At 70.8% G+C, this 56608-nt stretch carries 48 protein-coding genes (2 of these 48 cut by a window edge); 29 read left to right on the top strand and 19 right to left on the bottom strand.

Features of this window, described 5'->3' with window-relative positions; genetic code table 11:
- Nucleotides 1-2563, top strand: partial view of a BTAD domain-containing putative transcriptional regulator gene (locus ACIBHY_RS29330; RefSeq protein ID WP_397308303.1) — the 3' portion only. Its footprint begins 194 nt before the window's first position; only the last 2563 of its 2757 coding nucleotides appear in the window; its start codon lies off the left edge, out of view; it ends in the stop codon at nucleotides 2561-2563.
- 58 nt (nucleotides 2564-2621) lie between these two features.
- On the opposite strand, the gene ACIBHY_RS29325 is transcribed toward ACIBHY_RS29330, so the two are convergent.
- Both ACIBHY_RS29325 and ACIBHY_RS29320 read right to left on the bottom strand, forming a co-directional pair.
- On the bottom strand, nucleotides 2622-3668 hold the full coding sequence (locus ACIBHY_RS29325; RefSeq protein WP_397252026.1) for a S1C family serine protease: 1047 nt from the start codon (nucleotides 3666-3668) through the stop codon (nucleotides 2622-2624).
- Between the two features lie 19 nt (nucleotides 3669-3687).
- Nucleotides 3688-5109, bottom strand: a complete 1422-nt coding sequence (locus ACIBHY_RS29320) for an AMP-binding protein (protein ID WP_397308302.1) — start codon at nucleotides 5107-5109, stop codon at nucleotides 3688-3690.
- Nucleotides 5110-5176: 67 nt separating this feature from the next.
- Here ACIBHY_RS29320 and ACIBHY_RS29315 point away from each other — a divergent pair, with 67 nt between their 5' ends.
- Nucleotides 5177-6256 (top strand): hypothetical protein, encoded by a 1080-nt coding sequence (locus ACIBHY_RS29315; protein ID WP_397308301.1) that lies wholly within the window; start codon nucleotides 5177-5179, stop codon nucleotides 6254-6256.
- A gap of 60 nt (nucleotides 6257-6316) precedes the next feature.
- Nucleotides 6317-8506 (top strand): acyl-CoA dehydrogenase, encoded by a 2190-nt coding sequence (locus tag ACIBHY_RS29310; protein WP_397308300.1) that lies wholly within the window; start codon nucleotides 6317-6319, stop codon nucleotides 8504-8506.
- A gap of 42 nt (nucleotides 8507-8548) precedes the next feature.
- On the opposite strand, the gene ACIBHY_RS29305 is transcribed toward ACIBHY_RS29310, so the two are convergent.
- Together ACIBHY_RS29305 and ACIBHY_RS29300 are read right to left on the bottom strand one after the other, a co-directional pair.
- Complete coding sequence (locus ACIBHY_RS29305; protein WP_397308299.1) at nucleotides 8549-9952, bottom strand: serine hydrolase; 1404 nt, start codon at nucleotides 9950-9952, stop codon at nucleotides 8549-8551.
- A gap of 51 nt (nucleotides 9953-10003) precedes the next feature.
- On the bottom strand, nucleotides 10004-11824 hold the full coding sequence (locus ACIBHY_RS29300; protein WP_397308298.1) for a hypothetical protein: 1821 nt from the start codon (nucleotides 11822-11824) through the stop codon (nucleotides 10004-10006).
- Between the two features lie 73 nt (nucleotides 11825-11897).
- On the opposite strand from ACIBHY_RS29300, the gene ACIBHY_RS29295 reads away from it, so the two are divergent.
- On the top strand, nucleotides 11898-13448 hold the full coding sequence (locus tag ACIBHY_RS29295) for a hypothetical protein (protein ID WP_397308297.1): 1551 nt from the start codon (nucleotides 11898-11900) through the stop codon (nucleotides 13446-13448).
- Here ACIBHY_RS29295 and ACIBHY_RS29290 read toward each other — a convergent pair.
- Complete coding sequence (locus ACIBHY_RS29290; RefSeq protein ID WP_397252018.1) at nucleotides 13443-13613, bottom strand: hypothetical protein; 171 nt, start codon at nucleotides 13611-13613, stop codon at nucleotides 13443-13445. The genes ACIBHY_RS29295 and ACIBHY_RS29290 overlap by 6 nt on opposite strands.
- Before the next feature lie 218 nt (nucleotides 13614-13831).
- Between ACIBHY_RS29290 and ACIBHY_RS29285 the strand changes: the two genes are divergently transcribed.
- From ACIBHY_RS29285 to ACIBHY_RS29270, 4 genes are read left to right on the top strand one after another with little or no spacing between them, the layout of a single operon-like run.
- On the top strand, nucleotides 13832-13966 hold the full coding sequence (locus ACIBHY_RS29285; RefSeq protein WP_281395023.1) for a hypothetical protein: 135 nt from the start codon (nucleotides 13832-13834) through the stop codon (nucleotides 13964-13966).
- Between the two features lie 10 nt (nucleotides 13967-13976).
- Entirely contained in the window at nucleotides 13977-14780 is an 804-nt protein-coding gene (locus ACIBHY_RS29280; protein WP_397308296.1) for a glycosyltransferase, read from the top strand.
- On the top strand, nucleotides 14777-15907 hold the full coding sequence (locus ACIBHY_RS29275; RefSeq protein WP_397252016.1) for a glycosyltransferase family 4 protein: 1131 nt from the start codon (nucleotides 14777-14779) through the stop codon (nucleotides 15905-15907). Before ACIBHY_RS29280 ends, ACIBHY_RS29275 begins: the two co-directional genes overlap by 4 nt.
- Nucleotides 15904-20352 (top strand): alpha-(1->3)-arabinofuranosyltransferase family protein, encoded by a 4449-nt coding sequence (locus tag ACIBHY_RS29270; RefSeq protein WP_397308295.1) that lies wholly within the window; start codon nucleotides 15904-15906, stop codon nucleotides 20350-20352. The genes ACIBHY_RS29275 and ACIBHY_RS29270 overlap by 4 nt, the downstream gene beginning before the upstream one ends.
- On the opposite strand, the gene ACIBHY_RS29265 is transcribed toward ACIBHY_RS29270, so the two are convergent.
- Nucleotides 20276-21781 carry an acyltransferase family protein gene (locus tag ACIBHY_RS29265; protein ID WP_397308294.1) on the bottom strand — a complete coding sequence of 502 codons (1506 nt, stop codon included), beginning with the start codon at nucleotides 21779-21781 and terminating at the stop codon, nucleotides 20276-20278. The two genes, ACIBHY_RS29270 and ACIBHY_RS29265, sit on opposite strands and share 77 nt — an antisense overlap.
- The gene (locus ACIBHY_RS29260; RefSeq protein WP_397252013.1) at nucleotides 21778-22497 is read right to left on the bottom strand and encodes a class I SAM-dependent methyltransferase; all 720 of its coding nucleotides are present in this window, start codon (nucleotides 22495-22497) and stop codon (nucleotides 21778-21780) included. The genes ACIBHY_RS29265 and ACIBHY_RS29260 overlap by 4 nt, the downstream gene beginning before the upstream one ends.
- A 134-nt stretch (nucleotides 22498-22631) precedes the next feature.
- On the opposite strand from ACIBHY_RS29260, the gene ACIBHY_RS29255 reads away from it, so the two are divergent.
- Both ACIBHY_RS29255 and ACIBHY_RS29250 read left to right on the top strand, forming a co-directional pair.
- Nucleotides 22632-23543 (top strand): DUF3068 domain-containing protein, encoded by a 912-nt coding sequence (locus ACIBHY_RS29255; RefSeq protein WP_397252012.1) that lies wholly within the window; start codon nucleotides 22632-22634, stop codon nucleotides 23541-23543.
- 167 nt (nucleotides 23544-23710) lie between these two features.
- Complete coding sequence (locus tag ACIBHY_RS29250) at nucleotides 23711-24811, top strand: NAD(P)H-dependent flavin oxidoreductase (RefSeq protein ID WP_397308293.1); 1101 nt, start codon at nucleotides 23711-23713, stop codon at nucleotides 24809-24811.
- Here the strand turns inward: ACIBHY_RS29250 and ACIBHY_RS29245 are convergent.
- From ACIBHY_RS29245 to ACIBHY_RS29225, 5 genes are all read right to left on the bottom strand, one after another.
- Entirely contained in the window at nucleotides 24798-25199 is a 402-nt protein-coding gene (locus ACIBHY_RS29245) for a hypothetical protein (protein ID WP_397252010.1), read from the bottom strand. The two genes, ACIBHY_RS29250 and ACIBHY_RS29245, sit on opposite strands and share 14 nt — an antisense overlap.
- 38 nt (nucleotides 25200-25237) lie before the next feature.
- The gene (locus ACIBHY_RS29240; protein WP_397252009.1) at nucleotides 25238-26143 is read right to left on the bottom strand and encodes an RNA polymerase subunit sigma-70; all 906 of its coding nucleotides are present in this window, start codon (nucleotides 26141-26143) and stop codon (nucleotides 25238-25240) included.
- Nucleotides 26144-26162: 19 nt separating this feature from the next.
- Complete coding sequence (locus ACIBHY_RS29235) at nucleotides 26163-26972, bottom strand: crotonase/enoyl-CoA hydratase family protein (RefSeq protein ID WP_397308292.1); 810 nt, start codon at nucleotides 26970-26972, stop codon at nucleotides 26163-26165.
- Between the two features lie 43 nt (nucleotides 26973-27015).
- On the bottom strand, nucleotides 27016-27642 hold the full coding sequence (locus ACIBHY_RS29230; protein ID WP_397252007.1) for a class F sortase: 627 nt from the start codon (nucleotides 27640-27642) through the stop codon (nucleotides 27016-27018).
- A 183-nt stretch (nucleotides 27643-27825) separates the two neighbouring features.
- Nucleotides 27826-29619, bottom strand: coding sequence for a hypothetical protein (locus ACIBHY_RS29225; RefSeq protein WP_397308291.1), 1794 nt, complete (start codon nucleotides 29617-29619; stop codon nucleotides 27826-27828).
- 289 nt (nucleotides 29620-29908) lie between these two features.
- Between ACIBHY_RS29225 and ACIBHY_RS29220 the strand changes: the two genes are divergently transcribed.
- The 6 genes from ACIBHY_RS29220 to ACIBHY_RS29195 all read left to right on the top strand — a co-directional run bounded on the left by ACIBHY_RS29220 (nucleotide 29909) and on the right by ACIBHY_RS29195 (nucleotide 36737).
- Nucleotides 29909-31453, top strand: a complete 1545-nt coding sequence (locus ACIBHY_RS29220; protein ID WP_397252005.1) for an acyl-CoA synthetase — start codon at nucleotides 29909-29911, stop codon at nucleotides 31451-31453.
- Nucleotides 31443-32339 (top strand): Zn-ribbon domain-containing OB-fold protein, encoded by an 897-nt coding sequence (locus tag ACIBHY_RS29215; protein ID WP_397308290.1) that lies wholly within the window; start codon nucleotides 31443-31445, stop codon nucleotides 32337-32339. Before ACIBHY_RS29220 ends, ACIBHY_RS29215 begins: the two co-directional genes overlap by 11 nt.
- Nucleotides 32339-33322 (top strand): lipid-transfer protein, encoded by a 984-nt coding sequence (locus ACIBHY_RS29210; protein ID WP_397252003.1) that lies wholly within the window; start codon nucleotides 32339-32341, stop codon nucleotides 33320-33322. Before ACIBHY_RS29215 ends, ACIBHY_RS29210 begins: the two co-directional genes overlap by 1 nt.
- On the top strand, nucleotides 33322-34470 hold the full coding sequence (locus ACIBHY_RS29205; protein ID WP_379621958.1) for a thiolase domain-containing protein: 1149 nt from the start codon (nucleotides 33322-33324) through the stop codon (nucleotides 34468-34470). Before ACIBHY_RS29210 ends, ACIBHY_RS29205 begins: the two co-directional genes overlap by 1 nt.
- Nucleotides 34470-36044 (top strand): acyl-CoA synthetase, encoded by a 1575-nt coding sequence (locus ACIBHY_RS29200; RefSeq protein WP_397308289.1) that lies wholly within the window; start codon nucleotides 34470-34472, stop codon nucleotides 36042-36044. Before ACIBHY_RS29205 ends, ACIBHY_RS29200 begins: the two co-directional genes overlap by 1 nt.
- A 69-nt stretch (nucleotides 36045-36113) precedes the next feature.
- Nucleotides 36114-36737, top strand: a complete 624-nt coding sequence (locus ACIBHY_RS29195) for an HAD family hydrolase (protein WP_397252001.1) — start codon at nucleotides 36114-36116, stop codon at nucleotides 36735-36737.
- Here ACIBHY_RS29195 and ACIBHY_RS29190 read toward each other — a convergent pair.
- On the bottom strand, nucleotides 36718-37344 hold the full coding sequence (locus ACIBHY_RS29190) for a LysE family translocator (RefSeq protein WP_397251999.1): 627 nt from the start codon (nucleotides 37342-37344) through the stop codon (nucleotides 36718-36720). The two genes, ACIBHY_RS29195 and ACIBHY_RS29190, sit on opposite strands and share 20 nt — an antisense overlap.
- A 344-nt stretch (nucleotides 37345-37688) precedes the next feature.
- Complete coding sequence (locus tag ACIBHY_RS29185; protein ID WP_397251998.1) at nucleotides 37689-38555, bottom strand: LysR family transcriptional regulator; 867 nt, start codon at nucleotides 38553-38555, stop codon at nucleotides 37689-37691.
- Between the two features lie 99 nt (nucleotides 38556-38654).
- Between ACIBHY_RS29185 and ACIBHY_RS29180 the strand changes: the two genes are divergently transcribed.
- The 5 genes from ACIBHY_RS29180 to ACIBHY_RS29160 all read left to right on the top strand — a co-directional run bounded on the left by ACIBHY_RS29180 (nucleotide 38655) and on the right by ACIBHY_RS29160 (nucleotide 43628).
- Nucleotides 38655-39176, top strand: coding sequence for a cysteine dioxygenase (locus ACIBHY_RS29180; RefSeq protein ID WP_397308288.1), 522 nt, complete (start codon nucleotides 38655-38657; stop codon nucleotides 39174-39176).
- A 94-nt stretch (nucleotides 39177-39270) separates the two neighbouring features.
- Nucleotides 39271-40335, top strand: coding sequence for a LacI family DNA-binding transcriptional regulator (locus ACIBHY_RS29175; RefSeq protein WP_397308287.1), 1065 nt, complete (start codon nucleotides 39271-39273; stop codon nucleotides 40333-40335).
- Between the two features lie 16 nt (nucleotides 40336-40351).
- Nucleotides 40352-41839, top strand: coding sequence for an ABC transporter substrate-binding protein (locus ACIBHY_RS29170; RefSeq protein ID WP_397308286.1), 1488 nt, complete (start codon nucleotides 40352-40354; stop codon nucleotides 41837-41839).
- Between the two features lie 2 nt (nucleotides 41840-41841).
- On the top strand, nucleotides 41842-42819 hold the full coding sequence (locus ACIBHY_RS29165) for a carbohydrate ABC transporter permease (protein WP_397251994.1): 978 nt from the start codon (nucleotides 41842-41844) through the stop codon (nucleotides 42817-42819).
- Complete coding sequence (locus ACIBHY_RS29160; protein WP_379621932.1) at nucleotides 42816-43628, top strand: carbohydrate ABC transporter permease; 813 nt, start codon at nucleotides 42816-42818, stop codon at nucleotides 43626-43628. The genes ACIBHY_RS29165 and ACIBHY_RS29160 overlap by 4 nt, the downstream gene beginning before the upstream one ends.
- A gap of 139 nt (nucleotides 43629-43767) precedes the next feature.
- Here ACIBHY_RS29160 and ACIBHY_RS29155 read toward each other — a convergent pair whose 3' ends face one another.
- Nucleotides 43768-45573, bottom strand: a complete 1806-nt coding sequence (locus ACIBHY_RS29155; RefSeq protein ID WP_397308285.1) for an extracellular solute-binding protein — start codon at nucleotides 45571-45573, stop codon at nucleotides 43768-43770.
- 117 nt (nucleotides 45574-45690) lie between these two features.
- Between ACIBHY_RS29155 and ACIBHY_RS29150 the strand changes: the two genes are divergently transcribed.
- The 6 genes from ACIBHY_RS29150 to ACIBHY_RS29125 are packed head-to-tail and all read left to right on the top strand — an operon-like array spanning nucleotide 45691 to nucleotide 52008.
- The gene (locus ACIBHY_RS29150) at nucleotides 45691-46257 is read left to right on the top strand and encodes an ATP-binding cassette domain-containing protein (RefSeq protein WP_397251992.1); all 567 of its coding nucleotides are present in this window, start codon (nucleotides 45691-45693) and stop codon (nucleotides 46255-46257) included.
- Complete coding sequence (locus tag ACIBHY_RS29145; protein ID WP_397308284.1) at nucleotides 46254-48497, top strand: YhgE/Pip family protein; 2244 nt, start codon at nucleotides 46254-46256, stop codon at nucleotides 48495-48497. The genes ACIBHY_RS29150 and ACIBHY_RS29145 overlap by 4 nt, the downstream gene beginning before the upstream one ends.
- Nucleotides 48494-49060, top strand: coding sequence for a TetR/AcrR family transcriptional regulator (locus ACIBHY_RS29140; RefSeq protein ID WP_397308283.1), 567 nt, complete (start codon nucleotides 48494-48496; stop codon nucleotides 49058-49060). The genes ACIBHY_RS29145 and ACIBHY_RS29140 overlap by 4 nt, the downstream gene beginning before the upstream one ends.
- 23 nt (nucleotides 49061-49083) lie before the next feature.
- On the top strand, nucleotides 49084-49545 hold the full coding sequence (locus ACIBHY_RS29135) for an RrF2 family transcriptional regulator (protein WP_397251989.1): 462 nt from the start codon (nucleotides 49084-49086) through the stop codon (nucleotides 49543-49545).
- Between the two features lie 21 nt (nucleotides 49546-49566).
- Nucleotides 49567-50721 carry an MFS transporter gene (locus ACIBHY_RS29130; RefSeq protein WP_397308282.1) on the top strand — a complete coding sequence of 385 codons (1155 nt, stop codon included), beginning with the start codon at nucleotides 49567-49569 and terminating at the stop codon, nucleotides 50719-50721.
- Between the two features lie 57 nt (nucleotides 50722-50778).
- On the top strand, nucleotides 50779-52008 hold the full coding sequence (locus ACIBHY_RS29125) for a hypothetical protein (protein ID WP_397308281.1): 1230 nt from the start codon (nucleotides 50779-50781) through the stop codon (nucleotides 52006-52008).
- On the opposite strand, the gene ACIBHY_RS29120 is transcribed toward ACIBHY_RS29125, so the two are convergent.
- Genes ACIBHY_RS29120 through ACIBHY_RS29110 form a run of 3 tightly spaced genes read right to left on the bottom strand, consistent with a single transcriptional unit; the run spans nucleotide 51912 to nucleotide 53525 of the window.
- Nucleotides 51912-52373 carry a PPA1309 family protein gene (locus tag ACIBHY_RS29120; RefSeq protein WP_397251986.1) on the bottom strand — a complete coding sequence of 154 codons (462 nt, stop codon included), beginning with the start codon at nucleotides 52371-52373 and terminating at the stop codon, nucleotides 51912-51914. The genes ACIBHY_RS29125 and ACIBHY_RS29120 overlap by 97 nt on opposite strands.
- A gap of 47 nt (nucleotides 52374-52420) precedes the next feature.
- On the bottom strand, nucleotides 52421-52657 hold the full coding sequence (locus ACIBHY_RS29115) for an alpha/beta fold hydrolase (protein ID WP_397252266.1): 237 nt from the start codon (nucleotides 52655-52657) through the stop codon (nucleotides 52421-52423).
- 4 nt (nucleotides 52658-52661) lie between these two features.
- Nucleotides 52662-53525, bottom strand: coding sequence for a lysostaphin resistance A-like protein (locus ACIBHY_RS29110; RefSeq protein WP_397308280.1), 864 nt, complete (start codon nucleotides 53523-53525; stop codon nucleotides 52662-52664).
- A gap of 95 nt (nucleotides 53526-53620) precedes the next feature.
- Between ACIBHY_RS29110 and ACIBHY_RS29105 the strand changes: the two genes are divergently transcribed.
- A complete protein-coding gene (locus ACIBHY_RS29105) occupies nucleotides 53621-54307 on the top strand; it encodes a poly-gamma-glutamate hydrolase family protein (protein WP_397251984.1) in 687 nt (228 codons plus the stop codon).
- A gap of 55 nt (nucleotides 54308-54362) precedes the next feature.
- Here the strand turns inward: ACIBHY_RS29105 and ACIBHY_RS29100 are convergent, their stop codons facing one another.
- Entirely contained in the window at nucleotides 54363-55718 is a 1356-nt protein-coding gene (locus tag ACIBHY_RS29100; RefSeq protein ID WP_379621914.1) for a dipeptidase, read from the bottom strand.
- A 221-nt stretch (nucleotides 55719-55939) separates the two neighbouring features.
- Between ACIBHY_RS29100 and ACIBHY_RS29095 the strand changes: the two genes are divergently transcribed.
- A protein-coding gene (locus ACIBHY_RS29095; protein ID WP_397251983.1) for an aspartate aminotransferase family protein crosses the window boundary here: on the top strand, nucleotides 55940-56608 show its start. It continues 714 nt past the right edge of the window; the window shows 669 of its 1383 coding nt (coding positions 1-669); it begins with the start codon at nucleotides 55940-55942; the stop codon falls past the right edge of the window.

Below are 56608 nucleotides of genomic sequence, written 5' to 3'. Positions count from 1 at the left end.
CGTGTACGTGAGCGCGTTGCGCAAGGTCGTCGACGGGATCCGGACGGTTCCCGGTGGGTATCTGCTGGCGGTCGAGCCGGAGCGGGTCGACTGGCACCGGTTCGAGCGGCTGGTGGAGCGGGGGCGGCGGGCCAGGGAGGCGGGGAGCCTGGCCCAGGCGGCCGATCACCTGCGGGCGGCGCTCGGGCTGTGGCGTGGGCCGGCGCTGGCGGATGTGGATTCCGGTCGGTTGCGGCGGGCGCATGCCGTACCGCTGGAGGAGCTTCGGTTGCGGGCGCTCGAAGAGCGCGTGGAGCTGGACCTGCTGCTGGGGCGCGGCGGTGAGGTGGTCGGCGAACTGCGGGCGCTGGTCGGCGCCTACCCGCTGCGTGAGCGGGCCTGGGCCCAGCTGATCACGGCGCTGCGGCTGGCGGGGCGGCGATCCGAGGCGCTGGAGGCCTATCAGGAGGCCCGGCGGGTGCTGGTGGACGAGCTCGGCCTGGAGCCGGGCGCGGAGGTGCGGCAGGCGCACGCGGACGTACTGGCCGGGCGGGAGCCGTCCGTGCGGGCGCCCAAGGAGACGCCACCCGACATCGCGGACTTCACGGGGCGGGCGGAGGTGCTGCGGTGGATCGGCGAGGCGGTGCCCGCGGCGGGTGGCGCGCCGGTTCACCTGGTGGTGCACGGGGCGCCGGGGTGCGGGAAGACCGCGGTCGCCGTGCACGCCGCGGCGTCGGCGGGCGGCGAGTTCACCGGCGGGGTGCTGTTCGCGACGTTGCGCGAGCGTGCGCCCGGGGCGGTGCTGGAGGATCTGCTGCGCTCGCTCGGGTGTCCCGAGGGCGCGGTTCCGGCCGCGCTGACCGAGCGGATCCGGCTTTATCGGAGTATGACGGCGTCGCGGCGGCTGCTCGTCGTGCTCGACGACGCCTCAGGCGAGTCCCAGGTACGCCCGCTGCTGCCCACGGGCGCCGGGAGCATGACGCTGGTCACGAGCCGCTCGTCCCTGTCGGGGCTGGAGGCGTCCCGTGCCTGGGAACTGGGCGTGCTCTCCCCGCAGGAGGCGCTCGACCTGCTCGCGGCCGTCGCCGGACGGCGGCGGGTCGCGGCGGAGCCGCAGGCGGCGGCCAGGATCGCGCTGCTGTGCGGGCACCTGCCGCTCGCCCTGCGCGTGGCCGGATCCCGCCTGGCCAGGAAGCCCGGCTGGACGCTTGAACACCTGGCCGGCCGCCTGGGCGACTCGCGGCGCCGCCTGGACGAGCTGAGCGCGGGCGACCTGGCGGTGCGGGGGAGTCTCGCGCTGGGGTACGACGGGCTGGCCGACCGGGAGCGTACGCTGTTTCGCCGTCTGGGCGCGCTGTCGGCGCCGGACTTCGCCCCATGGGTGTTCGGCGACCTGGAGCCGCTGGCCGAGGCGGGACTGCTGCGGTCGCGCGGCCTCGACGAGTCCGGCCAGGAGCGCTACGGCTGGCACGACCTCACCCGCCTCTACGCCGCCGAGCTCCTGGCCGCGGAGGGCCGCGAGGTGCTGGCCGGAGTGGCGGGGGAGATCCTCGACCGGGCCAGACGGGCCAGACGACTGCTGCTGCCCGCCGAGCCCGGTTCCGGCCGGACCGTCGCGCTGACCGAGGAGCAGGTTCTGGAGACCACGCTGCTGCGCGAGTCGGCGGGATGGCTGCGGTCGGAGCGAGGGTTTCTGTCCGCGTGCGTGACCGACTTCCATGCCGCCGGGCTGCACGAGGCCGCCTGGCGGCTGGCCTTCTACCTGGCGCCGTTCTACGAGCTGGGCGCCCACCACGACGACTGGCACCAGTCGACGGCCACCGGACTGGACGCGGCCAGGGCGGCCGGCCACCGGCAGGGCGAGGCTCTGCTGCTGCGCGGCCTGGCCGACCTGCACCGGATCGAGGGCGACCCGCAGGCCGCCGCGGCCGCGCTGCGTGCCGCCCAGCCGCTGGTCGAGGGTCTGGAACTGGCCCGGGTCACGCTCAGGCTCGGGCTGGTGACGGGTGACGAGCGCGCGTACGCCCGCTGTCTGGCCGTCTTCGAGCAGGCGGGCGACCAGCGCGGCAGGACGGACACGCTGCGCGCGCTCGGCGCGCTGAAGGGCGACCGGGGGCTGCTGGAGGAGAGCCTGGCCGGATACCTGGCGCTGGGCGATCCGCGCGGCGAGGCCGAGGCGCTGCTCGACCTGGCGAACCTGCACCTGTCGGCGCGCAGGCTCCCGGAGGCGCGCGCGTGCGCGGAGCGCCGCCTGCGGATCAACCGGCGGCTCGGCGACCGGCTGCCGGAGGCGGCCGGGCTCCTGGTCCTGGCGCGGATCTCGCGCGCCGAAGGCCGGCCGGATCCCCGGGCCGCGGCCGCCGCCCTGGAGATCTTCCGGACGTTCGGCGACCGCAAGGGCGCCGGGCAGGCCCTGCTCGCCATGGCCGAGGCACATCTCGACCTCGACGAGGTGGATGAGGCGGTTGAGGGGCTTGAGCGTGCCACGGGAGAGTTCGTCCTGCTCGGCGATCAGCGTGGCCTCACCGAGGCGGAGGGGCTGGCGCGGGAGGCGCGGCGGCGTCGCGGGCTGTACGGATCCTGAACGCCGCCCTCCTGGACGGCCGCCGACCCCGGCACCGACGCCCGGCCACCGCCGCCATTCAGGCCTTGAGCTCGCCCAGGGTGGCCGTCACGGTCTCGGTGGTGCCGTCCGGGCGGATCACCTCGACCTTGACCTGGTCGCCCGGCTTGAGCGTGGTGAGAATCTCCGACAAGTCGGACATGGTGGGCGTGGGCTTGCCGTTGATCGAGACGATCACGTCGCCGGTGTCGATGCCCGCCTTCGCCGCCGCGCCGCCGCGCTCCACCCCTGCCACCGCGACGCCCACGGGCTGCCCGTTCTCGCCCAGGACCGTACGGCCCCTGAGGCCGAGCGCCGCGCGGTGGCTGTTGGTGACCCTGCCGCTCTTGACGATCTGGCCGGCGATGTCGGCGGCGGTGTTGCTGGGGATGGCGAAGCCGATGCCGGGTGCGGCGCCGCCGCCGAGCTCCGGGTCGGTGGCGGCGAGCGTCGGGATGCCGATCACCTGGCCGTTCATGTCGACCAGCGCGCCGCCGCTGTTGCCGGGGTTGATCGCGGCCGAGGTCTGGATGGCTCCGGCGATCGTCGCGCCGGGCGAGCCCGGGTTCTGCGGCTCGCTGACCGTGCGGCCGAGCGCCGAGACGATGCCCTGGGTGACGCTGCCCGACAGGCCGAGCGGGTTGCCCATGGCCAGGACGAGCTGGCCCACGCGCAGCTTGGAGGAGTCGCCGAACGTGGCGGGCTTCAGCCCGTTGGGGTCCTCCACCTTGATCACCGCGAGGTCGCCGGCCGGGAACGACGAGACGAGCTTGGCCTTGCGCGGGGTGCCGCCGGTGGCCAGGGACACCTCCATCTCGGTGGCCTGGCCGACGACGTGGGCGTTGGTCACCACGTGGCCGGAGGAGTCGTACACGACGCCGGAGCCGAGCCCCACCTTGGTGGTGATCTGCACGATGGACGGCAGTACCTGGGTGATGACCTGCTCGTAGCCGGACTCCACTTGGGCGGCCTGAGGGGTGCCGCCGGTCGGGCTGCCGGACGGCGTGGCCGTACCCGTGCCCTGTGGTGTGGACGCGCCGCACCCGGCGGCTAGAACGACGGCGAGACCCGCCGCGATCAACCTCATACGTGAGTATCTTCCCAGGTCAGGCGGAAAGATACTCTCTTCTGACGTTGCTCCTGCTGAGCTTGCCGGTGGGGGTTCTGGGGAGAGATGTCCGGTACTCGATGAGCCGGGGATGCTTGAGCCGGGCCAGCCGGGGCTCGCAGTGGGCCAGGAGCGCGGCGGTCAGCTCCTCGCCCGGGGTCGCGCCGGGTACGGGCTGGACGAGCGCCACGACCTTGTGTCCCCATTCGGGGTCGGGCACGCCGATCACGGCCACGTCGGCCACCGCGGGATGTTCCAGGAGCGCCGCCTCGATCTCGGCCGGGTAGATGTTGACGCCGCCGGAGATGATCAGGTCGGTTCTGCGGTCGAGCAGGAAGAGGTAGCCGTCCTCGTCCACGTAGCCGATGTCGCCGGGCGTGTAGGCGCGCTCGCGCATGGCCGCGGCGGTCTTCCCGGGGTCGCCGTGATACTCGAAGCGGTTGATGCCGCCGATGTACACCAGGCCGGGCGCGCCGGGAGCGGCCTCGGCGCCGTCCTCGTCCACGATCGTGAACGACATCCCGTCCAGCGCGCGGCCGACCGTGCCGGGGCGCTCCTGCCACTCCCGCGAGGAGACCATCGTGGCGACCGCCGCCTCGGTGGAGCCGTAGTACTCCCACAGCACCGGGCCCAGCCAGTCGATCATCGCCTGCTTGGTCGCGGGCGGGCAGGGGGCCGCGCCGTGGTAGAGGTGGGTGAGCGAGGACAGATCGTATTTCTCCCGATCCGGTACGGCCAGCAGCCGGTGGAACATGGTCGGGACCATGAAGGCGTTCGTCACCCGGTGCTCCTGGATCAGCCGCAACGTGCCCTCGGCGTCGAAGCGATCCGGGGCCACGATCGCGTGGCCGTACTGCAGGGCCATCATGACCTGGCCGTAGGGGGCCGAGTGGTAGAGCTGCGAGCAGACCAGGTGCACGCCGTCCGCGGGCAGCCCGAAGTGCCGCCAGCTCTTGCGCATCAGGATCGGGTGGACGTCCTCGGGGGCGAGGTCGAGCAGCCGCCTGCGCACGCCCTTGGGGCGGCCGGTGGTGCCGGAGGTGTAGAGCATCATCGATCCGGCCCTGCGGTGCTCGGGCGGGGTGCCGGGCAGGGCGTCGAAGCGGTCGCCGATCGGGCCGCGGAAGACGGCCACGGCGCCGCAGTCGGCGATGATGTAGTCGATCTCCTCGTCCGTGTAGTGCCAGTTGACCGGCACGTGGTAGGCGCCGATCTGGTAGGTGGCCAGCATCATGGTCAGGGCGTCGAGGCCGTTGCGCAGGACGCTGACGACGGCGTCGCCCCGGTCCACGCCTTCGGCGCGAAGGCCGTGGGAGAAGCGGTTGGCGCGTTCGAGCAGGGCGCCGTAGGTGGTCTGACCCTCTCCCAGCAGGGCGGGACGGTCGGGGTCGGCGGCGGCGATCTCGTAAAAGCCCCTCATGTCAGGCGACACTACAGAATTTGATTCTGTCCCGGGAATGGTCTCAATCTCGTCTAGCCTCGACGTCATGGCGGACGTCGGCGACCAAGTGCCCTCTTACGATGCTCCGACCACCCCCTTCCAGCGGGTGGTCGTGCCCGCCGACGCCGAGCCCGACGACACCGTGCAGATGCCCAGGATCGTCCTGCCCGACGAGCCCGCACCTGATCCGGAACCAGAACCCGAGGTCGACGACACCACGACGGCCTACGTCCGGCGCCCCGTCATCAAGCCCGCGGCCAAGCCCGCGGAAAGGCCAACGGAGAAGCCTGCGGCGAGGCCCGTGGAGGAGCCCGCCGCGAGACCGGCGGAAAGGCTGGTCGAGAAGTCCAAGGCCGCGGTCGAGACGGTGACCGTGCCGCGCGTGTCGCCGCCGCGCATGCCGATGATCCCGCCCCCGCCCAAGCGGGGCGTCAGTGAGATCCCCTTCCGGGTCGTCTACATGGTCGGCGCCGTCATCGCCACGATCATCGCCGTCCTGCTCATCTTCGTCTTCTTCTCCGGCGACACCCCCGACGCGAACCCGGCCAGGGCCACCTCGACCGCCAGCCTGGCCGGGGCCTCCCCGTCCGAGCTCGCCCTCCCTCCGGCCCCGGAGGCCAAGGCCTTCCCCGCCTACAAGGGCAAGGCCGCGGTCGTGATCGGCCTGGTGGCCGACACCAAGACGGGCATCGTGTATCCCAGGCTCGGCACGCCGTGGCAGTCCAAGTCGTACGCGCCGTACACCGTGGCCCAGCGGATCGGCAAGGTGGCGCAGCCGTACACGATGATCGTCTCGGCGAAGTACCCGATCGAGGCCCCCAAGGCCAAGCCCAAGGAGGAGTCCGGCTACCGCGAGCTGGCGGTGCGGGCGGCGCGCTGGTCGCTGCGCACGCAGTTCCCGGCGGGCTCGACGCTGGCCTGGACGGGCTCGCAGCCGCTGGCCACGGGCAAGGGCTGGCTGCTCGGCTACCAGGTCACCTATGGGGCCAAGTCCTCGCAGGCGGTGGTGGCCGTGGTCGAGGTGGGCAAGACGAAGCCCGCGATGATGCTGGCGACCGTCGCCGACGGCCGCAAGGCGCAGTGGCGCGATCTGACGACACTTCTGAAAGGTGTCCGCCCGCTATAGACAGAAGCATCCTCTAGAATATGGTTCTGCCATGGCACGGGACGCGCTGGAGGATGAGTAATGGCGATCGGGTTGAGCGAGGAGCACGAGGCGCTCCGCGAGTCTGTCACCGGCTGGGCGGAGCGCAACATCCCCGCCGAGCTGCTGCGGTCCGGCACGGAAGCCGACGCCGGGGAACGCCCCGCGTTCTGGCCGGGGCTGGCCGAGCAGGGGCTGCTGGGCCTGCACCTGCCCGAGGAGTACGGCGGCTCCGGCTACGGGCTGCTGGAGGCCGCCGTCGCGGTCGAGGCGCTGGCCGAGCGGATGGCGCCGGGGCCGTACGTCCCGACGGTGCTGGCCGGCGCGGTCATCCACGCCTCCAAGCAGCACGCGCTGCTGTCCGGCCTGGCCGACGGCACGCTGACCGGCGCCGTCGCGCTCGGCTCCGCGCTGACGGGCGAGCGCGCCGCCGACGGCTCCCTCGTCGTCTCCGGAACGGCCGAGCCCGTCCTGGGCGGCGCGATGGCCGACATCCTGGTCCTGCCGGTGTCCACCGGCGAGGGCGAGGAATGGATCGCGCTCGACGCCTCCGCCGCCACCGTTACGGCCGTCGCGTCGCTGGACATCACGCGCTCGGTGGCCAAGGTGGAGGTGGCGGCGGCAGCCGTACCGGCTGAGCGGGTTCTGGACGGGGTCGAGGGGCCCGACGTGCTCAACCTCGCCGCCATCCTGCTGGGCGCCGAGGCCACGGGCCTGGCGTCGTGGTGCGTGCGGGCCGCCTCCGGCTACGCGAAGGTACGCGAGCAGTTCGGCCGGCCGATCGGCCAGTTCCAGGGCATCAAGCACAAGCTCTCGCGCATGCTGGTGGCGCTGGAGCAGGCCAGGGCCACCGTGTGGGACGCCACCCGCGCGGAGGGCCGCGAGCTGGAGTACGCCGCCGCGATCGCCGGCGTCATGGCCCCGGACGCCGCCGTCCAGTGCGCCAAGGACGCGATCCAGACCTTCGGCGGCATCGGCTACACCTTCGAGCACGACGCCCACCTGTACTACCGCCGGGCGCTCTCCTTGCGCGCGCTGCTCGGCCCGAGCGCCGAGTGGGCCGCCTCGGTCACCGCGCTGGCGCTGCAGGGCGTCACCCGCGAGATGGAGATCGACCTGCCCGAGGGCGCGGAGGAGATGCGCGCCGCGATCCGCGCCGAGATCGCCGAGCTGGCGAAGCTGGAGGGACAGGAGCAGAAGCGGGCGCTGGCCGGCCAGGGCTTCGTGATGTCCCACCTGCCCCGGCCGTGGGGCCGCGCCGCCAAGCCGCTGGAGCAGGTGCTCATCCAGCAGGAGCTCAAGGCCGCCAAGGTCAGGCTGCCGCAGATGATCATCGGTGCGTGGGTGGTGCCCTCCATCGCCACGTACGGCACGCCCGAGCAGCAGGAGCGCTTCCTGCCCAAGACGCTCAGCGGCGAGATGATCTGGTGCCAGCTGTTCTCCGAGCCCGGCGCAGGATCCGACCTGGCCAACGTGCAGATGAGGGCGGAGAAGGTGGAGGGCGGCTGGCGCCTGAACGGCCAGAAGATCTGGACCTCAGTCGCGCATGTGGCCGAATGGGGCATCTGCATCGCGCGTACCGACCCGTCCAAGCCCAAGCACGACGGCATCACCTACTTCCTCGTCGACATGAAGGGCGCGGGCGTCACGGTCCGGCCGCTGACGGAGATGACCGGCGAGAACCTGTTCAACGAGGTCTTCCTCGACGACGTCTTCGTCCCCGACGACCTGGTGGTCGGCGAGGTCGACAACGGCTGGCGGGTGGCCCGCAACACGCTGTCCAACGAGCGCGTCTCGCTGTCGTCCGGCTCGGGCGGGACCGGCTCGTCCGTGTCCGACCTGCTGGGCCTGACCTCCCGCCTGGGCCGCGACCTCACCCCGGTGGAGGCCGTGGAGCTCGCCGGTGTCATCTGCGAGGGGCACTCGATCAACGCGCTCTCCCTGCGGGTCACGCTCAAGCAACTGGCCGGAGGCGAACCCGGCGCCGACGCGTCGGTGCGCAAGCTGCTGTCCACCTCTCACGCGCAGCACGTCTCGGAGACCGCGGTCGGCCTGCTCGGCGCCCAGGCCGTGATCGCCGCCGACATGAAGCTCGGCGACGCCGGCTACTGGAACCGCGCCGTGCTGGCGACCAGGGCCATGACCATCTACGGCGGCACCACCGAGGTGCAGCTGAACATCATCGGCGAGCGCATGCTCGGCCTCCCCCGGGACCCCGAGCCGGGCCGCTAGACAGAGATCGGGTACGGCCCGGCCGGGCCGTACCCGGAGCGGTCAGCGGCGCGCCTCGTAGCTGTCCACCGCGCGGCCGAGCCGCGCGAGCTTCTCCGTGTAGGTCACGGGGAAGAGGCCGGGCTCGGCGGGCGGACGGCCCGCGTCCACGTACTGGGTGCCGAGGTTGGTCAGGGCGACGACGATGTAGTGCCTGCCGTCCTTGCCGGGCAGCGACCTGACGATGCCGGCGTCGGCGCCGGAGTTGCCGACCCAGCCGGTCTTGTGGAGGTAGGTCACCTCCGCCTTGGCGTTGCAGGGGCGGACGTCGCGGCCGAACTTGTTGCCGGCGACGGTGACGGTCCCGTCGGCGCCGATCCAGCGGTCCGCGACGGCGTGCGGGATGCCCGCGGCCGGGTACGCGCTGCCGCACCGGTTGGCCGAGGAGAGCATGTCGTTCCAGCCCTGGGCGGCGAGGTGGCGCTTGAACACTTGGCGGGAGGACGCGCTCAGCACGGTCTCGGTCACCGGCTTGCCGCCCGGAGTCGTCCAGGCCCTGCCGGGCAGGCCGTTGACCAGGGCGAGCAGCTTGGCGGTGTCGAGCGAGCTCATCGTGACGGGGTTCGACCAGCGCCCGCCGGTGGCCGGGTTGGTGTTCTTGAACTGCAGCGTCTCCAGGCCGAGGCCCTGGAAGGTCTGGTTGAGCTCGTCGACGGCGCCCTTGTCGTGCAGAAGCTTGACGAGCGCGCAGGTGGCGGGGTTGTTGGAGGAGGTGAGGGAGGCTTCGAGGTAGTTGGCGACCGTGTTGCTGGTGTCGCCCTGGCACAGGGAGCTGGTCTCGGTGGGACGGTAGTCGTAGGTGTCGGCCAGCGCGATGGTGCCCTTGTCGACCAGGCGCAGCACGCCGAAGGCGACCATCAGCTTCAGCACGGAGGCGGGGTAGGGCGACATGAAGTCGATGGGCGCCTGCTCACGGCCCGGGACGATGTCGATGGTGCCCTTGCCCTGGTTGGCGTACCAGCCGTTGTCGTCCCACTGGCGCCAGCGCACGGCGCTGGTGTGGAAGTTTCTGTCGACGGGGACGACGACGCCGCGCGGGTGCTGCGGGCTCATCAGCACGGTGCCGGACGACAGCGGCCTGCCGTGGCGGTCGAGTTCGAGGACGGTGACGTCGAGCTGCGGCTGCTGGACGATCGGCTTGGGATCGGCCGAGGCGAACAGGCGGGCGTAGTCACCGGGCGTGGCCTCCTTCTCCTCGGCGGAGGAGGCGAGCACCCGGGCCTGGGACGACCCCGGCGGGGCCAGGTCGAGCACCTCCTGGAAGCGCGCCCGGTCCATGGCCTGCTGGAGGAAGCGGGCGACGTGCCCGCTCTCCGCGGCCTGGGCGGGCATCGTGGTGAGGCTCAGGAAGAGGGTGCCGGCGGCGACCCCCGCGGCGGTTCGGCGGCTCTTCTGAAGGAATGACATGTGACTTGATCTTATTTACTGATCTTGGGGGACGGCGCCGATTCGGGAATGTCAGGGCGTGACCGGCTGCAGGGGGATGGGGCTGCCGGTCCTGGCGGGCATGGGCACGCCGACCCTGATCTCGCCCACGCAGGGCCGGGCGCCGTCGGGGGAGCGGATGGTCAGCTCCTGCCCGCCGCCCTTCACCGTGGCGTACGTCCAGCCGAGGTCCTTGCCCGTCTGCGCGTCGGCCGATCCGGTGCCGACGCCGATGGTCAGCCGGGCCGGGCGCGGGTTGAGGTAGCTGACCTGCACGGTCCAGGTGCCCTGCGGAAGGGGGAGCGGCAGGCGGAAACGTTCCGGGGCGGAGCCGATCGGGCGGCAGGCGGTTCCGGCCGGGACGGTCAGGCCCTCGATGTTGACCGGGCGCAGCCGTCCGCGCTCGTCGAAGGTCATCAGGTTGCGCAGCGGGCCGTCGAGCTGCCGGACCCAGGTGACCGGGCGGGCGGCGATCGGGCCGAGGACCTTGGAGGCCAGCGCGTAGTCGTAGAAGAAGATCGGGTAGACGACCTTGGCGGGGACGTGGGTGTCCAGGACGACGAGGCCCGCGGGCGCCCTGCGCAGGGCGACGCGGCCGGTCTCGATGTAGGACTTGACGTTCTCACCGAGGGGCAGGCGCGTGTACTGGGTGACGGACCAGATCGAACCCGCGGCGAAGACGGCGGCCAGCGGGATCCACACGATCCGCAGCGGGCGCTCGCCCTCGCGCGGGATGAAGGCCAGCGCCACCACGACGGCCGTCAGCGAGGCCGTGGGCGCGATGTAACGCAGCTCGAAGCCGCCGAGGTCGGGCCCGAGCTGCTCGATCCTGCCGATCATGACGGGGACGACGTCGGCCAGCAGGAAGTACCCGAGCAGCATGAGCCAGGCCAGCCACGCGCGCCGCCGGAAACGGATGGTCAGCGCCACGACCAGCGCGGCCGCGCCGAGCCCGGCCCAGACGGCGGCGTCGGGGGTGGCGGCGATGGCGTAGTCGTCGCCGATCGGGTGCCAGCGCCAGGGGCCGCCCAGGGAGGAGGCCACCAGCGAGCCGGAGAACAACCGCCAGGCGAACGCCGCCGCCACGGCGAGCGGGGGCAGGCTGGGCTGGACCGTGTCGTTGGTGAGCTGCACGGAGGTGAACACGGCCGGGAACAGGATCGCCGCGTACCCGGCCACGATCGCGGCGTACAGGGCCCAGGCCGGCCACTGCCACTTCCGGATGCCGCCGAGCCAGCCCGCGGTGATCACGAAGGCCAGGACCGGGATGAACGGGGCCTTGACGAAGAACACCATCGCGAAGACGGTCCAGCCGGCGGCGGCCAGGGCGTGACGGAAGCGCCGCGTGCGTACGTACAGGATGTGCGCGCCCAGGGCCATCGGCAGGGCGACCTGGAACGGGAGGGTCTCGATCACCACCGCCCACCAGGACAGCGACGAGATCGTCATCGGGGTGAGCAGGTAGAAGGCGAAGGGGATCAGGATGGCGGGGCGGGAGCCGTACAGGAGGAAGAGCAGGCGCAGCAGGGCCAGCGCTGCCGCACCCATGAGCACGATGGTGACCACGTGCATCAGCACGTCGTTGTAGACGCCGAGGCGGCCCATCGCCCAGTGCGCGCCGAACGGGCCGGGCATCAGGTGCCCGTAGTCGGCGCGCATGAGATAGTCCCAGGTCAGACCGTTCTCCAGGCCGCGGGCGATGAAGGTGAAGTCGTCCTGCCTGAAGTAGGTCCTGCGGACCAGGTCGAACTTCCAGACGAGCTGGACGGCGACCATGACCATCGCCGCGGCGAGCACGCCGTCGCCGCGCAGCCACTGCCTGGGCTCCACCACGGTCTCGCTCGCCGCCGTCACGGATGAAGGCTAACGACGCCGTTGATCCTGATGGAATGGGCGTTGTCCGGTTGTGATGTGGTGTTATATCGGAATGTTTCCGCAGGTGTCGCGCTATGGGTGGTGGGCCGCCCTGCTCGGCACCGGCCTGGGCGCCCTCTGCCTCGGGCCAGGACTCGCTCCCGGGTACATCCTCATCCAGGACATGGTCTTCGTCCCCGACCCGGCCTTCTCGCCGTTCACCTTCGGACTGGCGGGCGGCTCGCCCCGCGCGGTGCCCAGCGACCTGGTGGTCACGGTGCTGGCCCAGGTGCTGCCCGCCGACCTGGTGCAGAAGCTCGTCCTGCTGGGCGTCTTCGCCCTGGGCTGTTCCGGGGCCGCGCTGCTGGTGCCCGGGGCCGCGCTGGCGCCCCGGCTGGTCGCGGGGGCCTTCTACGTCTGGAACCCCTATGTGGCCGAGCGGCTGCTCATGGGGCAGTGGGCGTTGCTGCTCGGGTACGCGGGGCTGCCCTGGGTGGTGCGGGCGCTGGCCCGCCGCCGGCTGCCCGCCGTCGCGCTGCTGCCCGCCGCCGTGGGCGGGTTCGCCGCGATGATCGTCACCGCCGTCGCGGCCCTCCCTCTCGCGCTCTCCGGCACGTCCGGCGTTTCCGGTACGGCGGGGCCTTCCGGTACGGCGGAGCGGTCGAAGAGGGCCGGAGGCGTGGCGTTGCTGCTGGTGGCCTTCAGCCTGCCCTGGCTGGTGACCGCGCTGACCCGGGCCGACGGGCTGACCGGCGACCCGGTGGGCGTGGACGCCTTCGCCGCCCGCGCCGACGGGCCGTTCGGCACCGTCGTCAGCCTGTTGTCGCTGGGCGGCGTCTGGAACGCCTGGGCCGTCCCCGCGGGCTTCGACCAGCCGGTCACCGCGGCGGCCCGGCTGGCTCTGGTCCTGGCCGGCATCGCGGGCTTCTGGCTGACGCTCAGGAACACGAAGCCGCGGTTCGGGCCGGGGCTGGCGGTGGCGGCCGGCGCGGGGTTCCTGATCGCCTGCCTCGGGGTGACCGGGCCCGGCAGGGACCTGCTCAAGTGGCTCATCGGGGTCTGGAGCGGGTTCGCTGTCCTGCGTGACGCCCAGCAGTACCTCGCCCCGCTGGCCCTCCTGGCCGCCGTCGGCCTGGGCATGCTCGCCGCCCGGGTGACCTCGCGCTGGGCCGTCGCTCTGGTGCTGGCGCCGCTGGCCGTGGTGCCGACGCTGGCGTGGGGGGCTTCGGGTGCGCTGGCGGCGGTGCCGTACCCGCTGAGCTGGGTGGAGGCGCGCGAGATCATCGGCCGGGACCCCGCGAAGGGCGATGTGCTGGTGCTGCCGTTCGAGTCCTACCGGCGCTTTCCGTGGAACGGCGATCGGGCGGTGCTCGACCCGGCGCAGCGGTTCTTCGCCACGCCGGGCCGCGAGGTGGTGGTCAACGACTCGGTCAGGGTCGGTGATCTGGTGGTCGGCACCGAGGACGCGCGGGCGAAGCGGGTCGCCGCGGTGCTGGGCGACCCGCGGCGGCTGGCCGAGGAGGGCATCCGGTATGTGGTGGTGGATTCCGGAAGTCCGGATCTTCCCGGCGCCAGGCTCCTTATGGACCGCCCGGAACTGCGGCTCTACGCCCTGGAGCTATGAGAAGCGCCTGGGCGCGCGGGTAACTTCGTCCAGCTCCAGCACGGTGGCTTCGCTCTCGGCCTCCAGCGCCGGGGTGTAGCCCGCCGCTCGCAGGGCCTCCAGGGTCTCCCGCTCCGAGCCGGCGCAGGGAACGGGCGGCGGCCAGTTCGGCCAGCAACGCCTCATCGTCCGAGCGCGGCGAGGATCTGGTACTCCGGCAGCGTGCAGGCCTGGACATTCACCCGTCAAGGGCAGTGGCGTCGCCGGGTTTACGGATGAGGTTGACACCCCTGGTAGACAAGTCCGGAATATTAAGATTCCGTCTAGCTACTTCCGAGTAGCTAGAATTGGTTCTAGGTTTGTGACGGCCCCCACATCACAGCCCGCAAGAGGAGGAACCCCCCGTGATCAAGATCCTCTTAGCAGCGATCATCGGCATCGCCGTGGCCGCTCTGGTGACGACGGTGACAACCGTCTCGCTCACGGGTTCTACCGCGACACCTGTCAACAGGCCGCTTTACAACTACGGCGACCGGTAAGCCGCACGTCATGCCGCCGTCCCGCCGAGGGGACGCGCGGGTAAGCCGTACACCACTGCTTGAGATCGTCGTCCCCGCCTACAACGAGGAACGACGACTCCCCGGGGGCCTCCTGCAGCTGTGCGCGAAGCTTGCCCAAATGCCGTTCCCGGCCGCCGTCATCGTCGTCGACAACAACAGCACGGACACCACAGCCGAGATCGTCAAGATGTGGCCGGAGGGCGAGGTTCCGGTCCGCCTGATCGCCTGCCCCGTCCCCGGCAAGGGCGCCGCGGTGCGGGCGGGACTACTGGAGACGCGGGCCCCGCTGGTCGGGTTCTGCGACGCCGACATGGCCACCGACCTCGACGCGGTCGACGTGGCCGTCGGTCTGCTGCTCTCCGGGGAGCGCGTGGTCGTCGGCTCGCGGGCGCACACGTTCTCCGAGGTCGAGAACCGCCACAGCCGTGTCCGCGAACTGGGCGCCGTGGGCTTCCGCGCGCTCGCCCGCCGTCTCGTCCGCGGGGTGAGCGACACGCAGTGCGGCTTCAAGTTCTTCGACGGCCGGCTCGCCCGCGAGGTGGCCGCACGCATGCGCACGCCCGGGTTCGCCTTCGACGTGGAGTTCCTCGCCCGGTGCGCGGCGCTGGGCTCCGCGGCGATGGAGATCCCCATCCAATGGCACGACATGCCGGGATCGCGCTTCTCCCCGGCCCGCCACAGCGCCGGGATCCTGCTCGAACTCGGCGGGATCTGGCTGCGGCTGCGCGCCGAGTCACGCGGCGTCGTACGCCCGGCGTGGGAGCACGCGCCCGACCCCGTCGGATATTCGTGATCCCGTCCGAACTCGAAGGACTACGCGTCGCCGTCGTCAACTGGCGGGATCCGTGGCACCCGGCCGCCGGCGGCGCGGAGACCTACGCCTGGCAGATGGCCAGGCGCTTCGCCCGCGCGGGCGCGCGGGTGAGCTTCGTGACGGCGCGCGCGCCCGGCCAGGCCCGCCACCAGACCGTCGACGGGGTACGGCTGGCCAGGATGGGCGGCCTGTTCACCGTCTACCCGCTGGTGCTGGCCTGGCTGCTGCGCCGCAGGAACAGGTTCGACGTCGTGCTCGACTGCCAGAACGGCATCCCGTTCTTCACGCCGTGGGTGCTGCGCCGCCGTACCAGAGTGATCTGCGTCGTGCACCACGTGCACGACCGGCAGTTCGACGTGCACCTGCCGCGGTGGCTGGCCATGCTGGGCTGCTTCCTGGAGGGCCCGGCCTCGCGCTGGACCTACCGCGGGCGGCGCAGCGTCGCGGTCTCCCCCTCGACGGTGGCGGCCATGCGCGAACGGCTCGGCTGGCACGGCCCGATCGACATCGTCCCGAACGGCGTCGAACCGGGCACGGATCACCGGGCGGCGCGCAGCCGTACGCCCAAGCTCGTCTGCGTGGGCAGGCTGGTCGCGCACAAGCGCGTCGACCTGCTGCTCGACGCCGTGCCCGAGCTGCGCGAACGCTGGCCCGAGCTGACCGTGGACATCGTCGGCCGCGGCCCAGAGGAGGAACGGCTGCGCGCGCGGCTGCCGGAAGGCGTGACCATTCACGGCTACGTGTCCGAAGAGGAGAAGGAACGGCTCATCTCGACCGCGTGGCTGCAGGTCAACGCCTCCCAGGGCGAGGGCTGGGGACTGTGCGTGCTGGAGGCCGCCGCGCTCGGCGTGCCCACGGTCGCCTTCGACGTGGACGGGCTCAGGGACGCCATCCGCCACGGCGAGACCGGCTGGCTCGTGTCCGAGGGCGCCGACCTGGCCAAGGGCATCGCCGCCGCGCTCGACGAGCTCGACGGCGCCCAGAGCGCGAGCTGCCGCACCTGGGCGTCGAGGTTCCGCTGGGACAACAGCGCCGAACGGCTGGCCACGCTGGCCCTCGGCCGTCCGGTCGCTCCGATGCGGGTCTTCGGTTGGGAGCCGTCGTGAACGACACCCCGGTCAGCGGGCGGGCCAGGCACCGGCTTTGGCTGGCGATCTGCTGCCTCGGCTTCGCCGTCCTGGCGTTCACCACCAGTCCGGGCGACATCATCGCCGACACCAAGATCGACCTCGCGCTCAACCCGGTCGGCTGGCTGGAACGCCTGGCCCACCTCTGGGACCTCCAGCACTTCGGCCAGCTCCAGAACCAGGTCGCCGGCTACCTCTTCCCCATGGGCCCGTTCTTCGCCCTCGGCGAGCTGCTCGGCCTGGACCCCTGGATCACCCAGCGGCTCTGGCTGACACTGCTCATGTGCGTCGCGTTCCTCGGTGTGGAACGGCTGGCCAGGCAACTCGGCATCGGCAACCCCGGCACTCGTGTCGCGGGCGCCCTGGCGTACGCGATCGCGCCCCGCGTGCTGTCGATCATCGGCGAGATCTCCGCCGAGTGGCTGCCCGCCGCGATGCTGCCGTGGATCCTGCTCCCGCTGCTGACCGCCGCCGAGACCGGCCAGCGGGCCAGGGCGGCGATCAGATCGGGCCTGGCCGTCGCCCTCTGCGGCGGCGTCAACGCCGTCGCCGTGCTGGCCGTGCTCATCGCTCCCGTGCTCTACATCGTGACCAGGCCCAAGCCCGTCCCGCGCTGGCGCATGCTGGCCTGGTGGAGCGGCGCGGTGGGCGTGGCCACGCTGTTCTGGTGGCTGCCGCTGCTGCTCGTGGGCCGGTACGCCTTCTCCTTCCTGCCCTACACCGAGACCTCCACCGCCACCACCCAGGTCACCTCGCTGACCAACGTGCTGCGCGGCGCCTCCGACTGGGTGCGCTTCCTGACCGTCAACGGCGTGGACACCCAGCCCGCGAGCTTCGCCATCGCGACCTCCGCGCTCATGATCGTCGTGACCGGCGTGATCGCCGCGCTCGGCCTGGCCGGCCTCGCCCACCGCGACCTGCCCGCGCGCGGCTTCGTGATCGCGCTCTTCCTCGTCGGCGTGACCGCGCTGACCGCCGGCCACATGAGCGCGCTGGAGCCCGTCGTCGCCGAGCCCGTGCGCTGGCTGCTCGACGGTCCGCTGGCCCCGCTGCGCAACCTGCGCAAATTCGATCCTCTGGTACGGCTGCCGCTCGCCCTCGGCCTGGCCCACCTCCTGCTCAAGGTCCGCGTGCCGGTCAAGGCCGTGGCCGCGACCGCCTTCGCCTGCCTGGTGCTGCCCGTGTTCAACCAGGGCCTGGGCGCTCCGGGGCACTTCAAGGAGGTCCCGCTCTACTGGCGCCAGGCCGCCGCCTGGGTCAACGAGAACGCCGGCGGCGAAGGCGTCCTGGTCGTGCCCGGCGCCAAGTTCGGCGAGTACCTGTGGGGCCGGCCCATGGACGACCCCATGCAGCCCATGTTCGCCGCCCGCTGGACGACCAGGCAGGTGACGGCGGCCGGCTCGATCGGGCTCAGCCGGCTGCTCGACGCCGTCGACCAGCGCTTCGCGGCCGGGCACGGCTCGCCCGGCCTGACCGAGGTCCTGCGCCGCATGGGCGTGCGCTACCTGCTCGTCCGCAACGACCTGAACCGGGCCGCCATCGCCGGCGCCTACCCCTCCAGGATCTACGAGGCGCTGCGCGAGTCACCCGGCATCACCCGGCTGCAGTCGTTCGGCGGCGAGGTCGGCGACACCAAGACCGACGACGCCGAGAACTCCGTCGACTGGCCCTTCCCCGCCCTGGACCTGTATGAGGTGTCGGGAAGTTCAGGGGCGGTCGGGGTGCTTCCGGCCGGCGACGCGCTGGCCGTACGCGGTGGGCCGGATTCCTTGTTGTCCATGGGCGACCTCGGCCTGCTGGGGGACTCGCCCGTCCTGGTCAACGGCGACGCCGGCACCCGCGAGGCGCCGACCGTGGTCAGCGACGCGCTCCGGCTGCGCGAGCGCCACTTCGGCGAGATCCGCTCCAACTGGACCCAGACGCTCACCGCCGACCACCGCGAGGACTTCACCGGCGTACGCGCCCTCGACCTGCTCGAAGACGGCTGGCTGGACGACACCGCCACCGCCGAGTACGAGGGCGTCTCCGCCGTGACCGCCTCCTCCTCCGCCGCCGACGCCGGGGCCGTACCCGGCATCAGCAGTTCGGGACGCAGCCCGTGGGCAGCCCTGGACGGCGACTACGAGACCAACTGGGAGACCAGCGGCTGGAAACCGCCCGTGGGCGAGTGGCTGCGCCTCGACTTCCCCGCCGAACGCGCGCTGCCCGGCATGAAGGTCACCTTCACCAACAACGTGCTGCTCGGCCAGTCCATCAAGACCGTGGCCGTGGAGACAGAGAACGGGCGGATCGTCCAGGACGTCCAGCAGACCAACAGCCCGCAGAGCCTGCGCGTCCCGTCCGGCGCCACCGGCTGGCTACGCATCAAGGTCGTCGCCACCACGAGCCGCTCCTGGAACTTCGTCGAGCGGGTCGGCATCAGCGAGATCGCCATCCCCGGCCTGCTGCCCGGCCGTACCATCCGGCTGCCGCAGGCCACCGGCGACGTCTACGTCATGGACCGCGGCGTCGACGAACGCCCCCGCTGCATGCGCAACCAGGCCCGCTGGGTCTGCAACCCCCTCCTGGAACGCCCCGGCGAGGAAGGGGCCGGCTTCGACCGCACCTTCACCGCCGCCGACGACGCCAAGAGCGGGCTGAGCGGCTTCGCCGTCCTGCGCGACCCCGCGCTCGTCGACCGCTACACCCGCCTGACCGACGACCTGCCCACCGTCAAAGGCACCTCCCAGGTCAGCAAGGACCCGGTCGTCGCCCCCCGCTCCGCCTTCGACGCCGACGCCGGCACCACCTGGATCCCCGCCGGCCCCGACGCCGAGCCCGCCCTGACCATCGGCTGGAAGAAGCCGAAGACGCTCTCCCGGATCCAGATCGCCCGGCCGGGCGGCGACAAGGAACCCCTGGACGTCATCGTCACCGGCGACAAGGGCGCCACCCGCGGCGCCCGCGTCGACGCCGGCGGCAACCTGGTCTTCAAGCCCATGACCACGCGCACACTCAAACTCCGCTTCTTCGCCGCCTCCCGCCGCCTCCAGGTGACCGAGCTGATCATCCCCGGAGTGACCCCGGCCAGCCGCCCCGAGGGCATCCCGTTCCGCCTGGGCTGCGGGCAGGGCCCCACCCTTCAGCTGAACGGCGAGCAGGTCCAGACCAAGGTCAGCGGCACCTACGCCGACCTGCTGGAACAGCGGCCCGTCCGCTTCGTCAGCTGCGCCAAGGCCGCGATCTCCCCAGGCGCCAACCGTGTCAGGATCCCCGGCTGGGAGCCCTGGGCGGTGTCCAGCCTGATGGTCGGCTCGCTCCAGCCCGGCTCACCCGCCGTCGCCGGCGCCGCCGTCCAGGGCACCTGGACGCCGTCCCTGCGCGAGGTACGCGTCACCGCGCCCAAGGACTCCTTCCTCATCGTCAACGAGAACTTCAACGAGGGGTGGCGGGCCGAACTCGACGGCCAGACACTGCGGCCGGTGCGGATCGACGGCTGGAAGCAGGCCTGGGAACTGCCCGCGGGCACCACCGGGACCGTACGCCTCTCATACGGGCCTGACCGGACCTACTGGCTGGCGCTGGCGGCGGGGCTGGCGGGCATCGCGGGGCTCGCGTTGCTGGCGCTCGTCATGCGTGGGCCACGTCCTGAGCATGTCCTGCGGACCGCGCCCGCTCACCGGTCGCGGCTGGACCGGTGGCGGGTGCCGTACGTGATCGTGCTGGGTCTGGCGTTCGGCGGCTGGGTGGCCAGCTGGCCCGGCATGGCCGCCGTCCTGGCGACAACCGCCCTGGTCCTCCTAACCCGCCTCCACCCCACCACAACCCAGACCCGCACACCCACCCCCTCCTACGGCCGAGTTACCACGCCGTCACCCGCTCCCGCCCCCGGCAGCGACCGCACGTCGCCACCCGGCCACACCCCCACGCCTGCCTATGGCGGCGCTTCCGCGCGGCCGCCCGCCCACACTCCCGCGCCCGCCCACGGCCATCCCGCCAAGCCCGCCCACGGCGCCGTCCCGTCCCCGCAGGCCCAAACCCCTTCGCCCGGCCCTGAGAGCACGCCCGTCCCGACACCCCAGGCCACCGCACCGGCGTCTGTGCCCTTGCGCGGTCCGGCCGTCGTCTCCGTCTCCGCGTCCTTGCCCGGCACGGGTGCCCCAGCTCCGGGTGAGGTACCCGAGGCGACCCACGGCCGGGGCGGCCGGATCGCGAGGATTGTGGCGTCGCCGTGGCTGGGAGCGGTGCTGTTCGTGCTGGCGGCGGCGGCCGTGGCGGCCGGGATCCGGCTCGATCTGCCGGTCCTGACCGACCAGGTGGCTCAGCTGATCGCCTGCGCCGCCATGGGAGCGCTGTTCGGGGCCCTGGTCACCGTGCCGCCCCGGACGGTTCCCGAGCCGGAGGTCCCGGTGGTGGAGCAGGAGCTCGCCGCCGCAGCCCGCTGAGCCGCAGGGCGTTCTCCTCAACGAGGTGGTAACTCCCCGCACTGATCAGCAGCGTCCCGATCAGCGTGAAGGTCGCGACAGGCCAGAAGTTCCCATTGAACGGCTCCGCGTCCGTCACCTTGTAATACAAAGTGATCACCGGCGCGTGCCAGAGGAACACGCTGTAGGAGATCCGCCCCAGGTATGCCGACACGGGATTTCCCAGCACCCGATGCCGCAAAGAGTCGGTACGAGGCGCCAACGCGAACGGCGCCACGACCAGCACCGCCACCGCGGTCTCCAACATCATCCGCCAGAGCGACTGCGACAACGAAGGCAACGTCAACGTACGCGGCCCCGCCAGCTCCGTACTGAGCATCGCGTACAGCAGCACCGCCAGCACCAGCAACTGCGGCGCCAGCGAGTCCAGCGCCCGGGACTCCTTGATCCAAACCGACAGAACAGCCATGGCCATCCCAGCCGCGAAGTAGATCAGGTGATGCGGCAGCCACAAGGCCATCTGCGGCTGATCCCACACATGCGCCGCCACCACCGTGGCAATCGAGATCACCGGCAGTACGGCGATGCCCCCCAACAGCCGAACCGCCCGATTCCCACGCCGCGCCCAAACCCCCAGACACCAGGCGATAAGCGGCAAAGCCAGATAGAAGGCCAGCTCGATCGGCATGGTCCACATCTGATAGAGCCCGTCAGGGGCCTGACCTTGGCCGGTGTAGTTCTGGAGCATCAGCATCCAGGTGGCCCAGCCGTACCCGTCGAGCGAACCCCAAGCCCACAGCGCCAGCGCGGTCACCAGCCAGTAGGCAGGGAACACCCGCAGAAGCCGCCGCCACAGATACCGCGGCGTACCAGGCGCCCGAGCCCCCTCGACAAAGGCCTTGGCCCAAGGCCGAAACAACAGCAGCCCGGAAAGCAGAAAGAAGATCGGCACCGCGATCCCGAGCCGCGTGGTCATCCAGGCGAACATCCCATCCCGATAGATGACCCCCGTGTTCCCTCCCACATGCAACAGCCAGACCCCCAGCGCCGCCAACCCCCGAATCCCATCCAGAGCCGCGTCCCGCCCACCCCCACCTGCCGACCGGTTGGTGGTGTGACCGTGTGGGGTTGCTGCGCCGCCCCCTGGCGAGGCGGTGGCGGGGGCATGAGCGAGGGGAAGGGGAGCCGCCTCACCTGCTGACCGGTGAGCTGCGTCACCTGCTGACCAGTTGGCAGGCGCGGAGCCTTCGGACGTGCTGCCGCTTGCCGGCTGGTTGGTGGGTGCGGCGGGGGAGTGGGGTGCGGCGGTGGGTGCCGACTGGTTGGTAGGGGGTTCGGGGGTCGGTCGCGGGTGGGGGTTTGGGGGTGAGTGGGGGGCTTGGGATTGGGGCGGGGTTGAAGGTGGGGGTGGGGGGCCGGCTACCAGTTTGTCTTTGGGGGGTTTTCTCACGGGCGTTTCCTCAGGACGAGCACCAGGTTCCACGTTGCGAACTCCCTGACGATCGGGACCTTCAGCATCGGGCGGTACCACCAGGGCAGGTAGCGCGGGATCGCGTCCACCAGCTCGACCTCGGCGGTGGTTCGGGCCCAGCGGAGGCCTGCGGCCACCGAGACGGGGTACAGACTCTCCTTGTACCGATTTTTCGGCGGTTGGCCGTGTTTGTCGTGGTATTTCCGGGCGGCCAACTCCCCACCCAAGTAGTGCCACGGCGACGTCTCGTGCCCGCCCCACGGCGACAGCCAGTTCGTGTAGGCGAGGAAGACCAGGCCGCCCGGTCTTGTCACCCGGGCCATCTCGGCGGCCATCCGCCACGGGTCCGGCACGTGCTCCAGCACGTTCGAGGAGAAGCAGACGTCCACGCTGCCGTCGCGGAACGGCAGGTCCATCGCGCTGCCCAGCAGCCCGCCGCCCGCCAGTTCGCCCGCGTTCACGTCGACGCAGACGCAGCGCGCGCCCCTGCGCCGGAACTCGCGCGCGAAGTAGCCGGGGCCGCCGCCCACGTCGAGCACGGTCCGGCCGTCCAGGTCCGCGTACCCCACGAGCTGGGCGGCGGTGTCGGCGGCCAGCGTCGTGTAGTAGGCGTCCCCGTCGCTCTGTTCGGAGCGGAAGGCGCGGAACAGCCGTAAGGACCGCGCGAGATCGGCGCGCACCGGAGTGTCTCCCATAACCCAACCCACGTTAGAACCTGTTTCTATCGATTTGGTTGCGGCTCTATACCGCCCGGTGACGCATGTCACTCACTGTCATACTTTGGTCCCCTAGCGCCGGGTCATACGACAACACGTTCTAGGAGCCGTTGATGGGTCGCATTTCCACGCTTGTTCTCATCGGGGTCGGAGCGTTCTTCATCGCATTAGCCCCGCTGGTGAAGTTCTGGGCGGCGGAAAAGATCATCGCCGCCCCGGCCAACCAGTTCGGCATCACCCGGCTGACGGCGACGGGCGCGCAGTACTTCTCCAAGCAGGACCTCAAGGTCCTCACCGCCGACCTCGACATCATCGTCACGACCCGCGGCGACGTGAAGGAGTCCAAGGACGACGTGGTCGTCTGGGACGAGGCCACCGTCGTCAACGACGTGACGAACCGGCGCCCCCAGATCGACCTGTCGGACCGCCGCAGCGCGTTCGACAAGTACACCGGCGCCGGCGTGAACTGCTGCGCCGTCAACGTCAAGAAGGCCCCCGTCACCCTTGAGGGCCAGATCTACAAGTTCCCGTTCGGCGTGGAGAAGAAGACCTACAAGGTGTTCAACTCCAGCGTGCAGAAGGCCTTCGACGCCACGTTCGTGCGCGAGGAGTCGGTGAACGGCCTGCCCGTCTACGTCTTCGAGCAGCAGATCCCCTCCACCAAGACCGAGACCCTGACCGCCCCCGCCTCCGTGCTCGGCATGACCGAGGAGGGCGACGTCCAGGTCGACCGCTACTACGACGGCAAGGTCACCTTCTGGATCGAGCCGGCCACCGGCGCCCCGGTCAAACAGGAGCAGCAGCGCCACGAGGTGCTGAAGACCCAGGACGGCGTCGAGCGTTCGCTGGCCTTCGTGGCCACGGCGAAGATGACCGACCAGACCGTCACCGACCTGGTTTCCAGCGCCCAGAAGAGCAAGAGCCAGATCAATCTCCTGAAGAACATCATCCCGCTGGTGCTGCTGATCGTCGGCATCGCCTTCGTGCTCGTGGGCGTCCTGGTGGGCCGCCGCGCCGAGCGCTGACACCCGGTTTCCCGAAAGGCCCGTCCCTGGGCAGGGGCGGGCCCTTCGTTTTCACCACGAAGCGTAGTTAGAACACGTTCTTGCATGATGTTACCCGCCAGTACCGACGTGATGTTCTAGAGTAGAACGTGTTGCAATTAACCTGAAGTCGGGATTAACGTCAGGCCATGCGGACCCGTGTCACCGAGATGTTCGGGATCGAACTGCCGATCTTCGCCTTCAGCCACTGCCGGGATGTCGTCGCCGCGGTCAGCCGGGCGGGCGGCATGGGCGTCCTCGGCGCCCTCTACTTCACGCCGGAAGAGCTCGAGATGGAGCTCAAATGGATCGACGACCACGTGGACGGCAAGCCGTACGGCGTGGACGTGGTCATGCCCGCCTCCTACGAGGGCGCGGACTTCGCGCCCGAGGAGCTCGTCGGCAAGCTCCAGGGGATGATCCCCGAGGGGCACCGGGCGTTCGTGGAGGACCTGCTCCAGCGCCACGACGTCCCGGAATCGTCGGCCGACGCGGGCAGGGTCCTGCTCGGCTGGACGGACGCCACCGCCAGGCCGCAGGTCGAGGTGGCCTTGCGGCATCCGATCGCGCTGCTGGCCAACGCGCTCGGGCCGCCGCCCGCCGACGTCGTCGAGCTGGCGCACCGGCACGGCGTCAAGGTGGCCGCGCTGGCCTCCACGCCCCGCCACGCGCTTAAGCAAGTGGAGGTGGGCGTCGACGTCGTGGTCGCCCAGGGCACCGAGGCCGGCGGGCACACCGGGGAGATTTCCACGATGGTGCTGATCCCGCAGGTCGTGGATGCCGTGGACGTTCCCGTGCTGGCCGCGGGCGGCATCGGCAACGGCCGCCAGATGGCGGCCGGGATGGCGCTGGGCGCGGAAGGCGTGTGGACCGGCTCGCTCTGGCTCACCGTCGAGGAGGCCGACACCCCGGCCATGGCCAAGGCGCGCATCCTCGAAGCCACCTCGCGCGACACCGTCCGTTCGCGCAGCTGGACGGGCAAGCCCGCGCGCCTGCTCAAGAACGAGTGGACCGACGCCTGGGAAGCCGCGGACTCCCCGGAGACGTTGCCGATGCCGCTGCAGTTCATGCTGGTGTCCGATGCGCTGCGACGGATCGGGAGATCCGACGCCGCCGAGCTGGCCACGTTCCCGGCGGGTCAGATCATCGGCATCACCAATCAGGTCCGGCCGGTCAAGGAGGTGATGTTCGGGCTGGTCGAGGAATATGTCGAGGCGATCGAACGGCTCGACGGGATCACGGAATCCTGACCGAGACCGAGTCGTACCCGCCGCCGCCCGGGTAGTGCCAGGCGCCGGTCAGGGTGTCGCCGTCCGCGCTGAACGTGCCCTGGTAGTAGGCGGGCGAGCCCTTCTCGCCGCCCCAGATCGTCAGCGTGTCGCCTTCGAGTTCGTAGACGTAGTCGTAGGTCTCGCCGCCGGAGCCGTAGTAGCGGGACTTGACCTCGTCGCCGGGCTTGTCCGCGCCGAACGGCATCTCCCGGCCGATGACCTCCATGCCCAGGACGGGACCGGTCTCGCTGTCCATCGCGATGTCCTGGACGAGGAAGTTGCGGCCTTCCAGCCAGCGGTAGGTGATCGTGCCGGTGGTGCCGCCGGAGACTTTCCAGGTGCCGATGAGCCTGTCGTAAGTGTTCATGCCCGTATGACCGGGCGGCGCGCGGAAAAGAATCGGTCTCAGTCGAAGATTCTTTCCGGCAGCCCGAACGTGGGCAGCGTCTCGGGCCCGAACGTGGTGATCTCGGCGATCAGGCCGTCCTCGATGCGCAGCACGTCGAGGTTGACCGCGCCGAAGAAGTCCTCGCCCGGCCGCCGCACGTAGTTGGCCACCGCGGGCATCCTGTTCGCGGTGGTGGTACGCGCCCGCCACTCGCCCCACGCCTCCTGGCCCGCCATGACCGGCGCCCACATGTCGAGGATCGCCTGGCGTCCAGGGAAGAACATCATCGCCGGCGGCATGGCCTGCAACGCGTCCTCGCGCAGCAGGGTCGCCAGCGTGCGCATGTCCGCCTTCATCGACGCCTCGACGAAGCGCTTGAGAACGGCCCGCTCCTCGGGGCTCGGCTCGGTGGCGGCCGCCCAGTCGCCGCGCCGTTCGGGAAGGTGCTTGCGGAGTGTGGCCCGGCCGCGCTGGAGCGCGCTCTTGACGGACGGCACCGTCATCTCCAGCGCCTCGGCGGTCTCCTCCGCGGGCCAGCCGAGCACGTCGCGCATGACCAGCACCGCGCGCTGGCGTGCGGGCAGATGCTGGATGACCGCCAGAAAGGCCAGCTCGATGGTCTCTCTCGCGACGGCCAGCTCCTCCGGAAGCTGCTGGTCGGGGTACGGCTCCAGCCACGGCACATCCGACAGCGGCGCCTCCGACAGCACCACGTCCTTGCGCTTGGCGAGAAGGTCGAGGCAGACGTTGGTCGCGATCTTGTAGAGCCAGGCGCGGTAGGTGGAACGGCCCTCGTAGGTGTCGGCCCTGCGCCAGGCGCGCAGCATCGTCTCCTGAACGGCGTCCTCGGCCTCGGTGTAGGAGCCGAGCATGCGGTAGCAGTGCACGTGCAGTTCACGCCGGTACCGCTCCGCCTCCTCCACCCCGCCACCCTACCGGCGGTTACACGCCCCGGTAGGTCGCGGGGCGCTTCTCCTTGAAGGCGCGGGAGCCCTCTCGGGCGTCCTCGGAGCCGATGACCGGCCAGCCGTACTCGTCGGAGACCTTCAGGGCCTCCGGCTCGGGCAGGCCCAGGGTGTCGCGGTAGGTCCGCAGGATCGCCTGTACGGCCAGCGGTCCCGACCCGGCGATGTCGTCGGCCATCTCCCTGGCCACCGTCAGCGCCTCTCCGTCGGGGACCACGCGGTTGACCAGGCCCATCGACAGCGCCTCCGCGGCGGTCACCGGGCGGCCGGTGAGCAGGAGGTCCATGGCGTGGCAGTACGGGATCTGGCGTGGCAGCCGGATCGCCGCCCCGCCCATGGGGAACAGCGCCCGCTTGGCCTCGAACAGCCCCAGCGTCGCCGACTCGGCCACGACGCGCAGGTCGGTGCCGATGAGCAGTTCGGTTCCGCCCGCCACCGCGTAGCCCTCGGCCGCGCAGACGATCGGCTTGGTGGGCAGGTCCTCCCGCAGCAGCCCTTTCCAGTGGAAGTTGGGGATCTGGGCGGCACGGGCCTGCACGTCCGGGTCCTGGGACGGCTGGCCCATCGCCTTGAGGTCGGCTCCGGCGCAGAACGTGCCTTCCGCCCCGGTCAGCACCGCCACCCGTACGCCGGGCTCGGCCGAGACGTAGGCCCAGGCCGAGGCCAGGCCGATCAACATGTCGGAGGAGAGCGCGTTGCGGGCCTCCGGCCGGTTCATGGTGACGATCACGACGTGGCCGTCGCGCTCGATCCGGCAGTGCGGGGTGCTGATCGGCAGGAGTTCCACGGGGCAACCTCCGGAGGCGCTGAAGTATCAAGCGCTTGCTAGGTTACACGGTGAGGTGCGCGTAGACGATGACGTTGTCCTCATAGTGGCCCGTCGCGGGATCGAACGCGCCGCCGCAGGTCACCAGTCGCAACTCCGCCCCCTCTGTCGCGCCGTACACCTTCTCGGTGGGAAAGGCGTCCTTGTCCACCCGCTCCACCGCATCCACGGCGAACTCCGCCACCGAGCCGTCCGCCCGCTTGACCGAGATCGTGTCGCCCTGTCCGAGCGTGCCGGCCTTGTGGAAGACCGCGGGCCTGCCGTGCGCGTCCACATGCCCCAGCAGTACGGCCGGCCCGTCCTCACCCGGCGTCGGCCGGTGCTTGTACCAGCCCACCAGCTCCGGCCGGTCCAGCGGCGGCACCTCCACCGACTGGTCGGGTTTGAGCCCCACCGGGTCGATCGGCGCGTCCTTCACCCCGATCCTCCCGATCGAGACGCTGACCGGCTCCGACTTCTTCATGGCCGCGTCCGCGTCGGCGAACATCGGCGCCTGCCGCGGCACCGCGGCCGGGCGAGTCTCCGCCGCCTGAGCGGGCAGAGGCTCGCCCCTGAACGAACCGGCGACCGCCAGGCCGCCGGAGAACACCAGTACGGCCGCCGCGGCCTGGACCAGCGTGCTCCTGATCATGACTGTTCCCCGATCGGTCGACGAAGGAAGGAAGGGGTACGGCCCGCGTGCTGCCGGGCCGTACCCCCCGAGGAACGGCCAGGCCAGGCGGCCGGGCCGTACCCGAGAAGAGCGGCCCGCCGCCGGGACGGGCCGCGCCTCTGAGGAGCGCGACCCGGCGTTGAGCCGGGGCGCGCTCCACGATCAGGCCTCGTCGGTGCGACGGCGGACGAACAGGGCCGAGCCCGCGCCGCCCGCGATCAGCATGCCGCCGAGCGCCACCCCGCCGAAGTTGGCGTTGCCCTCGGGCAGGCCGCCGCCGGTGTCCGCGCCGCCCTTGGGGGTCAGCGTGAAGCCGCTGGCCCGGTAGCGGGGCTTGACGGTGAGCTTGGCCCAGTCGGTGGCGCCGTTGGCCAGCTTGGCCTTGAACCAGTAGGTGCCCGCGCGGGTGCTGGAGGGCACGTGGAACTTCTTCGCGCCCACGCCCGACTTGCCGACCTTCACGGTGAACCGCTTGCCGGACGGGTCGGTGATCGTCGCCTTCGTCGTCTTGCCGAACGACGAGGTGGCGACGATGGCGGTGAACTTGCCGCCCGCGTACACCTTGTCCGGGTCGAGGATCAGCGCGAGCTGGGTGTGCGGGTGCCGCTTGACCACGGTGAGGCGCGCCGAAGTGCTCTGGCCGCTGTCCAGCGAGGCCCGGACGGTGTACGCGCCGGGGCGCGTGCCCTTGGGCGAGGTCAGCTTGACGCGCGCCTCACCCCAGGAGTCGACGCGCACGACGTGCCTGCGGCCGGCCGGGTCGGTGATGGTGACCGGGGTGCCGGCCTTGACGTTCGTGGTGGTGACGCCGGCGTAGTAGCTCTGGCCCGCCACGATCTTGCTCGGCGACAGGTCCAGCTCCAGCCCCGTCACCGGCACCGGCTTGACCGGGCCCTTCACGGTGATCGTGGTGGAGGCGGTCCCCACGGTACGGCCGGCGGCGTCCTTGAACACCACGTCGACCGGGTAGACGCCGGGCTTGGCGTCCGGGCGGATCGGCACGGTGCCGGTCCTGGTGGTGCCGAGCGTCATGTTCTCGGTGATCTTCGCCCAGAACGCCGGCGACTCGATGTACGCGTCGGCGGCTTTGCCGGTGACGGTGTAGGAGACCTTGTCACCGGGCTCGGCGGCGCTCGGGCTGACGGCGACGCCGTACTTGACGTCGACCGACTTCTCGACGGTCAGGGTCGTCCGGGCGGAGGAGCCGTCGGCGAAGTGCGCGTCGACCGGGTGCTCGCCGAGCTCGCCGGAGACGCGGACCTGGAAGCGGTACTCCTTGTGGCCGGCGGGGACGTTCCACGAACCGGGGGAGAAGGCGCGCGAGGTGATGGCCTTCACGTCCGGGCCGTCCGACTTGACGCTCACGTTGACGATGTCGCCGGGCTTGGCGCTGGACCGGTCGACGGTGATGCTCGTCTTGGCGGCGGCCGGCTTCTCGACGGTCAGCACCGCGCGGGCGGAGGAGCCGTCGGCGAAGTGGGCGTCGACCGGGTACTCGCCGGGGGTCTGCGACACGCGTACCTGGAAGCGGTAGTCCGTGCGCTTGCCCGGCACGTTCCAGGACGGCGGGTTGAAGCCGCGCGAGGTGATGGCCGTGATGGCCTCGCGCGTGGAGGTGACCGAGACCGTGATGATCTCGCCGGGCTTGGCCGTCGTGGAGCTGAGGGTGATGGAGCCCTTCTGCTCCACCTCCTTCTTCTCGGGGGCCTTGGTGGAAGCCGAAGCCTTGGCCGAGGGCTTGGCCGAAGGCTTCGCCGCGGGCTTGTCAGAGGGCTTCTCTGATGGCTTCTCTGAGGGCTTTTCGGAGGGCTTGGGCGTCTCGACCGGCGCCTCGGGAGAGCTGGTCTCGACCGGGGCGACGGGGAGGTCCGTGGGGGTGTCCGCGAGAGCGGGGCTCGCGGTGAGTACGGCGAGACCGAGGGCACCGGCAGCCGCCAGGGACTTGTTGAAGCGCATGTTCTCCCAATCGATGAGGCGGCGCGGGGTTCAGGAGACCCCCGTGCTCGGGAACACGCCGCCTCGCGACGAACATCATCTCGCAACAAAAGTGACGAAAGTGACCAAAGTGGACAAAAGCCAAGTTTCTTGACTATTTCATTACGTCTGGGCAGATGAGAGCCCAAATCGGTAACTCTAGCGGAGTCGTGGGACGTGGCGGGACTCGTGTGAAATCAAGCGCTTGCTCGGGGCTTTGTCAGCGCGTTACGCTCGCCTGAAGCTCTACCCCCCGACACGAGGGAGCGCGATGGGCACGCTCGGATTCTGGCGGCTGGCGCAGGCGGATCCCGGCTGGATCGCCGCCGTGGACCCCGACGGCACCGAGCATCGGGCCGGTGACCTCTTAGCCCGTTCCAACCAGCTCGTCCACGGCCTGCGCGAACTCGGGCTCCAGCCCGGCGACGGCATCTGCGGACTGGTGCCCAACGGCGCCGACGGACTCGTCCTCTACCTCGCCGCGCTCCAGGCGGGCTGGTACTACACCCCGGTCAACTGGCATCTCACCGGCCCTGAGATCGCCTACATCGTCGAGGACAGCGAGGCCAAGGCCTTCGTCGTCGACCCGCGCTACGCGGCCGAGGGCACCAGGGGCGCCCAGGTCATCGAGCCGCACCGCCGCTTCGCCGTACGGCCGATCGAGGGGTTCCGCCCGATCGAGGAGTTGACCGAAGGCCGGCCGACGACGGCGCCGCAGGACCGCACGGCGGGCGCCACGATGCACTACACCTCCGGCACCACCGGCAAGCCCAAGGGCGTCAGGCGGAAGCTGAGCGGCCTGGACCCCGACGACGGCGCGGAGCTGATGACGTTCCTGCTGACGTTGTTCGGCATCACGCCCGGCCGGCCCAACGCGCACCTCGTGACCGCGCCGAACTACCACACCGCCGTCACGCAGTTCGGCGGTACGGCGCTGCACATGGGCCACACCCTCGTCTACATGGACCGATGGGAGGCCGAGGAGACCCTGCGGCTGTGCGAACGCCACGGCGTGACCAACTCCCACATGGTCCCCACCCACTTCAAGCGGCTGCTCGCGCTGCCCGCAGAGACGCGGGAGAAGTACGACCTGTCCTCGCTCAGATGGATGATCCACGCGGCGGCCCCCTGCCCGGTCCCGGTCAAGCACCAGATGCTCGACTGGTGGGGCGAGGTGGTCTACGAGTACTACGCGGCCACCGAGGGCGGCGGCACCCTGGCCACGCCCCAGGAGTGGAAGGAGCATCCGGGCACGGTCGGCAAGGCCTGGCCGATCAGCGAACTGCTCATCGTGGACGACTCCGGCCAGCCGGTGCCCACGGGCACCCCCGGGACGATCTACATGAAGATGATGGGCGTCTCCTTCGAGTACAAGGGCGATCCCGACAAGACCGCGGCGAACCGCCTCAAGGACCACTTCACCGTCGGCGACATCGGCTACCTGGACGAGGACGGCTTCCTGTTCCTCTGCGACCGCAAGGCCGACATGATCATCTCGGGCGGCGCGAACATCTACCCGGCCGAGATCGAGAACGAGCTCATGATCCACCCCAAGGTCGCCGACGTCGCGGTCTTCGGCATTCCCGACGAGGAGTGGGGCGAGCAGATCAAGGCGGTCATCGAGCCCGCCGAAGGCTGCGAACCCGGCCCCGAGCTGGCCGAGGAGATCCTCGCCTCGCTGGAGGGACGGCTGGCGCGGATGAAGTGGCCCAAGTCCGTCGACTTCATCGCCGAGATGCCACGGGAACCCAACGGCAAGCTACTCAAACGCAAGCTGCGCGCGCCCTACTGGGAGGGACACGGCCGTGCCATCTGAGCCCCTGGTCGCCGACCACGTCCTGGAGTTCCCCGGCGGATACACGCGTACGACGGGGCCGGTCATCGGCAGGTTCCTGACCGAACTGCGTGACGGGCGCATCGTCGGCGTCCGCACGGCGGAGGGAAGGGTGCTGGTGCCGCCGCTGGAGTACGACCCGGACAGCGGCGACCCGGTCAGCGGCGAGTACGTGGAGGTCGGCCCGGCCGGCACCGTCACCGCCTGGACCTGGGTGGAGACGCCGCTGGATCAGCATCCGCTGGACCGGCCCTTCGCCTGGGCGCTGATCCGGCTGGACGGCGCCGACACGGCGCTGGTGCACGCCGTGGACGCGGGCAACGCGAAGGCGCTGGAGGCGGGCACGCGGGTGCGGCCCGTCTGGAGCACCACCCGCAAGGGCCACATCACCGACATCTCCCACTTCGCCCCTGAGGTGACGAAGATCGTCTCGCCGGTGAAGGCCGCCTACAAGATCACCGCGAGCAGGTCGCTGACCCACTTCCTCGAAGGGATCAGACGCGGCGTCTTCGTCGGCTGCCGCTGCACGACCTGCGACAAGGTGTACATCCCCTACCGCCTGTCCTGCCCCGAATGCGGAAACGCGATCACCGACGAGGTGGAACTGCCCGACACCGGCACCATCACCACCTTCGCCATCAACAACCTGCCCGACCCGCGCGCCCCCGAGGTGCCCTTCGTCTCCGCCTACATCCTGCTCGACGGCGCGGACATCCCCATGATCGCCCTCGTCGGCGGCGTCCCCGCCCACGAGGTCCGCCAGGGCATGCGGGTACGCGCCGCATGGGTGCCCGAGGCCGAACGCACCCTGTCGATGTCCAACATCCGGTGGTTCACCCCCACCGGAGAACCAGACGCGGAGCTCTAATGCGCGATGTGGCCGTCGTCGCCTTCGCCCAGACCCACCACACCGACCACGACACCGGCGTCTCGGAGCCGGAGCTGATCCTGCCCGTCATCGACGAGATCCGCGAGAAGACCGGGCTGCGCGCCTTCGGCTTCACCTGCTCCGGCAGCTGCGACTACCTGGCCGGAGCGCCGTTCTCGTTCGTCTCCGCGCTCGACGCGCTCGGCGCCTGGCCGCCGATCTCCGAGAGCCACGTCGAGATGGACGGCGCCTGGGCGCTCTACGAGGCGTGGGTACGCCTGCAGCACGGCGACGTCGACACCGCGCTCGTCTACGGCTTCGGCAAGTCGTCGCTCGGGGACCTGCGCACGATCATGACGCTCCAGCTCGACCCGTACTACCTCGAACCGCTCGGGCTCGACCAGCTGTCCATGGCGGGCCTGCAGGCCTCGGCGCTGGGCGCGCCTCGGGAAGAGCTCGACGAGATCGTACGGCGCAGCCGTACCGACGGGCGGGCCAACCCCTACGCGCTGGACCTTCCGCTGGAAGGCGGCGAGCCACCCATCACGGACGGCGCGGCGGCGGTGGTCCTGGCGGCCGGTGACAGGGCCGGGGAGCTCTGCGCGAACCCCGCCTACATCAGGGGCATCGCACACCGGATCGAACCCCACTACCCGGGCATGCGCGACCTGTCCCGCTCGGTCTCCGCCGCGGACGCCGCCCGCGCGGCCGGGGTCGGCAAGGGCCGGGTCGAGGTCGCCGAACTGCACGCCCAGTTCGCCCACGAGGAGATCATCCTCAGGCGGGCACTGGAGCTGCCCGCCGAGACCGTGATCAACCCCAGCGGCGGCCCGCTGGCCGCCAACCCCGTCATGGCCACGGGCCTGATCCGCATCGGCGAGGCCGCGAGCCACATCCTCGACGGCCGTGCCGCGCGCACCGTCGGCCACGCCGCCGGCGGCCCCTGCCTGCAGCACAACCTCGTGACCGTTCTGGAGGCGTGATGGGCAACTCGTGCGCGGTGATCGGCGTCGGGCAGACGTACTACACGACGAAGCGGCGCGACGTCTCCATCGCCGGGCTGGTCCGTGAGGCCGCGTTGCGCGCGCTGGAGGACGCCGGGCTGACGTTCAAGGACATCGACGCCGTCGTCATCGGCAAGGCGCCCGACCTGTTCGAGGGCGTGATGATGCCGGAGGCCTACCTGGCCGACGCGCTCGGCGCCGCGGGCAAGCCGATGATGCGGGTGCACACGGCCGGATCGGTCGGCGGCTCCACCGCGCTGGTCGGCGCCTCGCTGATCCAGGGCGGCGTGCACGACCGGGTACTCGTCGTCGCCTTCGAGAAGCAGTCGGAGTCGAACGCCACCTGGGCCCTGTCGACGCACCTGCCGTTCAACGCCTCGCTGGTCGTGGGCGCGGGCGGCTACTTCGCGCCGCACATCCGCGAGTACATGCGCCGCTCCGGCGCGCCCGAGCACATCGGCACGCTCGTCGCCGTCAAGGACCGCCAGAACGCGCTGAAGAACCCCTACGCGCACCTGAAGATCCCCGGCATCAACCGCCAGATGGTCGAGTCCACGCCCATGCTCTGGGAGCCCATCCGCTACCTGGAGACCTGCCCGTCCAGCGACGGCGCCTGCGCGATGGTGCTCGCGTCGGAGTCGGCCGTGACCGGCACGCCCGCATGGGTCCACGGTACGGCGATGCGCTCCGAGCCGATCTTCCGGGCCGGTCGCGACACCGTGAACCCGCAGGGCGGCAAGGACTGCGCCGCCGACGTCTACCGGCAGGCCGGGATCGCCGACCCGCGCAGGGACATCGACGTGGCCGAGACCTACGTGCCGTTCTCCTGGTACGAGCCCATGTGGCTGGAGAACCTCGGCTTCGCCGCCGAGGGCGAGGGATGGAAGCTCACCGAGTCGGGCGCGACCGCGCTCGACGGCGACATCCCGTGGAACGCCTCGGGCGGCGTCCTGTCGTCCAACCCGATCGGCGCCTCCGGGCTGATCAGGTTCGCCGAGGCGGCGCAGCAGGTCCGGGGGATGGCGGGGGAGCATCAGGTGGACGGCGCCCGGCGGGCGCTCGGCCACGCCTATGGCGGGGGAGCCCAGTTCTTCGCGATGTGGGTCGTCGGACGGGAGAAGCCCTGATGGAGTTCAACCACGCGGACCTGTTCGAAGCGCTCGTGGACCGGATCGGCGAGCGTGTCGCGGTCGTCTGCGGCGACCAGCGCCGCACCTACGCCGAGCTGGACGCCGAGGCGAACCGGCTGGCGCACTACCTGGAGAGCCTGGGCGTCGGCCCCGGCCAGCACGTGGGCCTGCACCTGTACAACGGCGTCGAGTACGTGGCCGGGCTGCTGGCCGCGCTCAAGCTGCGCGCGGTGCCGATCAACGTCAACTACCGCTACGTCGAGGCCGAACTGCTCTACCTCTACAACGACTCCGACATCGTGGCGCTGGTCTACGACGCGGAGTTCGCGGGCCGGGTGGCGGCGGTCGCGCCCGAGGCGGCCAAGCTGCGCCACCTGATCTCGGTGGGCGGGGAGGTCGCGGGGGCGGTGCCGTACGAGAAGGCGCTGGAAGGTCAGCCGGAGACGCGCGGCTTCCCCGAGCGCAGCGGCGAGGACGTCTACATCATCTACACCGGCGGCACCACGGGCATGCCCAAGGGCGCGATGTGGCACGTCGAGGACCTGTTCATGGCGTTCGGGGGCGGCAATCCGTACGGCGAGCCGCGCGCGACCCCGCAGGAGGTCGTCGACGAGGCGGTCAAGGCGAACCCGATGGTGATGATGGCGGCGCCGCCGCTGATGCACGGGGCGGCGCAGATGGGCACGTTCATCGCCTGGTGGATGGGGGCGACGATCGCGTACGTGCGCAGGTTCGAGGCCGGGGACGTGTGGCGGACGGCCGAGCGCGAGCGGGTGTTCACCATGAACATCACCGGGGACGCGATGGCCAGGCCGCTGGCCGAGGCGCTGGCGGGCGGCTCCTACGATCTGTCGTCGTTGTTCGTGATCAGCTCGACCGGCGCGATCCTCAGCGGGACGGTGCGCGACCGGTTACAGGAACTGCTGCCGAACGTGATGATCCTCGACAACTTCGGCTCCACCGAGTCCGGCTACACCGCCTCCGGCGTGGCCGGCTCCACACCCGAGAAGGGGCTGCGCTACCAGCCCAACGCCACCGCCAACCTGGTCGTGCTCGACGAGGACCTCAAGCCGGTCCCCGAGGGGCAGCTCGGCACCGTGGCCAAGTCGGGCCGGGTCGCCTTCGGCTACTACAACGACCCGGAGAAGACGGCCCGCACGTTCGTCACCGACGCCGACGGCACCCGCTGGCTGCTGACCGGTGACCTGGCCACCGTGGACGCCGACGGCACCGTCAACATCTTCGGCCGCGGCTCCCAGTGCATCAACACCGGCGGCGAGAAGGTCTTCCCCGAAGAGGTGGAGGCGGTGCTCAAGGGGCATCCCGCGGTGTTCGACGCGGTCGTGACCGGGATCCCGGACGAGCGCTGGGGCAGCAGGGTGGCCGCGGTGGTCGAGCCCAGGCCGGGGGTCGAGGTGGCCTCCGCCGACCTCGACGCGCACTGCAGGGAGCGGCTGTCGAGCTACAAGGTGCCGCGGACCTACGCGTTCGTGGAGGAGATCATGCGCTCGCCCGCCGGAAAGGCCGACTACCGCTGGGCACGCGAGACGGCCGAACAGGCGTGGCGGTGAGCGCCGTCGCGGCAAAGCCTCTATAGAGTTCCATGACCCCCCGAAACAGTCATCTATGTCGGGGGAAGAGTGGACGCGCTGCTGTTCGACTTGTTCGGGGTCATCGCGCCGGGCCAGACCGCGCAGGACCGTGCCGGGATCGAGGCGGCGGCGGGTATCAAGGGATCGGTGTTCTGGAACGCCTACTGGGACGCGCGCGACGGCTACGACCGGGGCGAGCTGACCGGGCGGCAGTACTGGCGGGCGGTGGGCGAGCGGCTGGGAAGATCGTTCGACGACGCGGACGCGCTGGTCGCGCTGGACGTGGCAAGCTGGAGCCGGGTGGACACCGAGTTGATCGCCTACATCCGGACCCTGGCCAACCGTGGCATTCGCGTAGGTTTGCTATCCAACATCCCCAGCGACTTGTCCCACTATTTCGCGACTTATCATGCCGAAGTCTTCAAGATCTTCGATGTCCTGGGACTGTCGAGCCGGATCGGCCACGCCAAACCTTCACCCGAGGCGTACCTCTGGTGCGTCGAGCGGTTCGGCCTGCCCGCCGACCGGATCATGTTCGTGGACGCGCGCCCGGCCAACGTGGCGGGCGCGCTGGCCGAGGGGATGCAGGCCCACCACTACACCTCGCTGCCCACCCTGCGGGCGCACCTGCTGGCGCGCACGTACGGGATGCCTATGCCTTCTCGCCGGTGAGCAGCGCGGCGAGGCCGATGTAGATCACGCCGCTGCCCACGTCGAGACGCCGCCTGGCCTTGATCGAACGGCGCATCCGCCCGGCCAGCGCCGAGGAGGCCAGCGCGACCACGCCGTCGGAGGCCAGGCCCAGGACCACCCAGATGGCGCCGAGCAGCAGGATCTGCGGCCCGATCGGGCCCGATTCCGGGCTGGTGAAGTTCGGCAGGAAGGCCAGGAAGAAGATGGCCGTCTTCGGGTTGAGCACGTTGACCACGAACCCCTCCCAGAACATCCGCCGGCGCGACTGGACGGGGAACTCGACCGCTTCCTCGTCGGCCGGCTTGGACAGCAGCTTCCTGATGCCGAGGAAGAGCAGGTACGCGACGCCGGCGAACTTCACGATCGTGAAGGCCGTGGCCGAGGCGGCCAGCAGCGCGCTGATCCCGAGCGCGGCGGCGGCCACGTGGACCAGTGAGCCCGCGTGCACCCCGAGCACCGACACCATCCCCGCCGCCCGCCCTTGCGCGACGCTCCGGGTCACGATGAACAGCACCGCGGGTCCCGGGACGACCAGGATGGCCAGCGTGGCCACCGCGAACAGGGCAAGAGTCGAGATGTCCGGCATAACCCGAGGGTAGGGGCCCACCCCCACAACCGCCACAGATTTCCGCCCCGCCCCGCCCCACCTCCGGCGACACCCCCGCCCTCACCGCACGGCGTCACTCCCTGAGCGTCACCCCGGGTGTCGCCCCCTGGGACGTCCCCCCCGGCGTCACCCCCGCCCTGACCGCACGGCGTCACCTCTCCGCGCGTCACCCCCCGGGTGTCAACGTCCGCCCTGGCCGCGCGGCGTCACCCCCGGGGCGTCCCCACGGGCGTTACCCCAGTCCTGACCGCGCAGCGTCACCCCCCGGGGCGTCCCCACGGGCGTTACCCGACGGGCATCACCCCCGGGCGTTACCTCCGGTCTCAGCCTGGCCAGGCGTCGGTGAGGGCGGCGAGCAGGGCCTGGGTGGCGGGTGGGTAGGGCGGGTCGCCGTAGGTGGCGGCGAAGACGTGGCGGGTCGAGCCGGGGATCTCGGCCACCTCCACCGCCGCGCTCCGGTGGGCGCTCAGGGCCAGGCCGGGCAGCACCGTCAGGCCCATCCCGGCCGCCACGAGCGCCTGGACGGCCACGATGTCGTCGCTGGTGAAGGAGATGCGCGGCTCGAAGCCCGCCTTGGCGCAGATGTCGAGCAGGTGGCTGCGGCACCGGTCGCAGCCCGCGATCCACATGGAGTCGGCGTGTTCGGCCAGCGGGCCCGGGGGTTCGGGGGAGACGAGGTAGCTGGGGTCGTCCAGCAGGTGCAGCATCCGGAGGCCGGTGTCCTCGGGGGCGGTGTCGTCGTAGCGGAACATGACCGCCACGTCCACCCGTCCGGCGCGGAGCAGGCGCAGGGCCTCGGGCGGCTCGGTCTCGATCAGGCTCAGCTGGAGCCCGGGGTACTCGGCCGACAGGCGGCGGACCGCCCTGGGGACGAAGGTGCCGAGGGCGGAGGGGAAGGCGGCCAGCCGTACGCGGCCGGAGCGCAGGCCCACGTGGGCGGCGAGCTCCTCCGCGGTGGCGTCAAGCCGGGTGATGATCTCCGCGGCGCGGTCGGCGAGCAGGTGCCCGGCCTCGGTGAGGCGGATGCCGCGCCCGACGCGCTGGATGAGCTGGGCGCCGGTCTCGGCCTCCAGGCGGGCCAGGTGGTGGCTGACCGAGGGCTGCGAGTAGTGCAGTTCCTTGGCGGCGGCGGTGACGGAGCCCTTGCGGGCCACGGCGACCAGGACCCTTAGCCGGGTGACATCAAGCATGTCTATGAATATCCCCAAATACTTCTGTTGGACCTATGAATCTCATTAGAGCACTGTAGAAGGGGAAGGCGGAATAACACCATTCCCTAGGGGGAAACCATGGAAATCATGCTGGCCAGGCCCGGACTCGACCAGCTCGTGTCCGGAGTCGGGGACATCGTGGCCAAGGACCTTTCACCGAGAGACACCGCCTTCGCCGTAGCGGACTTCCTGCGGCTGAACCTTCCGGGCCTCGACGTGCTCACCGACGAGGAGCGCGCGGGGGACCCGGAGACCTATCGCTCCTTCCCGTTGCACGCGCAGGAGGAGTTCTCCGTCGTGGCCGTCGTGTGGCGGCCAGGCCAGCAGACGCGCATCCACGACCATGTGTCCTGGTGTACGTTCGGCATTCTCAGTGGCGTGGAATACGAGACGCTTTATCGGGACATGGGCGACCACCTGGTGGAGATCGGCCGCGCCGCCAACCAGCCGGGCGAGGTCAGCGGCTTCGCGCCGCCCGGCGACATCCACAAGGTCGAGAACACCAGCGACGAGATCGGCGTCTCCCTCCACGTCTACGGGGCCGACGTGGGCAGGCTCGGCTCCAGCGTCCGCCGCTACTACGACCTGCCGATCCGCTAGCGGAAAGACCCGAAGGGCCGCCCAGCACACCCGGGCGGCCCTTCGCCGTTTCAGTAAGCGGCTCTTGACATCCTCCGACGTGTGGGACTACTAAATGCATTTAGTTCCCTACGTCCAACCCAGGGGTGCCATGGCCAGCGAGACACCTCCGACGATTGCCGACGTTGCGCGCCTGGCCGGCGTGTCGAAGGGCGCCGTGTCCCTGGCACTCAACGACAAGCCGGGCGTCAGCGACGAGACCCGCCGCCGCATCAAGCAGGCCGCCCAGGACCTCAACTGGCGTCCCAGCATCCACGCGCGGGCGATGCTGAGCTCACGGGCGTTCGCGGTCGGGCTCGTGCTCGCCCGCGACACCCGCCACCTGGCCGTCGATCCGTTCTTCGCCGGCTTCCTCGGCGGCGTCGAGACCGTGCTGCAGGGCAGCGGGTCGGTGCTGGTGCTGCAGGTCGTGGGCGAGGACGAGGTGGTCGAGGCCGCCGCCTACCGGCGGCTGGTCACCGAGCGGCGCATCGACGGCGCGTTCCTGCTCGACATCCGCGACGGCGACCAGCGCCCCGCGCTCCTCCGCGAACTCGGGCTGCCCACCGTCGCGGTCGGTCCCGCCGGCGCCGACTACGGGGACATGCCCGCCGTGGGCGTGCGCGACGGCGACGGCATCGCCGCCGCGGTCGGCCATCTCGTCCGGCTCGGCCACCGCGACATCGCCTTCGTCGAGGGCGCGCCCGCCTACCGGCACTCCACCTCCCGCCTGCTCGCCTGGCGCCGGGCCATGGAGGATCACGGGCTGCCCGCCGTACTGCGGGATGCCGGGCATTTCACCGGCGACGGCGGGGCGGCCGCGACCAGGCGGCTGCTCGAACACGGGCCCACCGCGATCGTCTACGCCAGCGACCTGATGGCCATCGCCGGCATGTCCGTGGTCAGGGAGAAGGGCCTGGACGTGCCCGGCGACATCTCCATCACCGGCTTCGACGACAACCCCGAGGCGGCGCACCTGCACCCGCCGCTGACCACCGTCCGCCAGGACCCGATCGGCATCGGCGCGATCGCCGCCGAACTGCTCCTGGCCAGGATCGACGGCCGGCCGGCCGACCCCGACCCCCCTTCGCCCGAGCTGATCGTGCGGGCCTCCACCGCGCCAGTGCGGGTCACCCCCTAACACCGAAGGAACCCCCATGTCAGAATCCCGTCACCTGTCCCGGCGCGGCTTCCTCGCCGGCGCCCTCGCCACCTCGGCCCTGGCCGCCTGCGGGACCTCCGAGAAGAGCGCCTCGTCCGGCAAAGGCGCCGAACTGACCCACTGGGACCAGATGGTCAGCCAGGAGCCGTGGATCAAGAAGGAGATCGAGCTCTTCCAGGCCGCCCGCCCCGACATCGTGGTCAAGCGCACCCAGCAGGCCAGCGGCGACCTGGAGAAGCTGCTCGACCTGGCCTGGCGCGGCGGCAACGCGCCGGACGTCTTCAAGGTGCCCAGCGACAAGCTCGACGACTACGTGGAGGAGGGCCGCGTGCTGGCCCTCGACAAGTACGCGACGCTGGAGTGGCAGAAGACGTTCCCCGCGTACTCGTTCGTGGAGGGCGTCAACGCCATCAACGGCAAGGTGTACGGCGCGCCGTTCGACGGCGAGGCGCCCTGGGTGCAGCTCTACGTCAACAACAAGGTGTTCAAGGACGCCGGTCTGGTCGAGGCGGACGGCACCGTCAAGATCCCGAAGACGTGGGACGAGGTGACGCTGTTCGCCGAGCAGATCGTCAAGAAGGGCAACGGGAGCGTCCACGGGATCGGGTTCGGCAACAGCGCGTTCGCGATGATCCCGTGGTGGACGGAGCTGTTCACGGCGGGGGCCGGGTACCCGGGTTCGATGCCGCCCGGCTTCCCCGGCGGGCTCGACCCGCGTACCGGGAAGTTCACCCGGAGCACCGACCGGGTGGTCAGCGACTTCCTCACGCTGTTCCTGGAGTGGAAGACGAAGGGCTTCGTCGTGCCGAACGCGCTCAGCGTGGACGACGAGATCTCCCGCCAGCACTTCGCCCGGGGCAAGTTCGGCATGATCGTCGGCGGCGTCTGGAACCAGCCCGGCTGGACGGAGCTCGGCTTCACCGACTACTCGGTGACGACCCTGATCACGCCGGAGGCGCAGCAGAAGAGCTTCTTCTACCACGGACCCGGCAAGTACAGCCTGGCCATCTCCGCCACCACCAAGAACCCGGACCAGGCGTGGGAGTGGTTCACGTGGTACCACGGCCTCGACGCCGGAAGCAGGTGGGTCCAGGAACTCAAGGGCGGGCTGTCCTCGCACCCCGAGGCCAACGACCCCAGCAAGATCGACTTCGCGCCCTTCGCCGCCTACGTCGGCATGGCCAAGCTCATCCTGCCCGGTCCCAGCCCGGCCCTGCGCAACCCGGCCACCGCCAACGTCGTACCCAAGAAGATCACCCCGGACTTCGACGCCATCACCACCGGCCTCTACACCGGACAGATCAAGGACGTGGCCGGAGCGCTGGCCAAGCTCGCGGAAGAGCAGGAGCGCGTGTTCACCGAGGCGCTGGACAAGGCCAGGAAGAAGGGCCACAAGGTGAGCCTGGACGACTACGTGTTCGCCGACTGGGATCTCACCAAGCCCTACAAGTGGGACATCCCCGAGTACATCGGCGCCAAGTAGGAATGGCGACGGCACAGCTCACCCGGGTGAGCGCCCCCACTCCCACGACCCAGCGCCCCGGCCCCGTCCGCCGCCACGGCTGGACCTACGTCTACCTCGCCCCGTTCGCGATCCTGACCGCGGTCTTCGTGATCTACCCGATCTTCGCCTCACTCGGCTACACCCTGTACGAGTGGGACGGGCTCGGCGATCCCACCGACTTCATCGGGCTGCGGAACTTCGCCGACGTGGCGGCCGACGAGTTCTTCTGGAGCTCCTTCCGGCACGCCGCCCTGTACACGCTGGTGCTCGTACCGGTGCAGCTCGTGCTCGCGCTGGCCCTGGCCCTCGTGCTCAACAACCCCAAGCTGCGCGGCTCCACCTTCTACCGAGCCGTGTACTTCCTGCCCGCGGTCACCTCGGTGGCCATCGTCGGCATCGTGCTCAAGCTCATGCTGTCGAACTTCAGCGACGTGCTCAGCCGGCCGCTGATGGCGGTGGGCCTGACCGACCAGCCACTCGACTTTCTCGGCAACCCCGACACCGCGCTGTGGGCGGTGATCGTCATCGGCATCTGGAACACGCTCGGCTACAACATGGTCTACTTCCTGGCCGGGCTCCAGACCATCCCCAAGGAGCAGTACGAGGCGGCGCAGATCGACGGGGCGGGGAAGGTCGCCCAGTTCGTGCATGTCACCGTGCCCGGCCTGCGCGGCGTCGGCGTCGTCATCGTCTTCCTCGCCATCATCGGCAGCCTTCAGGTGTTCGACCTGGTGATGGTGCTGACCGGCGGCGGGCCGTACTTCGCGACCGAGGTCGTGAACACCTACATCTACCACCAGGCCTTCGGCGGCAGCATCGGCAGCGGCGGCTCGGCGGAACCCAACGTCGGCTACGCCTCGGCGGCCTCATTCTTCTTCGGGATCATCCTGCTCGTGCTCACGCTGGGACAGATGTGGGCCATCAAGGTCATGCGGGCACGGAAGGCGGCGCGCGCATGAAGGTGACACGGCACATCCTGCTGCTGGGCTTCGGGCTCGCCTACGTCTACCCGTTCCTGTGGGCGCTCGGCAGCTCGCTCAAGACGCCCATGGACTTCCTCGACGGCGGCCTCAGCCTGATCCCGGCCGAGATGCGGTGGGAGAACTACGCCAAGGCCTGGGACCAGGCCAGCTTCGGCACGTACTTCGTCAACACGCTCGTGATCTCGCTCGTCACGGTGGCCTTCACGCTGCTGCTGACCGCGATGGCCGGCTACGCGCTGGCCCGGCACACCTTCCCCGGCCGCAAGACCCTGCTGTTCGTCATCGGCGCGACGTTCCTGCTGCCGCACGGGTACACGATCATCCCGGTCTTCGACATCGTGAAGGCCCTGGGGCTGCTGGACACCATCTGGTCCGTGATCCTCGTGCAGGTCGGCGGCGGGCTGGTGTTCGGCACGTTCATGTTCATGGCGTACTTCCAGGCGATGCCCAAGGAGCTCGAAGAGGCGGCCAGGGTGGACGGCGCCGGCTACAACACGCTGTTCTTCCGGGTGATCCTGCCGCTGTCGCGGCCGATGGCGGCGACGCTGGGGCTGTTCACGTTCATCGGCTCGTGGAACAACTTCTTCCTGCCGCTGGTGTTCACCCTGGGCAAGCCGGAGCTCCGCACGCTGGGGGTGGGCCTGTACGCCTTCACCAGCCAGACCTCCACCAACTGGACCCTGCTCTGCGCCGCCGCCATCATCTCCCTCGCGCCGATCGTCGTGGTGTTCGTCGTCGCCCAGCGCTACGTGGTCGACGCCATCGCGGGCGCCGTGAAGGCGTGACTTCTCCTCTCTTTTTCAAGCCTTCCATCCCGTACGGCAAGCCGCCCCCACGCCACCCGCCGTCGCGGGCGGGCGCCGATCGTGGGGGTCGCTTCTCACGTCGGACAAACGCACCACCGCAACGGCACGGGAAAGGGCGTCAGAAGTTGCTCACCACCGCGGTGAACACCTGGTCGATGCTCCCCGGCTTGCGGGAGTCGTAGGCGGCCGCGTTCGTGGCCTCGGAGATCCGCTTGAGCACCCCGAGGTCGGCGTCCTTGCCGTAGGCGATGGTGAACAGGCGGACCGTCTCCGCGCCCTGCTCCGTCTTCAGCTTGGGCAGCAGGTTCTTCAGGGAGATGCTCTTCTTGTCCTCGTTCTGGCCGTCGGTGAGGAAGACCACGGCGTTGATCGCGTCCTGGCTCTGGGTGCCGGACACCTGCCGGTGGGCGGCGAGCGCGGTGTCGTACAGGCCGGTGCCGCCTTCGGGGACCAGGCCCTGGATGCGCCGCTCGATCTCGTCGCGGTGCTCGGGGGTCATCGGCGCGATCTCGGCCAGGCGCAGGTGGTCCTTGTCGCCGTCGCGTTTCAGGGAGAACATCCAGAGCCCCACCCGGTCGGCGGGGCCGAACTGGGGAAGCGTCTTCACGGCCGCCTGCTGGGCCAGTTCGAGCTTGCTCTTGCCGGTCTTGGGCGCGGGCGCGCCCATCGATCCGGAGGTGTCGATGACGAGCAGCACGTTGGCGGGCTTGCGGAGCTCGGCCCAGCTCCGGAGCACCTTGTCGAGCACGTCCGGCGCGGGTGGCTTGAGCTCGGTGGCCGGTTGGCGGGGCAGCAGGCCGTTGGCCTCGGTGATCAGCTTGCCCGGGGCGCCGTCGTGGCCGCGGAAGGCGTACTCGGCGAACCGGGCCTGTTGTTCGGGCGCCTGGAGATATTTCACGAAGTCGGCGGCGGCCTGTGCTTTCGCCTGGTTGAGCAGGGCGAAGGGGTTGTCGGAGGAGAGCGTGCCCTCCTTCGGGTAGATGGCCACCAGCGGGACCTTCGGCTTGGCGTGCTTGCCCAGCGTCTTCGGGTCGCCGGTCGGATTGCCCTGGTTGTAGTCCCACACCGACTTCTCCTCGACGGTCACCGCCGAGATGTAGGTCAGGCCCGCGCCGGCGTCGTCGGCGCGCCGCAGGTTCGACAGGAACGTGAGCGTGGTGTCGCCGTAGTGCACGATCGAACGTTCCATCGCCTGGACGAACCTGCGGGTCCCGGCGTCGGCCACGTTCTTCTCGGTGAGGTCGCCGGACAGGCCGGTGGCGGCGAAGTAGGCGCCGACGGTCGCGTTGAGGCCGGAGGTGGAGAAGTTCGGGTTGGTCTTGCCGAGGCGGAAGCTGCCCCACTCCGGGCGGCCGTACTTGGCCCAGCCCTGCCCGGACAGCTCGAGGATGTCGGACCAGCCGAGCGCCTTGTCCGGCCAGCCCAGCGCTTCGGCCATGGGCCGCGGCATCGCGATGACCAGCGGTGTCCTGGCGATCGACGGGTTGTCGGCGGCGACCGGCGAGGGCTTGCCGGCGGCGGACGCGCGCTGGCGCAGCAGCGTCAGCCAGCTGCTGCTCGCCGGTGACCACACGTCGGGGCGCGGGCCGTCGAGGCGCTTGTCCCAGGTGGTGGCCAGCGCGGTGAGCGCGCTGCCGCTGGCCTTGGTGACGACGATCACGTCGGTGCACGAACCGCCGGAGCCGCGCCGGTTGTAGGCGGCGGCCATCCTTTCGAGCAGCTCGGACTTCTCCGGCGAGGCGAGGACCCTGAGCTTGGCGCCGCCGTTCTCGTCGCAGGCGTGCTGCCGGTCCGGTCGCGGCGCGGCGTCCGTCCCGACCCCGACGAGGATCACCCGCAGCGCCACGACGAGCCCGCCGGCCAGGACGGCCACGACGACGAAGCGCCCTAACCGGCGCCTGCGCCGCTGAGTCGGTGTGTACACCCCAGCCTCCCCGTGTCGCTACCTGTCCGACGAATGAGAACCCCGCGGAGTTGCAGCGCGCTTTCGTGGGTGTACGCTGAAATTTGTACTGACTGGTCAGTTCAAGAGGTGAGTGTCGTGATTGTCGCCAGAGGGTTGGCGGTGGACGGGGTGTTTCCCGAGGTCACGTTCGAGTCCGGGAAAGGGACTCTGACGGTGGTCGCGGGTCCGGCGGGCAGCGGGCGGACGAGCCTGCTGCTCACGCTGGCCGGCCGGATGAAGCCGACAGGGGGCACGCTCAGCGTCGCCGGGCACACCCGGCCGCGCGCCATCCGCAAGGCCGCCGCGCTGGCGCTGGTCGACGGGGTGACCGACCTCGACCGCTCGCTCACCGTCCGGGAGCACCTGCGTGAGCGGCGGCGCAAGCCGTACACCCTGGCTTTGAAGAGGGCGGGCGTGGTCGCGGACGAGCGCGCGCTCACCCGCGAGCTCGACCGCGAGCAGCGTGTACGGCTCGGCCTGGCCCTTGCCCTTCTCGACGAGCCCCAAGTGATCGTCGCCGACAACGTGGACCTCGGGCTGCCCGACGACCGGCGGCTCGCGGTCTGGCAGGCCCTGCGGGACCTGGCCGCGGCCGGGCACACCGTGGTGGCCTCGGCGGTCGAAGCCCCCGCCCGCGTCGACACCGTGGTGGAGCTGTCATGAAGGCGATGTTGCGCTCCCGGCTGACCAGGGCGGCGCTGGCGGCCGTGGTGGTGCTGCCGCTGCTGTACGCGGGCCTGTACCTGTGGTCGTTCTGGGACCCGCAGGGCAACCTCGACCGGGTGCCGGTGGCGCTGGTCATGGAGGACCGGCCCGCCACCGTGGACGGCAAGACCGTCGACGCCGGGAAGGAACTGGCCGACGAACTGGCCGGGCGCGAGGTCTTCGACTGGCGCCGCACGACCGCTCAGGAGGCGGCCGACGGCGTCAACGACGGCAGCTTCTACCTGTCGCTGACGATCCCGCGCGACTTCAGCGCCAACCTCGCCTCGCCCTCCGACGACAAGGGCACGCCGTCTCCCGCCCAGCTCGGGCTGCGGGTGGACACCGGGCGCAGCTACATCGTCGGCACCATCTCCGACGCGGTCTTCAACGAGGTGCGCTCGGCCGCCGCGCGCACCGCCGTACGCGACTACTTCGACAAGGTCTTCGTCTCCATCGGCGACATCCACGACAAGACCACCGAGGCCGCCGACGGCGCGGGCGAGCTCCACGACGGCACGGTCAAGGCCGGTGACGGCGTCTCCCAGCTCAACACCGGCCTCGGCAGCGCCGAGGACGGCGCCAAGCAGCTCTCGGTGGGACTCAGCAGCGCCAACACCGCCACCGGCAAGCTCCAGAACGGCTCCGCCAAGGTCACCCAGGGCATCGGCAAGGCCACGGACGCGATGGGCAAGCTCAAGAAGGGCCTGGACGAGCTGGGCGACGGCGCGGGGAAGCTGGCCGACGGGAGCCGGCAGGCGTACGAGCAGGTGCACGCGCAGCGTGGCACGGTCAACCAGCTCGCCGACACGTACGTGCCGGTGCTCAACGAGTACGGGCCCATGGTGGCCGAGTCGGCCAACGCGGTCGCCGACGCCGCCGACCAGCTCGCCGACGGCCTGGAAGGGCTGGCCGGGCGCGCCGGCGGCAACGCCCAGGAGGCCGCCTCCCAGGCGCGGGCCGCCCTCGACCTGCTGGACGGCGATTCCGACCCACAGCTGCGCGGTCTGCTCAGGAGCACGGCGAACGCGGCGGAGCGCGCCGCCGAGCAGGCGGGGCAGCTCCAGGAACGCCTCGGCGGCACCTCGACCCTGCCGGAACGCGCCCGCGAGCTGGCCGGGAACGCGCGCAAGATCGCCGCCCTGGCCCCCGAACTCGGCCCCAAGCTCGACCGGGTCAGGGAGCAGGTCAACGCGCTCGACGCGGGCCTGGCCAAGCTGGCCGACGGCGCGGCGAAGCTGGACACGGGCGCCACCAAGGCCGGGCAGGGCGTCACCAAGCTCCACACCGCCGCCACCAAGCTCCAGGACGGCTCCCAGCAGGTCACCGACGGGATCGGCAAGCTCGGCGGCGGGCTGGTCAAGCTCGGCGACGGCGCCACCCAGCTGCACTCGGGCGTCGGCAAGCTGCACGACGGCGCGGGCAAGGTCGACGACGGCATGACCAAGCTGACCAAGGGCTCGGAAGACCTGGCCGACGGCCTCGGCGACGGCGCCGAGAAGATCCCCGACTACTCCGAGCAGCAGCGCGAGTCCCGCACCGACGTCATGAGCGATCCGGTGCGGCTGGCCAAGACGGTCGACAACGAGGTGCCGAACTACGGCACCGGATTCGCCCCGTTCTTCCTGCCCCTGGCGCTGTGGGTGGGCGCGATGATCGCGTTCATGGTGCTGAAGCCGCTCAACCAGCGGCTGCTGGCCGGCGCCTCGGGCCCGCTGCGGATCGTCATGGCCGGCTGGCTGCCCGCTCTCGCGCTGGGGGCGGCCCAGGTGGGCGTGCTGCTGGCGGTGCTGAGGTTCGCCCTCGGCCTGGAGGCGGCGCACTGGGCGGGCGTGGCCGGGCTGCTGCTGCTGACCGCGGCGGCGTTCATGGCGATCGTCCAGGCGGTCAACGCGCTGCTCGGCGCGCCCGGCCGGGTGGCGGCGCTGGCGCTGCTCATGCTGCAGCTGACCTCGGCGGCGGGCACGTACCCGATCGAGACCTCGCCCGGGTTCTTCCAGACGATCTCGCCGTGGCTGCCGATGAGCTGGGTGGTCTCGGCGCTGCGCCGGCTCATCAGCGGCGGCGATCTGACCGTGGTGTGGCAGGCTTGCGGGGTGTTGTCAGCATTCCTCCTGCTCGCGCTCGCGCTGACCGCGCTCGCCGTGGAGCGTAGCCGCGTCTGGACCGTGAAGCGCCTGCACCCGGAGCTGTCGCTGTGAGTCGCGCCGACACCCGCATGAAGGTGTTCGGCGCGGCCGTCGCGCTGATCGCCGAGCAGGGCTACTCGGCCACGACGGTCGACGCGATCGCCGAGCGGGCCGGGGTGGCCAAGGGCACCGTGTTCTACAACTTCGGCAGCAAGGAAGGGCTGTTCGGCGCCCTGCTGGAGCACTCGATCGGCAAGCTGGCCGAGGCGCTGTCGGAGGCGGCGGTGGGCGCGAGCGCGCTGGAGCGCCTGGACGCGGTGGTGCTCGGGCAACTGCGCTTCTTCGAGCAGTACGGCCCGTTCGCCCGGGTCCTGCTGGCCGAGATGTGGCGTACCGCCTGGCAGGAGGCCGTGGCCCAGCTGCGCGCGCGGGCGCTCGGCGTCTACGCCGAGGTGCTGCGCCAGGCGGCCGACGGCGGCGAGGTCCGTGCCGACCTCGACGTGGAGACGGCGGCCACGGCCATCTTCGGCATGGTGCTGACGGTCTCGATCGAACGCCGGGTCATGCACCCGGATCGTCCGCTGGAGGAGACGCACGCGACGCTGGTCGATCTTCTGCACGGCAGGGTGCGGTAACCGGGACGTGTAATATCCCGGTTATGCGGATCGGTGAAGGAGTGGAGTGGGGGCTGCACTGCTGCCTCACGCTCGCGTGGCTCGGTGAGCAGCCGGTGTCGACGGCCAAGTTCGCGACGTTGTTCGAACTGCCGCCGGCGTACCTGAAGAAGAGGCTTCAGGCGCTGGTCAGGGCCGGTGTCCTCACCTCGGCGCCGGGGGCCAAGGGGGGATTCCTGCTGGCCAGGGCGCCCGAGCGGATCACGCTGATGGACGTCGTGACCGCGCTCGAAGGGCCGGACGAGGCGTTCCGCTGCACCGAGATCCGGCAGCGCGGGGTGGAGCCGTCCCCGGAGTTCGCCCGGCCGTGCGGGGTGGCCACCGCCATGCGACGGGCGGAGCTGGCCTGGCGGCGAGAGCTGGCGGGGCAGACCGTGGCCGACCTCGTGGCCACGGCGCCGCCGGGCGCGGCGGCCCGGATGCGTCAGCGGTACGCACGTCTGTAGTTTTTCGTGAGGAGAATAGGGATGTCTACTATCCCGATTAGAAGCTGGGTGCTGGCGCTCGGGACGTTCGCGGTCGGGACCGACGCCTTCGTGGTGGCCGGGTTCCTGCCGGAGATGGCCGCCGACCTCGGGGTGTCCGAGGCTGCGGCGGGGCAGTCGGTGACCGTGTTCGCCGTCGCCTACGCGCTGGGCTCACCGGTGCTGGCCACGCTGACGGCCCGGGTGCCGCGGCGCAGGCTGCTGGTGGCCGCGCTGGCCGTGCTCGGGCTGGCGAACCTGGGGTCGGCGCTGTCGTCCGATCTGGGCGTGCTGATGGTGACGCGGGTGGTGGCCGCGCTGGGCGCCGCCGCGTACACGCCGAACGCGGGCGCCGCGGCGGCCGCCCTGTCCGCGCCGCGACACCGGGCGCGGGCGTTGAGCGTGGTGGTGGGCGGGCTGACGATCGCCACGGCGCTCGGTGTCCCGCTGGGCAGCCTGGCCGCGCAGCAGCTCAGCTGGCGTGGCGCGCTCGCGCTGGTGGCCGTGCTCGCGCTGGCCGCCGCGCCCGCGGTCCGCGCCGTGCTGCCCGAGCTGCCCGGCAACCCGCGCGTGCCGCTGCGCGAGCGGCTGGCGGTGCTGCGCCACCCCGCCGTCGTGCGTGTGCTACCGCTGACCGTGCTGGGGATGGGGGCGGCGTACACGGCCTACGCCTACAGCGTCCCCGCGCTGGCGGGCGTCGGGGTGGGGGCGGTCGGGCCGATGCTCTTCCTGTACGGCGCGGGCGCCGTGGCGGGCAACCTGCTGTCCGGCTACGCCACCGACCGGTGGGGCGCCCGCCATGTCCTGGCCGCCGGATACACGGTCATGGCGCTCACCATGGCCGCCCTGGCCTGGCTGGCCGCGTCGGGCGCGCGGCTGCCGGTGCTGGTGGGCGTCCTGATGGCGGCGTGGGGCGCGAGCAGCTGGTGCCAGACCCCGCCACAGCAGCACCGCCTCATCGCCGCCGCGCCGGCGGAGGCCGCGCTCCTGGTCTCCCTCAACTCCTCGGCGATCTACTCCGGCATCGGGCTCGGCACCGTACTCGGCGGCCTGGCCCTCAGCGCCGGAACCCTCTGGATGTACGGCGCCGCCGCCCTGCTCGCCACCCTCTCCCTGGCCTACACGGCGCAGCATGCCGATACGGAGATGTCGTCTTGACGGCTGCGGGCACGCGCGGGAAGTGTGGAGTGCCGCCGACCGAGGGGATGGGCCGGCATGTACAGGGAACCGATTCAACGCCAGGTCACGCGGCCGCGGAGCAAGCCGGCCGAGCAGGAGAACGAGCAGCCCAAGCAGGACCTTCCACGCCTCGAAGCCGCGCCCTCCGGAAAAGGCGTCCTGCGCCGGCCCTTCGCAGAGCCGCCGCCGCCCGACCCGCTCCCGCGGCTGCGTGCGGCCGTGCGCGAGGTGGAGAAGCAGCCACCGGCGCCACGCAGAACCGAACAGGCACAGCGGCTTCTGACCGAGGTGAAAGGCCTGGCGAAGGAGGCCCGGCCGGCGCGGCGGCGGCGCCCGTCCTGGCCCGCGCCTCAGGACGAGCTGTCCAGCCTGAAAGGGCGGCTTGAGTCCGTCATCACCCCGCCGGCGTCGCCGTACGCGGAGAAGGAACTGACCGTCGGGCGGCAGGACGCGGGCGGCGTCACCGTCGAGGAGACCGTGCTGGACGGACGGACCCGCAGAGTGGACATCGGGGGATCCTGCGGCATCGTGATCGGCGACAGGAACCGGCAGAACAATCACTTCCACTACGAGATCGCCGACCGCCCGGTCTCGCTGCCGGAACTGCTCACCGCGACCCCCGCCCACAAGCGCGCGCTCGCCAACCTCATCAAAGACCCCACGGACGCCCGCTCCACACGCGCCATGAGTGCGCTCCTCGAACGGCAGGCCGACCGGCTCCTGTCCGGCAAACGCGCCGTCAGCACCAGGTCGGAACCCAAACGAGCCCGCCTGACAGGCGTGCTCGGTCCCAGCGGCGACATCGTGGTGCACCGGTCGCGAGGTGTCGTGATCGGCCGCGGCAACGTCCAGAACAACCATTTCCACTACCGCCTCGAACGGCCGGACGCGCTGCTGGCCAGATCCCTGGCCCAGAACTCGGCCGCGCTGCAGCGCATCGCCAAGGTCTACGGCAGGCCGGGCGACCGGAGCGCCGACCGGGACCTGGGCGCGATGCTGGCCAAACTCATCACCGCGAAGAAGCACGTGGAGCGGATCGCCCGCGAGCCCGGCGCACCGGTCGAGCGCATCTACCGCGCGAGCGGGATCACGATAGGCACGGGCAACGTGCGCACCGACACGGTCCACGCCGCGCCACCCGACGGCCGGGGAGCGGTGACGGTCTGGGATCAGTCCGTGCCGAACGTCGCCAGCAGTGAGGGCACCAGGTCGTCGGGCCCGGAGCGCCATTCGTCGGTCTCCCGCAATCTGAGCAGGGACAGGTGAGAGCCGTCGCGTAGGACGCCGATGGCCAGGTGAGCCAGGCGCCACCGGACGTCCATGCCGCGGGGCCGCCTGGCCAGGCTGGTCCTCATGACCATCTCGGCGATCAGCACACAGCCGAGCACATCGTCCGGCCAGGTCACCTTGGTCAGTACCGTCTTGAGGTCACCCCCGGGCAGCGGGGTGAGCGGGATCGCCAGGAGGGCGTCCGGTGGCAGGTCCGTCAGTTCGTCCAGGGGGTAGGCGGTGTTGAGATAGGTGTCGCGGTCGGTCAGGGCATACAGGCGGCGCCCGCCGTTCCACCCCTCGGCGTCGGCGTCGCGCTCGGCGGCCATCACCGCTGCCGCCAGTGCGTCGTGACCTGCCATGCCGGGATCATCCCGCCGGACAGGCGCGAGGGATAGCCCCTGGCCGGTCAGAGGTAGGACTCCAGGCGGTCGGCCAGGTCCTTGGGGCGCGACAGCATGGGGGAGTGGCCGCCGTCCATCTCGTCGGGGACGACGCCCAGCCGTTCGCGCGCCATACGGCGCATGAACGCGGCCTCGAACCACCGGTCCTCCCGGCACAGCAGGAACCGGGTCGGCACGTCCGGCCAGGCGGCCCGACCGCCCGCACCACCGTGCGAAAGTGGCCATGTGCCCCATCCTGGCAGGCGGTCACAGCGCGTTCAGCAGCATCTGGACGAAGACCAGGTTCGTCACCACGTGGATGAACACCGGCACCCACAGGTTGCGGTAGCGCGACCACAGGTATCCGGTCAGCAGCCCGAACACCCCCTGGAAGGCGATGATCGTGGCGATGCCGAGCAGCGGGTCGTCGGGCTTGATCCGGGAGGTGTGCATGAACGCGAACAGCAACGAGGAGGCCATGATCGCCGGCCACCTGCCGAACAGCACCTCCAGGCGGGTCTGCAGCCACGCCCGGTAGAAGAACTCCTCCAGTACGCTCGCCGTCAGCAGCGTGAGCAGGGACAGCACCACGAGCGTGACCATGTCCGGCAGCTCACCGTGCGACGGCGGCGCCAGCGGCCCGATCTGCGACAGCACGAACCAGGCCACCACGGCGGGCAGTGGCGCCAGCCACGTCACCGGCTTCGGGATCGCCCTGGCCTTGGGCTCGCCGCCCCGGATCAGCCGGAAGGCCACGAGCGGGATGACCAGCAGGAAGACGATCTTCGCGACGTGGTAGAGAAGCCCCTGGGCGAACGGCGCGGCGATCGCCATGAGGACGGCGGCGCCCACCAGAACCTGGGTCTCCCTGACCAGCCGGGCGCGGGGCAACTCAAGCAAGGGCAGCGACGGCTCGGTCTTCGGTGACACCAGCATCGCCAGCACGATCGCGGCCAGCGCGGGCACGAAGGCGGACCACAGGGAGATGCCGGGCGCGCCGGAGCCGGACGACGGAACGATCTCGGTGTGGCCGGTCAGCACCAGCCAGCCGTACGCCAGGACGAAGAGGGCGCCGCCCGCCACCGCGAAGGCGAGGCGAGAACGTGACGTCTGGGACACCGTGGAGCGCATGGGAACCATCATCGCGGGATTCAGTCAGCCTGACATTCCTCCAAAAGCAGGATGCCCTAGCCTGCTGGTGATGATCTCCAACTGAAAGGTGTCACGTGAAGAGAGCCCTGCCCGCCGTCGTCGCCGCAGTGAGCCTCGTCGCGCTCCTCGCCCCGCCCGCCGCCGCGGCGGACACCTACAAGAACTACGCCGACCTGGCCGCGCACGAGCGCGAGGGGACGGACTACCGGCGGATCCAGCGATTCCCGAGCGGGGCCAAGGTGGCGCACATCGCCATCCACGGCGGCGCGATCGAGTCGCCCACCACCCAGCTGGCCGACCACGCCGCCGGCTCCAGGTACGCCTTCTACTCCTTCGTCGGCCTCAAGCCCGACGGCAACAGCAAGCTCCACATCACCTCGACCCGCTTCGACGAGCCGCGCGCGCTCAAGCTGGTCGGCGCGGTCGGCACCACCGTCTCCTGGCACGCCGCCGCGGGCGACAAGGTCACCACGTACGTGGGCGGCCGGGACAAGGCGCTGATCAAGAAGGTGAGCGGCGCGCTGCGGGCGGCCGGGTTCCGCGTGGCGGCCGAGGTGCCCCAGGAGATCGGCGGCGACGATCCCCGCAACATCGCCAACCGCAACCGGCGCGGGATGGGCGTGCAGCTGGAGATCAGCAGGGGGCAGCGGGAGCGGTTCTTCGAGGGCGGGAAGCTGGCCAGGGCCTGGGTCGAGGACCCCGCGCACCGGACCAAGGACTTCTACTCCTACGTCGCGGCCGTCAACCGCGCGCTGCGATAGAGGTGCTACAGAGCCGAAGGGCCCGCCCCCCGGAAGGGGAGCGGGCCCCTGACGGCTAGACGCCGAGAGCGGAGGGCAGGCTCAGCTCGTGGAGGAACAGGGCCTCCGTCGTGGCGATGCGGCGCAGCTCCTCCAGGTCCACCCGCTCGTTCGGGGCGTGGATGGCCGCGTCCTCGTCCTCCGCGCCGAACAGCAGGATCTCCGCCGCGGGGAACTGCTTGAGCAGCGTGTTCACCAGCGGGATCGAGCCGCCGGCGCCCACGTCGCGGGGCGGGCGGCCGAAGGCGCGGTCCATGGCGCGGTTGAGCGCGGAGCGGGCCTTGCCGCCCGAGTCGGCCTGGAAGCCGGAGCCCACCGTGAAGTCGGTGAAGCCGACCTGCGCGCCCCACGGAGTCGCCTGGCGCAGGAAGTCGACGACCGCGTCCACGGTCGTCTTGGGGTCGGCGGCCGGCGGGATCCGGACCGTGACGCGCGCCCTGGCCGCCGGCTGGACGGCGTTGACCGCGCCCGACACCGACGGGACGTCCAGACCGGTGACGGTGATCGCGTACGACGACCAGAGGCGGTCGGCCAGGCTGCCCGAGCCGACCAGGCTCACGTGGTCCAGGACGCCGGCGGTCTGGCGGAACTCGTCCTCCGACGGCCCCTGGCCCAGGAACGTGCCACGCGGCAGACCCGGGACGCGGATGTCGCCGTTGTCGTCGTGCAAGGTGGTCAGCATGCGCATCAGCGCCGAGAGCGCGTCGGGCGCCGCGCCGCCGAACGAGCCGCTGTGGACGGCCTCCTTCAGCGTCCGCACCTCGATGGTGAAGGCGGCCATGCCGCGCAGCGACGTGGTCACCGACGGGTCGCCGATCTTCGGGTTGCCGGTGTCGGCCACCACGATGGCATCGGCGCGCAGCAGGTCGGGGTTGCGCTCGACGAAGGCCTCGAGGCGCTCGCCGGCGTACTCCTCCTGGCCCTCGATGATGACCTTGATGCCCACGGGGAACTGGCCCTGGAAGGCGCGCAGCGCCAGGACATGGCTGATGATGCCGGACTTGTCGTCGGCGGTGCCCCTGCCGAACAGCTGGCCGTTGATGAGCGTCGGCTCGAACGGCGGGGTACGCCACGCCGCCGGGTCACCTGCGGGCTGCACGTCGTAGTGCGCGTACAACAGGACGGTGGGGGCGCCGGGAGGCGCGGGGGCCTCGCCGTACACCGCGGGGAAGCTTCCCTCGACCGCGATCTGCTGGACGTGCGGGAGGCCGGCGGAGCGTAGCAGTTCCTCGGTTACGGCAGCCGCGGCGTGAACCGGCTCTGCGGGGTGCCCGGGAAAGGCCACGGAGGGGATGGCGGCGAGGCGCTTGAGTTCCTCGACGGCCTGCGGCATCGCGGCGGCGACGGCGCTCTCGATCTGGTCAGGAGTCACGGGACGGTCCCCCGGGTCGGTCTAACAGTACAACTCATTGGATCACAGAAGGTTCCACAGGGTGGAAACCGACCAAGCTAATCTACCTGCGGATTTCGTTGCCGTTACATATAGGTTCTACGGATCTCGGTTCTCTTGCATATTGGTGCGACGCTTTCACTTGGCAATACCCCAGGTGAAAGGGCAGACTGTTGGGAGCTCAGACACGAGGGAAGATAACCATGACGCAGCCGGAATCCGACATCCTCAAGGCCGCGCAAGACAACCTGTGGCTGCACTTCACCAGGCACAGCGCCTACGAGCAGAACGAGATCCCCACCATCGTGCGCGGTGAGGGCTCGTACATCTACGACATCCACGGCAAGCGCTACCTCGACGGTCTCGCGGGGCTCTTCGTCGTCCAGGCCGGGCACGGGCGCGGCGAACTGGCGGAGGCGGCCGCCAAGCAGGCCCAGGAGCTGGCCTTCTTCCCGCTGTGGTCCTACGCGCACCCCAAGGCGATCGAGCTGGCCGCGCGCCTGGCCGAGCACACGCCGGGCGAGCTCAACCGCGTCTTCTTCACCACCGGCGGCGGCGAGGCGGTCGAGACCGCGTGGAAGCTCGCCAAGCAGTACTACAAGCTCGTCGGCAAGCCGCTCAAGCACAAGGTCATCAGCCGCCAGATCGCCTACCACGGCACCCCGCAGGGCGCCCTGTCGATCACCGGCATCCCCGCGTTCAAGCAGATGTTCGAGCCGCTGGTACCCGGCTCGATCCGGGTCCCCAACACGAACCACTACCGCGCCGAGGAGATCTCCGGCGTCGCCGGGATGACGGCTGAGGAGTACGGCCGCTGGGCCGCCGACCGCGTCGCCCAGGCCATCGAGATGGAAGGCCCGGACACCGTGGCC

This window comes from Nonomuraea sp. NPDC050547, from assembly GCF_044457345.1.
Classification (GTDB): Bacteria; Actinomycetota; Actinomycetes; order Streptosporangiales; family Streptosporangiaceae; genus Nonomuraea.
The sequence above is the reverse complement of the archived record's forward strand: the minus strand, read 5'-3'. Positions and strand labels throughout refer to the sequence as shown.

Excerpts from the sequence above, each read along its gene's own strand:
- ACIBHY_RS29160 (WP_379621932.1), top strand. The coding sequence starts at position 42,816 with ATGAAGGTGACACGGCACATCCTGCTGCTGGGCTTCGGGCTCGCCTAC.
- ACIBHY_RS29245 (WP_397252010.1), bottom strand. The coding sequence starts at position 25,199 with ATGAACACTTACGACAGGCTCATCGGCACCTGGAAAGTCTCCGGCGGC.
- ACIBHY_RS29255 (WP_397252012.1), top strand. The coding sequence starts at position 22,632 with ATGGGTCGCATTTCCACGCTTGTTCTCATCGGGGTCGGAGCGTTCTTC.
- ACIBHY_RS29250 (WP_397308293.1), top strand. The coding sequence starts at position 23,711 with ATGCGGACCCGTGTCACCGAGATGTTCGGGATCGAACTGCCGATCTTC.
- ACIBHY_RS29125 (WP_397308281.1), top strand. The coding sequence starts at position 50,779 with ATGTACAGGGAACCGATTCAACGCCAGGTCACGCGGCCGCGGAGCAAG.
- ACIBHY_RS29175 (WP_397308287.1), top strand. The coding sequence starts at position 39,271 with ATGCATTTAGTTCCCTACGTCCAACCCAGGGGTGCCATGGCCAGCGAG.
- ACIBHY_RS29280 (WP_397308296.1), top strand. The coding sequence starts at position 13,977 with ATGCCGCCGTCCCGCCGAGGGGACGCGCGGGTAAGCCGTACACCACTG.
- ACIBHY_RS29180 (WP_397308288.1), top strand. The coding sequence starts at position 38,655 with ATGGAAATCATGCTGGCCAGGCCCGGACTCGACCAGCTCGTGTCCGGA.
- ACIBHY_RS29190 (WP_397251999.1), bottom strand. The coding sequence starts at position 37,344 with ATGCCGGACATCTCGACTCTTGCCCTGTTCGCGGTGGCCACGCTGGCC.
- ACIBHY_RS29290 (WP_397252018.1), bottom strand. The coding sequence starts at position 13,613 with ATGAGGCGTTGCTGGCCGAACTGGCCGCCGCCCGTTCCCTGCGCCGGC.
- ACIBHY_RS29260 (WP_397252013.1), bottom strand. The coding sequence starts at position 22,497 with ATGGGAGACACTCCGGTGCGCGCCGATCTCGCGCGGTCCTTACGGCTG.
- ACIBHY_RS29230 (WP_397252007.1), bottom strand. The coding sequence starts at position 27,642 with ATGATCAGGAGCACGCTGGTCCAGGCCGCGGCGGCCGTACTGGTGTTC.
- ACIBHY_RS29135 (WP_397251989.1), top strand. The coding sequence starts at position 49,084 with ATGCGGATCGGTGAAGGAGTGGAGTGGGGGCTGCACTGCTGCCTCACG.
- ACIBHY_RS29320 (WP_397308302.1), bottom strand. The coding sequence starts at position 5,109 with ATGAGGGGCTTTTACGAGATCGCCGCCGCCGACCCCGACCGTCCCGCC.
- ACIBHY_RS29120 (WP_397251986.1), bottom strand. The coding sequence starts at position 52,373 with ATGGCAGGTCACGACGCACTGGCGGCAGCGGTGATGGCCGCCGAGCGC.
- ACIBHY_RS29165 (WP_397251994.1), top strand. The coding sequence starts at position 41,842 with ATGGCGACGGCACAGCTCACCCGGGTGAGCGCCCCCACTCCCACGACC.
- ACIBHY_RS29220 (WP_397252005.1), top strand. The coding sequence starts at position 29,909 with ATGGGCACGCTCGGATTCTGGCGGCTGGCGCAGGCGGATCCCGGCTGG.
- ACIBHY_RS29110 (WP_397308280.1), bottom strand. The coding sequence starts at position 53,525 with ATGCGCTCCACGGTGTCCCAGACGTCACGTTCTCGCCTCGCCTTCGCG.
- ACIBHY_RS29325 (WP_397252026.1), bottom strand. The coding sequence starts at position 3,668 with ATGAGGTTGATCGCGGCGGGTCTCGCCGTCGTTCTAGCCGCCGGGTGC.
- ACIBHY_RS29295 (WP_397308297.1), top strand. The coding sequence starts at position 11,898 with ATGTTTCCGCAGGTGTCGCGCTATGGGTGGTGGGCCGCCCTGCTCGGC.
- ACIBHY_RS29225 (WP_397308291.1), bottom strand. The coding sequence starts at position 29,619 with ATGCGCTTCAACAAGTCCCTGGCGGCTGCCGGTGCCCTCGGTCTCGCC.
- ACIBHY_RS29205 (WP_379621958.1), top strand. The coding sequence starts at position 33,322 with ATGGGCAACTCGTGCGCGGTGATCGGCGTCGGGCAGACGTACTACACG.
- ACIBHY_RS29185 (WP_397251998.1), bottom strand. The coding sequence starts at position 38,555 with ATGCTTGATGTCACCCGGCTAAGGGTCCTGGTCGCCGTGGCCCGCAAG.
- ACIBHY_RS29210 (WP_397252003.1), top strand. The coding sequence starts at position 32,339 with ATGCGCGATGTGGCCGTCGTCGCCTTCGCCCAGACCCACCACACCGAC.
- ACIBHY_RS29310 (WP_397308300.1), top strand. The coding sequence starts at position 6,317 with ATGGCGATCGGGTTGAGCGAGGAGCACGAGGCGCTCCGCGAGTCTGTC.
- ACIBHY_RS29315 (WP_397308301.1), top strand. The coding sequence starts at position 5,177 with ATGGCGGACGTCGGCGACCAAGTGCCCTCTTACGATGCTCCGACCACC.
- ACIBHY_RS29170 (WP_397308286.1), top strand. The coding sequence starts at position 40,352 with ATGTCAGAATCCCGTCACCTGTCCCGGCGCGGCTTCCTCGCCGGCGCC.
- ACIBHY_RS29145 (WP_397308284.1), top strand. The coding sequence starts at position 46,254 with ATGAAGGCGATGTTGCGCTCCCGGCTGACCAGGGCGGCGCTGGCGGCC.
- ACIBHY_RS29305 (WP_397308299.1), bottom strand. The coding sequence starts at position 9,952 with ATGTCATTCCTTCAGAAGAGCCGCCGAACCGCCGCGGGGGTCGCCGCC.
- ACIBHY_RS29130 (WP_397308282.1), top strand. The coding sequence starts at position 49,567 with ATGTCTACTATCCCGATTAGAAGCTGGGTGCTGGCGCTCGGGACGTTC.
- ACIBHY_RS29200 (WP_397308289.1), top strand. The coding sequence starts at position 34,470 with ATGGAGTTCAACCACGCGGACCTGTTCGAAGCGCTCGTGGACCGGATC.